This is a genomic window from Noviherbaspirillum humi (assembly GCF_900188095.1).
GTDB classification, from domain to species: Bacteria; Pseudomonadota; Gammaproteobacteria; order Burkholderiales; family Burkholderiaceae_D; genus Noviherbaspirillum; species Noviherbaspirillum humi.
This window is the reverse complement of record NZ_FZOT01000011.1, coordinates 1-57,671: the sequence shown is the minus strand read 5'-3', so window position 1 is coordinate 57,671 and position 57,671 is coordinate 1. Positions and strand designations below refer to the sequence as shown.

The window sequence follows — 57,671 nt, the reverse complement described above, 5'->3', positions numbered from 1 at the left end:
CCAGGACATGGTGCGCCATCTGTCCGACCACAGCCGCTACCAGCGCTTCTTCAATCCGCTGCGCGAGCTGGAACCGTCCCTGCTGGCGCGCTTCGCCCGCAGCGATCCGCGCGGCCACATGACGCTGCTTGCCGCCACGAACGAGGACGGCGCGGAACGCATCGTCGCCATGGCCCAGTATGTGGCCGACGCGGATTCGGACACGGCGGACTTCGCCATCGTCGTCAGCGACGACTGGCAGGGCAGGGGTTTGGCGCGCCGCATGCTGCGGCGCCTGATCTGCGTCGCCCGCGCCGCCGGATTGCAGCGGCTGCGCGGCGAAGTCCTGAGCACCAACCGGCCGATGCGGCACCTGATGCGCGCCCTGGGCTTCGACTTGCTGCGGCATGAGGATGGCCCCGGGCTGGTGCGGGTGGAACGGCAGATCGCCGTCACCGAATGGCGCTGCAGTGGAAGCACTGGCTGGAGGCAGCCCGCGGGAAATACGATGTGAACCCTTTGAGCCCGATCAGTCGCTATTTGACATGCGCGCGGCCACGCGAACCGGTCGAATGCCAGGGCGAAGCAGGGAATTCGGGCAGCATGCCGCTCGAATTCCCTGCTATGCACTTGTACGGCTGCGTACACAACCAGAAAACGCCAGAGCAGTGCTGGTTGCTATGACCGGATACGGACAGGAGAGCGACCGCGCAAATGCTTTGGCTGCTGGGTTTGACCCTAACCTCGTCAAGCCGGTCGATATAACAGCACCGACATCCATTCTTTCAGCCATCAACAAAAATTGAAGGACCGTTTGGGTCGGTAGCACCCAATCGGCTTCATCGCATCTCAAGGCATAAAACGGTTGTTCGCCGCATTTAGCGGTTGCCGACACGTGCCAATGCGGTGCGCCCTCATTTCTTCAGGCTCATCATGGCTTTATCACGCTTGTTTAAGTCAGCACTTTCCTGCTGTTTCTTGGTGAGCGTTTTCGTCTTCTGACCGGAATCCTTGTAGGAATTTGTCTGACGCGCATCCGGGGTTTCGTGACACAAGACTGTTCTTCCACGACTACTCAACAATGCATCAGACCATTATTCTGTTATCGCGGTTGCCTGCATACCAACCCTCGCAACTGTAGTCCTGGTAATGGTCGCGCATCAATTTTTCAAGTGCAAAGCTTGTCTTCAAGACATGCGTGCCGTACGGAGTGAATCTAGCGTGTTGAATGAATGTCGCTTCTTGAGAGCCAACCATCGCGTAGAAATCGCGGTAGGGGCCATGCTCATCCTCTTGGGCGGCACTACCGTACTTGGATGGCTGCTTCAGGTACCCGCAATGGTGGAGATCAAACACGGACTGGTGCCCATGGTCTTCAACGCCGGCATCTGCTTCCTCTTGACTGGAACCGGCCTTGTTTGCTACGGCTCGGATAATCGAAAACTCCAAAATACCGGCATCGCAATCGGCGGCGTGCTTGTCGGCTTAACCGGTTTGACGCTCCTGGAACATTTGATTGACCGCAGCATCGGGATCGATCTGGCTACCGTGCACACCTGGTATGACTACGGCAACACCCGGCCTGGCCGAATGGCGCCGAATACGGCGCTCAGCTTCACATTGATCGGATGGGTTTTTCTGTTGTGGCGCAGAGTGGAAGCCAGAGCAAAGGCAATCGCTGTAATACTGCTTACGTTTTGTGTACTGGCCCTTGGCTTGACTGGATTAGTCGGCTACCTGCTTGCCCCTGATCTGCTGTTCGGGTGGGCTCGATCCGGACGCATGGCAATACACACGGCATCCGGAATCATCCTTTCGGCGATGGGGCTGTATGTCACGTTGTCGAACAGTCGATGGTATGCCAGCGGCCAGTTCTTCACGGAAGACAGCAAGATTCGCCTACTCAGCGCGGGCATCCTCCTGATCGTGACAGCGACCTCCGGCTTGACAGGATTTGTGCTGTTACAGGGAAGCTACGAACATTCCTTGAGCAGCAGGCTCGAAGCACTTCTTCGGGACAGGACGGTCTTGTTCCGATCGGTTACGTCGGAGGTCTCGCATCATGCAACACAAATCGTCGCGCTTACCGGGATGGATATGCAAGCAAAGCGCCTGCTGGCAGATCCCCTGGATAAAGTTGCTGCAATACCGTTCGATGCACTCGCACGTCGCCTGATTGATCAAGGTTATCGAGGTGTCATGCTTGAGAGTGTTCGCGGCACCCGACTCCGGATGGTTGGCGATTTGCCGAGTGCACCCTCATTCAGCACGCCGCTCGCAACCGGTAATGCATCAGAACTGCTATGGGACCGGGGAGTCGTTGTACGAACGCGGGTAGCGTTGGTCCAAGATGGCAAGCCTGTGGGAAGCGTCAGCATCGATCAAGTCGTTCCTGCCCTTGACGCGTCCTTTGCTAATCTTGAAAGAATTGGAAAAACGGCCGAGCTTGCTCTGTGCGTTGGCCGCGACAGCATGCTGCTTTGTCTGCCCAACGGTAAAAATGCCAGCGTGTTTCAGGTGAAGTTGCCTGGCATGCAGAAAAGCCGCTTGCCCATGGAGCTGGCCCTTGCGGGAGGGAGTGGCATTGTCGGCACGCTAGACTATCGCAATGAAAATGTCATTGCTGCATATGGCGAACTGGTTCCTGGGCTTGGCCTGGTAGTCAAGCAGGATGCCAAAGAAGCCTATGCCTCGATCCGCGAAGCATTGATCAGTGGAGCACCCATCATCCTGATCGTTTCAGTATTGGGCTCCATCATGCTTTACTCCCAGCTCAATCCTCTCATTACCAGAATGTGGAATTCCGAACGACGGGCAGACGACTCAGCCATCGAGATGCGCACGATCATGGAAGCGGCCGGCGATGGAATCATAACGATCGATCACTTAGGGTCGATTCAATCTGCAAATGTTGCTGCATGTAGCATGTTTGGCTACGGCAAAGAAGAGTTGATTGGGCAGAACGTTACGCGGCTCATGCCGGCTAAAAACAGGCACGCGCATTCGGAGGGCCTTGCGAGAGTGGTGGCTGGCAGTCCTTCCACGATGCTCGGAACGCCGAATATTCAGGTTGAAGGATTGAAAAAGACCGGGCACCTTTTTCCGATCGAACTCACGATCAATGCGGTCCCCCTGTCCGGAAAATCGCTTTTTGTTGGTCTGATGCGTGACATCACGGTACGCAAAGCGATTGAGGAAAAGCTGTCGCGGCTTGCTCAGTTCGATACATTGACCGGACTGCCGAATCGAGCCCTGTTCATGGACCGGCTGGCCAGTGCCGCACTGAGAGCCAGACGGGCCAGCGCAACCATGGCAGTGATGTTTGTCGATCTCGATGGCTTCAAGCTGATCAACGACAGTTTTGGCCATCAGGGTGGCGATTCGGTACTGGTGCAGGTTGCTGAACGTCTTTCATCAACCGTTCGCAAAACCGATACCGTGGCGCGACTAGCGGGAGATGAGTTCACCGTCATCCTTGAAAGTCTGACCAATACGGAAGAAGACGTAAAGATGATCGCGCAAAAGATCAATAAACTGTTTCAGACACCGTTTCGAATCGCGGGCCAAGATGCGCGCGTGACGGTGAGCATCGGGGTGGTAATTTATGATGGCCGCGATGGTGACATCGATGTCAACGATTTGCTGCGCGGTGCGGACGAGCAAATGTACCTGACGAAAACTAATGGCAAGAATGCTTTCAATCTCACCCGCGCTGAGCCTAGATTGCCGGTTCAAGATATCACCTGACGACGAATTGGCGTACCTCTCAGAATGTCGATGCATCCTCAATGGATTTCTTGGCTTAGTCCATTTGCTGATCAAGCTGAGACTTTTCAACTTTCGAGGTCGGCAGGTTCGCTTAAGACCAAACGCGGAAATTCGTGATCTGACACATCGACTCAATCAAGTCGCCGGTTTTCACGTCAGTCGAGCGTGATGCCGTTCTTGCGGATGATCGCCTGCCAGCGCGCGAGGTCGGCTTGCAGTATGGCCTTGAAGACCTCCGGCGTGCTGCCCACCGGCTCCATCCATTGCGCCTGCAGCTTCTGCCGCACTTCCGGCGACTGCAGCGCCTGCGCGATCTCTGACTGCAGTCGGGCGGCGATGGCCGGCGGCGTCTTCGCCGGCAGGATGAAGCCGGTCCAGGCATCCGCATGCACGTTCTCTAGACCGGCTTCGGCCAGGGTCGGCAACTCCGGCAGCAGGGGCGAGCGCCGCGCGGTCGCCACCGCCAGCGCCTTCAGCTTGCCGGCGCGGACCTGCGCCATCACCGCCGCCACCGGCAGCACGGCGAGCTGAGTGTCACCCATCATCAGCGAGGATACAGCCTGGGGCGAGCCGGCATAGGGCACATGCACCACCTCGGTTCCGCTGCGCGCGGCCAGCGCTTCCATCGCCAGATGGGAAATGCTGCCGGTGCCGAGCGAGGCATAGTTGTAGCGGCCGGGATGGGCGCGCAGCCGCGCCAGCAGGTCGGCCATTTCGGCTGCATCCATGCCCGGTCCCGTTACCAGCACGCTCGGCTGGCTGGCGGCGATGCTGACCGGCAGCAGGTCGCGCGCCGGGTCATACGGCAGGCGACGATACAGCAGCGTGTTCGCCGCCAGCGGGCCGGAAATGGTGAGGCCGAAGGTGTAGCCGTCGGCCGTCGCCTTGGCCACCGCATCGGTGCCGATGTTGCCGCCGGCGCCCGGCTTGTTATCCAGCACCACCGGCTGGCCGAGCTGCCGGGCGAGGCGTTCGCCGATGATGCGGGCGGTGAGGTCGGGCGTGGAGCCGGGCGCGAAGGGCACGATCAGGCGCAGCGGACGCTGCGGCCAGTCGGCGGCGGAGGCGAATGGTCCGAGCCAGGCCAGCAGCGCCGTCAGCGATCCGCGCAGGATGCAACGACGGTCCACCGTCAGCCCTCCGCGTCCACCGGCGCCGCCGCGGCCGGGCGGCTTTCCAGATGGCTTTCCGGAAGCATCCACGACAGCAGGTGTGACATAAGCGCCACCGCGCCCGCCACCAGGAAGACGACGGTGAAGGCATGCTCGGCTTCCGGATTCGGCGCCGCGCCCCCGGCCGTCATGCCCTCGATGCCGAGCCCGGGCGCGCCGGCCGCCGGCTGCATCAAAGCGAACAGGATGGCGCTCAGCACCGCGACGCCGACCGCGCCGCCCATGCTGCGAAACAGCGCGACGATGGCGGTGGCCACGCCGATGTTGGCCTGCGGCACCGCGTTCTGCACCGCCACCAGCGAAGTCGGCATGGTGGAGCCGGCGGCGACGCCGGCGATGATCATGGCCGCGGTGCAGGCCAGGCTGGCATGTGGGCCGATCCAGGCCAGCAGGAACACGCCCAGCGTCAGCGCGCCGGTGCCGACGATCTGGATCGGACGGTAGCGGCCGCTGTGCATCATGATCCGGCCGCCGATGAAGGCGCCGAAGGGCATGCCCAGCGAATACGCGATCAGGCGCAGCGCCGCGGCATCGGCGCCTATGCCCTCCAGGGTCTGCATGCCGAAGGGCAGCAGCACCGAGATCGACACCACCTGGAAGAAGCAGATGAAGAGGATGGCGCAGCCGATCGCCACCGTCGGAATGCGGAACAGATGCAGCGGCATCACCGGCTCTTCGGTGCGGGCCTCGTGCCAGACGAAGGCCGCCAGCACCAGGACCGCCAGCGCCAGCAGCGCGATGGTTTGCGGCGCCAGCAGGGCCACGCCCTGGCCGACGCGGGTGACGGCGATCAGCAGGGCGCTCAGCCCGGCGGTGAGCAGCAGGGCGCCGGCATAGTCGATGCGCCGGCGTATGCCGGGCACCGCCAGGCCGCGCAAGGCCTTGTAGGAAGCGAGGTAGGCGACCGCGCCGAGCGGCAGGTTGATCCAGAACACCCAGCGCCAGGACAGGTAATGGGTGAGATAGCCGCCCAGCACCGGGCCGCCCACGCTGGCCACCGCATACACGACGGAAATATAGCCCTGGTACCGGCCGCGCTCGCGCAGCGGCACCACATCGCCGATGATGGCCTGCGAGGTGGCCAGCAGGCCGCCGCCGCCGATGCCCTGCAGCACCCGGGCGACGATCAGCAGCGGCATGCTGGTGGCCAGGGCGCACAGCACCGAGGCGGCGAGGAAGATGGCGATGGCGGCGATCAGCAGGCTGCGCCGGCCGTACAGGTCGCCGAGCTTGCCGTAGATCGGCGTGGACACGGTGGCCGCCACCAGGTAGCCGGAGACCACCCAGGCCAGCAGCGAAGCGCCGCCGAGGTCCTGCGCCATGCGCGGCAGGGAGACCGAAACGATGGTCTGGTCGAGCGCGGCCAGCAGAATGATGAGCATCAGGCCGATGATGATGCTGCGTATCTCGGCGATGGAGAAGGAGGTTTTTTCCGTAGCGGCGTGAGTCATGGATGGGAGAGGTGTGGCAGGCGGCAATCTTGCCGGCGGGACAGCCGGAAGCGGCGGGCGCAAAATGTCGATTCTCGCAAAGAAGTCGAATCCCTGCAGGAAGGCTGAGCAGCGCCAAGCCGGAGCGCCGGCGATGGAATCATTGCGCGCCGCACGCGGTCCATGCTTGCATTGCATCGTGCCCACCGCCCATCCACGGCATTCATGGAGCAAGCCATGCCCGACCACGACAAGCCGCCCGCGCCTTCGGTGGCCGATCTCGACGAGGACACCCTGGACAAGATCCGCCAGGTGTTCCGGATGACCCGCGCCGGCGACGCCGGCAGCCTCGCCTTCCTGCTCGAGCGCGGCCTGCCGCCGAACCTGCGCAACGAGAAGGGCGACAGCCTCCTGATGCTCGCCGCGTACCATGGCCATGCGGAGACGGTGCAGGCGCTGCTGGCGCATGGCGCCGATCCGGAACTGCGCAACGACAATGGCCAGACGCCGCTGGCCGGCGCCGCCTTCAAGGGCTTCGCGCCGGTGGCGCGGCTGCTGCTGGAACACGGCGCCGACGTGGAGAGCGCCACGCCTGACGGCAAGACGGCGCTGATGATGGCCGCCATGTTCAACCGCAGCGAGATCGTCGAACTGCTGCTGCAGCACGGCGCGGACATTCAGGCGCGCGAAGCGAAGGGGATGACGGCGCTGGCGATGGCGGAGGCGATGGGAGCGGCGGATACGCCTGGGCTGTTGCGGCGGATGGGCGCTCGGTAAAGGCGGACCCTTCCGGTGGCATCATCGGACGGTTGGAGCCGGCTGCCGGGATTTGTTCACTCGGCCCCCCCGGCGGCCGGCGCGGAGGCCGCCTGCCGCAGTGCCTCGTCGATCGCCATGATCAGCTCGCTGCGCATTTCCTGCCACTGATCGAGGGCGGCGGTCCAGACGCGCAATTCGAAATCGAAGGCATCCAGGCCGCGGCGCACGAACAGCGCCTCGGGCGGCGGCTGCTCGGCCACCAGGTCGTGGCTACGGGCGATGTCCAGCAGCTGGCCGCGCAGGCGCTGCACGTCGATGCCGGCCGGGGTGGTGACCGGCACCGTGATCTGGCGCAGCCGGCCCGACAGCGTCCAGTTGGTGACCTTGTCGGCGATCAGCTTGCCGTTGGGGATGATGACCTCGGCGCCGGTGGTGCTGGCGATGACCGAGGCGCGAATGCCGATGTGGCGCACCTGTCCCACCACGTCGTCGATCTGCACCGTGTCGCCGACCTTGATCGGCCGCTCGAACAGCACGATCAGGCCGGAGACGAAATTGTTGACGATGTTCTGCAGGCCGAAGCCGATGCCGACGGTGAACGCGCCGGCGAGGATGGTGAACTTTGTCATGTCCACGCCGAGGGCGTTGAGCGCCAGCACGAAGCCCACCACCAGCACCAGATAATGCATCACCCGCGACACCGCGTAGGGCAGCCCGCGCTGCAGGTGCAGCTTGGGATAGACCTCCTCCTCCAGCACGAAGCGGGTCAGCCGCGACAGCTTGAAGGCGGCCCACAGGATCAGGATGAACAGCACGATGTCGCTCACCTCCGGCGTGAAGGAGCCGATCGGCAGCGTCACCTTCCACGCCTGCTGTGCCATGCCGACCAGCGGCCGGAACAGGCCCAGCGCCTGCAGCACCAGCCACAGCCAGGCGGCGACGGCGGCCAGGCGCAGGCCGCGGTTGAGGTAGCCGGTGACGAGCGGCTTGTTGCGGCGGACCAGGCCGAGGCGGGATACGAGCGGCAGGCAAAGCGTGCCCTGAGCCACGCCTTCGCCGACCCGCACCAGCGCGTACAGCACCGCCGCCATGTAGGCGCTGAACAAGGCCGTGCTGCCGAGCAGGTCGGCCAGCCGCACCTGACCATTGATATTGACCGCCACCGCCGCCGCCGTCAGCGCGCCGGCGAACCAGCCGACGGTGCGCATCAGCCGCCGGCCGCGATAGACCTCGTCCTCGTCCGATGCCGGCCTCACGCTGCGCAGGATCCAGATGGTGAAGCCGATGAACAGGATGCCTTCCGCCAGGAACAGCACCCGGGCCAGCACCGGCAGCGGCCCGGCGAAGGCGCGCAGCCGGTCGGCGAGATAGAAGCCGAGCAGCACGTACAGCGTCGGCCGCAGCGGCACTTCCATCAGGCGCCGCGTCAGCAGCAGCACCGGCAGCGTGCCGAGCATGCTGATGGCGGTCCACAGGCTCAGCGGCGGACGCGGATAGAACCAGTGGCTGGCCAGCAGCGCCAGCAGCAGCGCCGCCGCCGCCGGCATGTCGATGATGCGGGCCGCGCCGCGCAGGCAGTCGTCGCCCTCGGCCAGCACTCGCAGCTTGCGCCGCGCCAGCATCAGCGCCGCCGCCAGCGCAATGAACAGCAGCGCATGCATGGCGACGCTCACCTGGTTGGCCGAGACATAGACCGCGAGCGCCGACAGCTGGCTGGCGAGGTTGGCATCGGCCTCGGCGGAAAAGCTGTCGATGGAAGACGTCCAGAACGCCGGGCTCCACAGCGGCGGGCTGTCGCGGTACAGCAGTCGGGCAGCGGCGCGCTCGACGGCATCGTTCAGCACCAGCCGGGTCTGGGCGGCGCGGGCGGAAGCATTGGCGGCGCGGCCCTGCAGCGCCAGCAGGGTGGTGCGGTGCTCGTTCAGGCGCTTCTGCGCTTTCGTCACCGCGGTGTTGACTTCCTCGATGCGCTTGAGCACCGGCTCCGGCGCATTCTCGGTCGTGGCGGCCGTCCGGGTGGCGCGCCACTGTGCCTCCAGCTTGTCGAGTTCGGTGGTGTCGCGCTCAAGCTGCAGCACGCTGCGGGTCAGCTCGCGCGTCAGCCCGGCGGCGCGCTGCTCGATCTCGCGCCAGGCCTGCTCCAGGTTGCGCAGTGTTTCCGTCGGCGCGTTCTGCAGCGCGGTGCGGCGCATTTCGGCGGAGGCTACCGCGATGCCGCGGGTGAGGGCTGCCAGCTCGTCATCGGCGCTGGCGGCGAGGTCGTCGATGGCCGGGCGCTGGGTCAGCTGGCGCACCCGCAGCAGGGTGGTCTCCGCCTGTACCGCGATATCGGCCACCGGCACCGGCGGTGGCGCGGCGGGCGTGGTGGAAGCGGGTGCGGCGGGGGAAGCGGCGGCAGCGGGTGCCGGCGCGGCCGGCTTGGGTGCGGCGGGCGGCGTCTGGGCGGGCACGGCGGCGTGCAGGCCCAGGAGCAGCAACAGGGCGGGCAGCAGGCGGAAGAAGAAGACGAATGGTCTGGATGAGAATCCTTGCATGAAACTCCGATGGCAGGCCGTAACGGCGGGAAAGGATGGCGCTCAAGCAGTTGACGTCCGCATGCAGGTTTCGTTCTGCGCCCTCCGGCATGCCCGACTATGCGGCAGGCCCGCACATCGGAGGATGATTTTGATCAAGGCTGGAAACTTGTTCCGGATCAAGCACATAGGCCGCTTGTCTCCACCTTGTCCACAGGCCTGGCCACATTTGCTGTGGATAAGCCCGATTAAGGCCGATGGCGAGAAACAAAACCCGGCGCGGCCAGTCCCAAGGGCATCAGCTCATTTTTTCAAAGGAAGCATGATGACCAAGCAGCGTACGCCGGACTACGATCCGACCGATTTTTCCAAGGGCAATCAGGAGATCGCCAAGCCGCAGACGGACGTGGTGCCGCATCCGGACGAGGAGCAGAAGAAACGCGCCAAGGAGGTGCTGGAAAACTTCAACGGCGAGGGCGAGCGGCGCCAGTCTTCCGATCTCTGATTGAATCTCCGCCCCGGCGGATTCAGCCTGGCTGCGTGACGGCCGCATGCGTGGGGGCATGCGCATGACGCCGCTGCACCCGGCGCAGATACCACAGCAGGCCGAGTCCCACCAGGCCGAGGCTGGTGCTGTTGCCCATCCAGAAGCCGGCCGCGCCCTGGAGCATGGGCGGACTGATGCCGAACGGGTTCAGGCCGAGCACATAGCCGCCGCCCAGTCCCACGCCCCATAGGGCCACCGCATAGATCACCGTCGGCACCACCGCCACCCGGTAGGCGCGCAGCACGAAGGCGGTGGTCACCTGCACCGCATCGAACAGCTGGTAGAAGGCGATGAACACGAACAGCGGCGTGGCAGCGGCAATGATCACCGGGTCCGGCGTATAGGCGCGGATGATGACGCCCCTCAGTAGCCAGACCAGCAGGCCCAGCGTCGCCGACAGTCCGCCCGCCAGCGCGATGCCGTAGTAGCCGACGTGCCTGGCCGTCTGCGGCTGGCGCGCGCCGATGGCCTGCGCCACCAGGGTGCTGGTGGCGTTGGCGATGGACAGCGGCAGCATGTAGAGCACGGTGGCGAAATTGGCGGTGATCTGGTGGCCGGCGACGGCGGTGGCGCCGAGGCGGGCGATGAACAGCGCCATGAAGGTGAAGGCGGTGACTTCGATCAGGTAGCTCAGGCCCATCGGGATGCCGAGCCGCAGCAAGGCCATCAATGCGGCGGCGCGCGGCGGCACGAAGCCGGCGCCGAACAGCCTGAAGTCCCGGTAGGACGGGCTGGTGTGCAGGATGGCGAAGCTGATGAGAAAGCTGACCCAGGCGATCACCGTGGTCGCCATGGCGCAGCCAGGGCCGCCGTAGGCCGGCAGGCCGAGGCCGCCGAAGATGAACAGCGCGTTCAGCGGCACCTTCAGGACCAGGCCGATCACCTGGATCGCCATCACCATCTTCGGCCGGCCGAGCGCAGTGTTGAGCGAGGCATAGATGCGGAAGCCCAGCGTGGCCGGCAGGGCGAAGGACAGCGTGCGCAGATAGAGCGTGGCCTTGTCCGCCAGCTCCGGCGGCGCATGCGCCAGCGACAGCAGCGGCTGGGGGAAAAGCAGGCCGAGGCAGCCGATCACCGTCAGCAGCGCCGCCAGCCAGGCGCCCTGCTTGACCTCGGGGCCGATGTCGCCGAAGCGGCGGGCGCCGTAGAGCTGGCCGATGATGGGCGACAGCGCCTGCAGCACGCCGTTCAAGCCGACGAAGATGCTGACGTAGACCGAGGCGCCGATGGACAGCGCCGCCAGGTCGGTGGCGGAGAAGCGCGAGGTCATCGCGGTATCCATCACGCCGTTGGCGATCACCGCCAGCTGGCCCACCAGGATGGGCCAGGCCAGGGTCGCAATGCGGGAGAGAGGGGATCGTTGGGTATCTGCTGGCTGCATCCGCCGCTTCTTATGTCACGCTATTTCACGCGTTGGTAGAGGCGATAGCGCTCGTCGCGGTCGGAAGGGCGCCGGCCGGACCAGAGCAGGGTCCAGTCCTGGCCGCCTTGCGTGATCCGGCGCAGATCGTCTTTTCTGCGGTTGTTGTCCTGCAGGAGCAGGAAGTCGCATTGTGACTGTTCAATGCCGGCGAAGTTCACGTCGCCGAAATAGGCGAAGGAAGCGCGCTGCGCCGGCCCGACATTGCTTTGTACGCAGTAGCCCGACTTCGGCAGGTTCTGCGCCAGCTGGCGCGAAACGCCGGCGTAGCTCTTGCCGTAATTGATCCAGGGCATCCAGAGCGTGGTCAGCAGCAGCCAGCACAGGATCACGCCGCCGGAGGAGAGCACCACCGCCCGCCACAGCACCGTCGGCCGGCGCGACACGCGCCAGCGCACCAGGAGGATCCAGCCGATGCTGGCGGCGGCGGCGACGAGACAGGCAATCGGGCCGAATTCCGGCTTGAAGCCCGGCGCCAGCTTGAAGGCATTGCGCGCCAGCTGGGCCGGCCAGCCGGTCTGCTTGGCGATCCAGCCGATCCAGATGAAGGCGGCGCAGGTAGTGAGCGTCATCACCGAGAACCAGTCGACGGCATTGATGGCGCCGCGCTTCATGGTCGGCAGGCCGAAGGCGGCCAGCATCGCCAGCGGCGGCAGCAGCGGCAGCATCAGGCTTTCCTCGGAATGGCGTCCCAGCAGCGCCAGCAGCAGCAGCGCGACGGCGAAGGTGAGCGGCACCACGATGTGCGGGGCGCTCGATTGCCGGCGCCAGGCATACACCGACCAGGCGGCGAAAGGCCAGGCCGGCCATGCGAACCAAAGGACGTTCTGCAGCAGGTACTTCAATCCTTCCCAGGAGGGCAGGGCCAGCAGGTGTAAGTTCCAGGCCATCCAGGCGCCATAGGGAGAGTGGCCGTAAGGCTGCAGCAGCTGCGCCAGGAGCGGCCAGGAAGCGCCGACGACGATGGCCGCCGGCAGGGTCAGCAGTCCCAATCGGAGCGCATTGTCGTGGCGCCGCGCCAGCGCCAGCCCGAACAGCGCCAGCCACAGCGCCAGCGGGGTCACCCAGCCGCGGGTCAGCGTCATCAATCCCAGCACCAGCCCGAGCAGCAGCGCCGGACGCGCCGACGGCGTCTCCACCAGGCGGGCGGTGGCGAACAGCGCCAGCCCCACCAGCGACACGTACAAGGCTTCGGCGCTGGTGCTGTGGCTGTGCAGCAGCAGTCCCAGGCTGCCGAGGTAGATCAGCAGCGCGCCGTCGGCCAGGGTGCGGCCGTAGTCGCGCGGCTCCGGCTGGCCGCCGAAGGCCAGGCGCAGCGGCTGCGCCTCCGGCCGGCGGCCGAGCAGGTAGGTGGCATACCAGACCGACAGCGCGCCGACCAGGAAGAATCCGATCGGCGCCAGCCGCGCCGCCATCGGCTCGCCCAGCAGCCAGCCGAAGGCGCGGATGCAGAGCGCCCCCAGCCAGAAGGCCAGCGGGCCCTTCTCCGCCATCGGCAGGCCGGCGATGTTCGGCCACAGCCAGTCGGCGAGGCCGCCCTGGGCCATGGTCAGCATGATGCCGAAGCCGGCGGCGTCGTCGGCCTTCCACGGATCGCGCCCGATCAGGCCGGACAGGATGTAGACCAGGCAGAGGGTGTACAGCATCCGGCGCGGCAGCGCATTGGTGGCGGAGGCGGGGAGGCGGACAGGCTTCATGAGGGACGGCGGGATTTGTTCTTGGCGCGTTGACTGCGGCTGGCGCGGCCGGGGCTTTGCCGTTCTTGCAACGCTGTTATTCGAGAGCGCTCATTGTGCCGGAAAACCGGGTGCGATGTTCGCGTTGGCAAGAGCACATGATGCGAATTGCAACAACCGGGGCGCGCATGCGTTTTGGCGGTCGGGGAAAGAGCGCCCGGCCAATGAAGCGGCCAATAAAAAAGGCAGCCGAAGCTGCCTTCTTGCGGGGCGCCGTGAATCAGCCGGCGGCCTGGGTGCGGGAACCGCGGTTGCCGAACTTCTGGCGGAATTTCTCGACGCGGCCGGCGGTGTCGACGATCTTGTGCTGGCCGGTGAAGAACGGGTGCGATTCGGAGGAAACCTCGATCTTCACCAGGGGCAGGGTCTCGCCCTCGAACTCGATGGTGTCGCGGGTCTGGATGGTGGAGCGGGTCACGAACTGGAAGCCGTTGGACATGTCCTGGAACACGACCTTGCGGTAATTCGGGTGAATGTCTTTTTTCATGATATTGCCTTGATAAAGTTTGGGTAGCCAATCGGCACTTCGTCGGTCTGTCCTGCTTCTTGACCCGGTTGCCGGTCACTTGTCCGGTTTGAAAGCCCGAGATTATACAATGGAATCAAGCGCCTGCGCCAGCCAGGAAAGCCGGCAAGAAAAAAGGCGCGCCAGCGGCGCGCCTTTGCAATGCGGGAAGCGGGAAGCGATCAGCTGCCGCCGCGGCGCATCATTTCGAAGAACTCGGCGTTGGTCTTCGTCGCCTTCATCTTGTCGAGGATGAATTCCATTGCCTCGATTTCGTCCATGCCATAGAGCAGCTTGCGCAGGATCCAGATCTTCTGCAGCTGGTCCGGCTTGATCAGCAGTTCCTCACGCCGGGTGCCGGACTTGTTCAGGTTGATCGCCGGATAGACGCGCTTTTCCGCCAGGCGGCGCTCGAGGTGCACTTCCATGTTGCCGGTGCCCTTGAATTCCTCATAGATCACGTCGTCCATGCGGCTGCCGGTTTCGATCAGCGCCGAAGCGATGATGGTCAGGGAGCCGCCTTCCTCGACATTGCGGGCGGCGCCGAAGAAGCGCTTCGGGCGCTGCAGGGCGTTGGCGTCCACGCCGCCGGTCAGCACCTTGCCGGAGGCCGGGATCACGGTGTTGTAGGCGCGGGCGAGGCGGGTGATGGAGTCGAGCAGGATCACCACGTCGCGCTTCATCTCGACCAGGCGCTTGGCCTTCTCCAGCACCATCTCCGCCACCTGCACGTGCCGGGTGGCCGGCTCATCGAAGGTGGAGGCGACCACTTCGCCGCGCACCGAGCGCTGCATCTCGGTTACTTCCTCCGGACGCTCGTCGATGAGCAGCACGATCAGGGTGGTGTCCGGGTGGTTGGTGGTGATGGAGTGGGCGATGTGCTGCAGCATCACGGTCTTGCCGGACTTCGGCGACGCCACCAGCAGGCCGCGCTGGCCCTTGCCGATCGGGGCGATCATGTCGATGATGCGGCCGGTGATGTTTTCCTCGCCGCGCATCTCGCGCTCGAGGTGCAGCAGCTTGTTCGGGTGCAGCGGGGTGAGGTTCTCGAACAGGATGCGATGCTTGGAAGCCTCGGGCGGCTCGCCGTTGACCTTGTCCACCTTCACCAATGCAAAATAGCGCTCGCCATCCTTCGGGGTGCGGACTTCGCCTTCGATCGAATCGCCGGTGTGCAGGTTGAAGCGGCGGATCTGCGAAGGCGAGATATAGATGTCGTCGGTCGATGCCATGTAGCTGGCGTCGGGCGAACGCAGGAAGCCGAAGCCGTCCGGCAGCACTTCCAGGGCGCCGTCGCCGAAGATCTGCTCGCCGGCCTTGGCGCGCTTCTTCAGGATGGCGAACATCAGTTCCTGCTTGCGCAGACGCGCGGCGTTTTCGATTTCGAGTCCGATCGCCATGTCGAGCAAAGCCGACACGTGGAGTGCCTTGAGTTCAGATAAATGCATAAGTGTGGGTGTCCCGGGATGGGAAATATAAGGTGGGGGAGGGAACTGCGAGGGGTAATTAAGCGGTTTGGATTTTAACTGAGAATGACGGAGCCGAGGCTCATGCGGCGGCACGAACGCGCCGCCGCTTGGGAAAGATCAGATGTTGCTGTCGATGAAGGCGGTCAGTTGGCCCTTGGCCATGGCGCCGACCTTCTGCGCGGCCGGGGCGCCGTTCTTGAACAGGATCAGCGTCGGGATGCCGCGGATGCCGAACTGCGCCGGCACGGCCTGGTTGCTGTCCACGTCGATCTTCGCGATCTGGATCTTGTCGCCGTAATCCTTGGCGACTTCCTCGAGGATGGGAGCGATCATCTTGCAGGGGCCGCACCATTCGGCCCAGAAATCGACCAGCACCGGCTTGTCGGATTTCAGGACGTCGGAGTCAAAGGAAGCGTCGGTGACGTGTTTGATGTTTTCGCTCATAGTTTTCCTCGAAGGAGAGGCAAAAGGGATCAGTTGGGTTGCTGACTCATCGTCTGTGCCGGCATCCGGCAGGCATCGCCACCGGAACCGTCATCAGCAGGTGGAGACTGCAGTGCGCTTTTCAAGCGGGATGAAGGGAACGGCCAGGGATGGTACAGCGAAGAATTGGCAAATCATAACCGATTTTCCCGGAAAGTGTAGGCAGGGGAAAACGCCTGAGTTAATTTAGAGCAAGACTGCCTGCCGAGTCGCATAAAATGCTGGGCAGGCAATATCCGCTTAGCAATCGACACACGGCCAGCGCCAACACTTCCATGCTGCATGCCTCCCTGCTGATTCCACCCGGCGCCGCTTTCTGGCGCGACGTCGCCGCCGCATTGGCGCGGCACGCCATCCTGGACGACTGCCGCGACGGCGGCCTGCGCGACCTGTCCGGCCTGCGCGTGCTGGTGCCGAGCTTCCTGCATGCGCAGCAGCTGAAGTCGGCGCTGGCGCGGGAGCTCGGCCATGCCTTCATCCCGCCGCGCGTGACCACCTTGAGCGCCTGGCTCGGCGTGCTGATGCCGGACGCGTCGACGCCGGTGCCGCCGTCGCCGAGCGAGCGCCTGATGGCGCTGTACGACGCGCTGCGCCAGCATGCCTGGATCAAGCGCCTGTTCACCGCCCGCCGCAATACCGACCTGCTGCCGCTGGCCCAGACCCTGCTGGCGCTGTTCGACGAGTTGACCACGGCCCTGCTGCCGGTGCTCGAAGCCGGCGACCAGGATGCGGACGATATCTGGGAGGCGGCGCTGCAGCAGCTGGCGCCGGCGGCGCGCGGCATGCTGTCGGACGAGGCTCAGCTGGTCTGGATGCTGTGGAAAACCCAGCTCGACGGCAACGACGCCGCCGGCCTGCGCTACCGGCGCATGCTGCAGCTGGCCGATGAAGCCGCCTGCCCGCTGGTGTGGATAGACGCCGGCGCGCCGGACGCCATGATCCAGTCCTTCCTCGACACCTATGCGCTGTCGCAGCCGGTGCTGCCGGTGCGCCTCGCCTGGCAGGCGGCGGCGGTGCATCCGGCCTATGCCGGCGCCTGGCGCGAAGCGTTTGACGATGCCGCCGCGCCGGCGGCTTGCGCGCTGCCGCCCGGCCTGTCGCTCTGTCCCGCCGCCAGCCTGGAGGACGAGGCGGCGCGCGGCGCGCAGACGGTGATCGACTGGCTTCGGCAGGGCAAGGACAGCATCGCCATCATTGCCCAGGACCGCATGACGGCGCGCCGGGTGCGGGCATTGCTGGAGCGGGCCAAGGTATTCGTCTGCGACGAGACCGGCTGGCAGCTGTCCACCACCCGGGCGGCGGCGGCGCTGGCGGCGCTGCTGGACGCGGTCGCCACCCGCGCCGAGACGGTGGCCCTGCTCGATCTGCTGAAGTCGCCCTTCGTGCTGGACGACGTGGCTGACAAGCCCGACCTGGTGATGGCGCTGGAGCTCAGTCTGCGCCGCGCCAACGTGCTCGGCGGCTGGGAAGCGGCGCTGCATGCGGCCTCGCGCCATCCGGAAGCGCAGGCCCTGCTGCAGCAGGTGGAGGAGCAGGCGCGCAAGCTGCACGGCCGGAAGCCGCTCGGGCAGTGGATCGCCGTCACCGACGAGGTGATGCAGGCGCTCGGCATGCACTCGGCGCTCGCCGCCGATCATGCCGGCGAACAGGTCATCGGCCTGCTCGACGCGCTGCGCCAGCACTGCGCCCGCGCCGAGCACATGTTTTCCTTCTCCGAGTGGCGCGCCTTCCTCGGCATGCAGATGGAAGCCACGCCCTACATCCCGAACGATTCCGACCGCCGGGTGGTGATGCTGCAGCTGGCCGGCGCCCGCCTGCGCTGCTTCGACGCGGTGCTGATGATCGGCGCCGACGCCGACCACCTGCCGTCGCAGCAGGGCGAGACCCTGTTCTTCGCCAACGCCGTGCGGCGGGAGCTCGGCCTGGCAACGCGCGAGCAGCGCCATACCTCGCAGCTGCGCGACTTCATCGAGCTGCTGTCGGCCAATCGCGAGGTGGTGCTGTCCTGGCAAGCGCAGCGGCATGGCGATCCGAATCCGCCCGCCGCCTGGATCGAGCGCCTGCAGCTGGCGCTGGAACGCGGCGGCGCCGGCGCGCTGCCGAAACATGAAGTCAGGCCGCAGGCGCAGACGCTGCAGCCATTGCCGGTGACGCCGCCGGCGGCGGTGGCGCCCGACCTGCTGCCGCAGCGGCTGTCGGCCAGCGCCTACAACAGCCTGGTGGCCTGTCCCTATCAATTCTTCGCCAACCGCATGCTCGGCCTGACCTCGCTCGACGAGCTGTCCGACATGCCGGAGAAGAGCGACTACGGCGACTGGCTGCACCGGATCCTGGCCACCTATCATGAGACGCTGCGCACGAAGAAGGTAACGGCCGAGAGCCGCGAAGCGCTGCTGCGCGACATCACGGAGCAAGTGTTCAGCCAGAGCCTGGACCGCAGCGCCGCCGCGCTCGGCTTCTACGACCGCTGGCAGAAGACGCTGCCGGCCTATCTCGCCTGGGCCGAAGAACGCGAAGCCGACGGCTGGCAGTTCGTCTTCGGCGAGCGGGTGTATGAAAAGACCCTGCACTGGGATGGCGGCAAGATCACGCTGCATGGCCGCATCGACCGCGTCGACGAAAACGCCGACGGCGAGCGCGCCATCCTCGACTACAAGACCAGCAGCATGCAGGCGCTGCGCGACAGGCTGAAGGAAGGCGAGGATCATCAGCTCGCCTTCTACGGCATGCTGTCGGACCTGCCGGTGAGCCAGGCGCACTACGTGGCGCTGGAGCCGGGACGCGCCGGCACCGCCGAGCCGCGCGACCTGGCGCAGTGGCAGCGCCTGCTGGAGGAGCGCCTGGTGGCCACCATGCAGGCCATCGCGAAGGGCGCGCCGCTGCAGGCCAGCGGCATCAATCAGATCTGCCAGTATTGCGACGTGCGCGGTCTGTGCCGCAAGGGAGCATGGTGATGGGCAAGCCGCACGAGACCGACATGGCGCCGCGCGCCTATGAATCCGACGGCGCGGCCATTGATGCCGCCGGCTTCATCCAGGCCGCCTGCGACCCGCGCCGCTCGGTGGTGGTGGAAGCCTGCGCCGGCAGCGGCAAGACCTGGCTGCTGGTGGCGCGCATGCTGCGCCTGCTGCTGGCGGGCGCCGAGCCGGCCGAGCTGCTCGCCATCACCTTCACCCGCAAGGCGGCCCAGGAAATGCGCGAGCGCCTGGTGCAGCTGCTGCATGAGCTGGCGCTGGCCGACGACGCCACGCTGCGCGGCCTGCTGCTGGAGCGCGGCGTGGCCGAGACGGAGCTGCCGCAGCTGATGCCGGCGGCGCGCGGCCTGTACGAGCGGGTGCTGGCCAGCCCGCAGAGCCTGTCCATCGATACCTTCCACAGCTGGTTCGCGCGCCTGCTGCAGGTGGCGCCGCTGAGTTCCGAGGTGCCGCACGGCTATCAGCTCACCGAATCCACTTCGGAGCTGATGGACGATGCCTACGCCCGCCTGATGCAGGAGCTGAACCAGGAGGAGCGCGCGCCGGTGAAGGCGGCGCTGAAGCGGCTGTATGAGCTGGCCGGCGACTGGAACGCGCGCCGCCTGCTGAATGCCTTCATGGACCGCCGCGCCGAATGGTGGGCGCTGCACCACCAGGTGGACGTCGCCGCGCTCGACCTGCTGCAGGAATTGTGCGGCGAGGATGCGCAAAGCGATGCCCGACTTGGCCTGTGGCAGGACGACAGCCTGTGCGACCGCATCCGCCGCATCGCCTCGCTGCTCGGCAAGGGCGCCAAGCGCAACCAGGAAAGGGCGGTGCGCATCGAGACGGTGATGAGCGGCGCCGCCAGCGAGGAAGCCTTCGCCCGGCTGCTGAATGAATTCTGCGACGACAAGGATGGCGTGCGCGGCAACGACCACCGGCGCGGCCAGATGCTGAAGGCGATCGAAACGGCGCTCGGCGCAGACGGCGTGCTGCAATTCGAGCAGGAGTTCGAAGACATCGCGCGCGAACTCCTGCGCTGCCGCAGCCGCGCCTGCGAACGCCGGGTGATCGAGCTGAACCGGGCGCTGTTCGACGTCGGCGCCGCCTACCTCGACTGCTACCAGGCGGTGAAGGCGGAGCAGCGGGTGTTCGACTTCGGCGACCTCGAATGGCATGCCTACCGGCTGCTCACCGATGACGCCCATGCCGCCTACATCCATGGCCGGCTGGATGCACGCTACCGCCATATCCTGCTGGATGAATTCCAGGATACCAATCCGCTGCAGTGGAGCGTGATTCGCGCCTGGCTGGATGCCTACGGCGACGACGCCGGCAAACCGAGCGTGTTCATCGTCGGCGATCCGAAGCAGTCGATCTACCGCTTCCGCCGCGCCGAGCCGCGCATCTTCCGCGGCGCCTGCGAACTGCTGGCCGCCGGCGGCGCGGCGGTGCTGCGCACCAACCAGACCCGGCGCAATGCCGGCGCGGTGGTGGAACTGCTCAACGCCAGCTTCCGCGCCAATCCCATCTTCTCGCCGCAGACCACGCTCGTGGGAAGCGCGGGCATGGTCTGGCGCCTGCTGCTGGTGCAGGCCCCGGCCGCCGAAGAAAAGAAGGAGGAGAAGGACGCGGTGCCACCTTCCCTGCGCGACCCGCTCAACTCGCCGCGCGAGGAGCAGGAAGACGGCCGCCGCTACGAAGAAGGCCTGGCGGTGGCGCGCGCCATCCTGCATGCGCGCGAGACGCTGGCGCAGCAGGGCAAGGAGATCGCCTGGTCGGACGTGATGCTGCTGGTGAAGAAGCGCGCTTACCTCGGCGCCTATGAAAGCGCGCTGCGCGAGGCGGGCGTGCCCTTCCTCTCCGACAAGCGCGGCGGGCTGCTGGAATCGCTGGAAGTGGCCGACCTGATCGCGCTGCTCACTTTCCTCATCACCCCGGGAGACAACCGGGCGCTGGCGCATGCGCTGAAATCGCCCATCTTCGGCGCCACCGACGACGACCTGATCCTGCTGGCGCGCCGCACCGAAGGCAACTGGTGGACGCGGCTGCAGGCGGCGGCGCAGGAGGATGCGTGCAGCCAGGCGCTGCGCCGCGCCTGCCGCCTGCTCGGGCAGTGGTGGGAGCAGGCGCCGCACCTGCCGGTGCACGACCTGCTCGACATGATCCTGCATCAGGGCCAGTTGCTGGCGCGCTATGCGCAGACCGTGCCGGCGGTGCTGCGCAGCCAGGTGATCGGCAATATCGAAGCCTTCACCGAACTGGCGCTCGGCCTGGACTCGGGCCGCTACCCCAGCCTGCCGAAGTTCATCGAAGCGCTGCGGGTGCTGCGCCGCGGCGCCGACAGCGACGCGCCGGACGAGGCCAGCATCGATGCCGCCGCCGACGCAGTGCGCATCATGACCATCCACAGCGCCAAGGGCCTGGAAGCCGCCATCGTGGTCCTGCTCGACGCCAACCACAGCGACCCGGCGCGCGACGATCTCGGCATCCTGTGCGACTGGCCGCACGATTCGACGCGCCCCGGCCATTTCTCCGCGTTCGGCCGGCGCCAGGAGCGCGGCATCGCCCGCGACCCGCTGTTCGAGGCGGAGGAGGGCTTCAAGACCCAGGAGGACTGGAACCTGCTGTACGTGGCGATGACCCGCGCCAAGGACGTGCTGATCGTCAGCGGCGTGGCCGGCGGACGCGGCGCCGAACCGGACGGGAGCATCGAGAACAGCTGGTACGCCAGGCTGCGCGGCGCGCCGGAGCTGGTGCCGGATGCGCTTCCGCCGCCGGCTTTGGCCGCATCCGCCCAGCCGGACGCCGCCTTCGCCTTGCCGCTGTTCAATCCGCCGCTGCTGGCCCCGACGGAGGAGCGGCGCCAGGTGAGCAGCGAGGAGATGGAAGAGGGCATCGCGCTGCATGTGCTGATGGAGCGCGTCACCGACGACAGCCGCTGGCCGCCGTCACTCCCGGACACGCCGCTGCTGGCGCGCTGGCTGTCCTGTCCGGAACCGCTGGCACGCGTCGTGCGCGGGCATGCGTTGACCATGCTGCGTCAGCCTGAACTGGAACGCTTCTTCAATCCCGATCATTTCCGTTTCGCCCGCAACGAGATGGAGATCGTCTCCGGCGAGAGACTGCTGCGGCTGGATCGGGTCGTGGTATTCGAGGAGGAAGTGTGGGTGCTGGACTACAAGCGGGATGTGCTGGAGAGCGAGCTTGCCGCTTATCGTGTTCAGCTTGCCGGCTACCGGGAGGCGCTGGCGGCGGTGTTTCCGGGCATGCGGGTGCGGGGGGCGCTGGTTACGTACGACGGGCGGTTGTGGGAGATGGATGCGTAGCACGGCGAAGCGAGGTGCGTAGTTAGGTGCGAAATTAGGTGCGAAGCGAGGGGCGAAGCGAGGGTTTCGCAGAGCATTGCTCTGCGCTCGCGGAGCCGGTCAGGCTTGCAAGCCTGACCGTGGGGTAGTCCAAAGCCTGACTACCCAGCCCCTCCCTTTCAAGAAGAGGGGCAGAGCATGAGTTTCGCACCGCATGCGTTGCGCCTGCGGAGCCGAATGCGCTTGCAAGCGCATTGAGGGTGGGGATGGGGTTCTGGAGTGCTTAAGGAACGTTCTTTATAAGCAGAAGAAACCCACCCTCACCCTAGCCCTCTCCCTGAGGGAGAGGGGATTCTATATTGCTCAACCTCATCCACGGATGCGCTTGCAAGCGCACCGGGCTCCGCAGGCGCGAAGCAGTGCTTCGCGAAGTCCCTGCTGCGCCAATGCACGCATCCATCAATCAATGCCGGGCCCCGCCTCCAATCAACCGCTCCGCCTGCGCCATCCCCGCCACCTGCTCCCGCAGAAACCGCGCCTCGAACTCCTCCGCCGGCAGCGGCTCGCTGAAGTAATACCCCTGGATCTGATCGCACCCCTGCTGCCGCAGGAATTCATACTGCGCCGGCGTCTCCACCCCCTCGGCAATCACCTTCTGCTTCAGGATCTTCGCCATGCTGATGATGGCCGAGACGATGGCCGCGCCATCCGGGTCGGTGGCGATGTCCTGCACGAAGCTCTTGTCGATCTTCAGCGTGTCGATCGGCAGGCGGCGCAGGTAGCTGAAGCTGGAGTAGCCGGTGCCGAAGTCGTCGATCGACAGGGAGATGCCCATGTCCTTGATCGAGCGCATCAGGCCGATGGTCGTGTCGACCTCCTGCATGGTCACGCTCTCCGTCAGCTCGAGTTCAAGGTTGGACGGATCGAGCCCCGTCTCCTGCAGCACCCGCGACACCAGCTCCAGGAAGTGCTTGTCCCGGAACTGGACTGCCGATACGTTCACCGCCACCGGCATGGCCGGATAGCCGGCCTCCTGCCAGGCGCGATTCTGGCGGCAGGCCTGCCGCAGGACCCATTCGCCGATCGGGATGATGAGGCCGCTTTCCTCCGCCACCGGAATGAACTGGGCCGGCGAGATGATCTCGCTGCTCTGCAATTGCCAGCGCAGCAGGGCTTCGGCGCCGATCACGCGGCCGGTGGCGATCTCTATCTTCGGCTGGTAGTACAGCGCCGATTCATCGCGGGCGATGGCGCGGCGCAGGTTGCCTTCCATGGCGAAGCGCTTGATGGCGCGCTCGCTGATGTTCCGCGTGAAGAACTGGTAGTTGTTGCGTCCCTCGGCCTTGGCCTGGTACATCGCGGCATCGGCATGCTTGATGATGGTTTCACTGTCCTCGCCGTCCTCCGGGCAGATGCTGATGCCGATGCTGCCCGAAATGTGGATCTCGTGATCGTCGATGAAATACGGCTTGCCGATGGCTTCGAGGATATGCGCGGCCACGCGCGCCGCGCCGATGGTATCCGCCACCTCCTGCAGCAGGATCACGAATTCGTCGCCGCCCTGGCGCGACACCGTGTCGCATTCGCGCACGCAGTCCTTCAGGCGCGCCGCGATCTGCTTCAGGAGCAGGTCGCCGATCACGTGGCCGAGCGTGTCGTTCACATGCTTGAAGCGGTCGAGGTCGAGGAACATCAGCGCGGCCCGCTTGCCGTGGCGCAGCGCCAGCGCGATCGCCTGCGCCAGGCGGTCGTTCAGCAGGAAGCGGTTGGGCAGGCCGGTGAGGTAATCATGCTGCGCCAGATAGGCCATGCGCTGCGACATGTCGCGCATGGCGCTGACATCGTGGAACACCAGCACCGCGCCGATGATGCGGCCCTCCCGGTCCCGCATCGGCGCGCAGGAATCATTGATCGCCAGTTCGCTGCCGTCGCGGTTGACCAGCAGGCAGTCGGTGACGACCCGCACCGCGTTCTGCTGCATGGCTTCTTCCACCGGGCGCTCCAGCGGCTGGCGGGATATCGCATCGATGATGCAGAACACGTCGCCGATCGGCTTGCCGCTCGCTTCGGCATTGCTCCAGCCGGTCATGCGCTCCGCCGCCGGATTCAGGTATCGCACGTCGCCATGGGCGTCGGTGGTGATCACGCCGTCGCCGATGGAGTTGAGCGTCACCTCGCTGCGCTCATGTTCATGGAACAGGCTGTCCTCCGCCTGCCGCCGCACCGCAATCTCGTTGTGCAGCCTGGCGTTGGCATCCGATAGCGCCTGCACATGCTGCTCCTGGTCGCGCAGGCTGTCCTGCAGCGCGGCTTCGGCATGGTCGCGCTGCAAGTCGATGCGGGTCAGCAGGAAGGCGGTCCAGCCGACCAGGATGGTGAACAGGACGATGGTGGAAAGCGTGAACAGCACCGAGCCGAGGGTGGCGTCGAACCAGCCGACCTGCTGGCCCCAGTATTGCAGCCGGTCCAGCACCAGCGGCACCAGGATGGCGCCCGGCAGCAGCCGCCGCGCGGTGACGCCGCCGGCGTTGCGATTGGTGATCAGTGCCATCAGGCCGGAATGCGGACGGGCGGCGAGAATGCCGGTGCACAGCATCAGCATCGCCAGCGCGGAGGGCAGGGCCATGGTGCCATAGTAGGGAATGTGGTAGAGCGACGCCTTGCCGTACAGGTAGCCGATGGCGGGAACCATGGCATTGAACATCGCCACCAGCGTCAACCCTTCCACCCAGCGCGAGCGGGCATTGCGCGCCAGCAGCCATTGCGCGCCGCCCATCAGCACGAACAGGGTCGCCGCGATCGCCGCCATGCGTCCCGGATGGTGGACGCCGGACGGATCCGCTTCGCGGGCGAAAAACTGGTCGATGCCGAAGTCGACGCTGGCGGCATATTCGAACAGCGTGAGCGCGCCGAGCGCCGCGGACGACAGGGCGGCGGCGCTGGCAGCCAGGACCGCCCATCGTCTGCCGCGATAGGAGACGATGAGGTAGAGCGAGATCGAGAGAAGGATCATTCCCGCGCCGGAGTTGAACTTCATCGTCCAGGATCCGGGAATGAGGGAGGTGAGGACCCGGGTGCCGCTCATCCAGCCGATGATGATCGACAGTCCGACCATCGCTGCGATGATGCTGACTATCTGCGCATAGGAGTCATAGGGATTTTGCTCGCGGTCTGGCTGATGCATGGAAGGCAAATCGGTTTGGGTCAGGCCTGTCGCTGGCTGACGTCGTGGTGCGCTTCCGGATGCCGTCGCTGCCTGCGCAGCGAACGGGGCGGCCGACCAGATCGCCAGTTAAGACGCGTCCCTTGTGTCGAAAGTTCAATAAGCGGGTGCAGCGATAACCCGATGGGATCGCTGCTGCAGGGGACGATTTTGAACATTGCCGCAAGCGATGAGCTGATGCCGGTCAGCAATGCGTCGAAAAGCGCAAGCAAAAGTCAGTGATTGCTTATGTTTGTTTCCCTTTTCATTACATTGCCGGGCACGGTGCTCAAACAATGAGCCTATGTGGCCGTGGCTATTGACGTGAAATCGCCGCCGCCTCTATAGTGGCGGGATGGTTTCCGAATTTCACCAACTCTCAGAGAAGATCAGCCGCCTGGCTGAAATGGCCCAACTGCTGCGGCGTGAAAACGCCGAGCTGCGGATGGAACTCGCTACGCGCAGGTCGGAAAACGACGACCTTCTGCGGCGCATCGAGGAAGCCTATCGCCGCGTCGAGGCCTTGCTCGAAAAGCTGCCGGGCGCGCCCGGAGAACCGGCCGATGCGTCTGAAGAAAAGCAGGAGGCGGCATGAGCCAGATCGATGTCAGCATCATGGGGCAGCCCTACAAGCTGGCTTGCAAGGATGGCGAGGAAGCCGCCTTGCAGGAAGCCGTTGCTTATCTCGATTCACGCATGTGCGCCATTCGGGATGCCGGCAGGATTCGGGGCAACGACCGCATTGCGGTGATGGCGGCGCTCGGCATCGCAGCCGAAATGATGTCGCTGAAATCGCCGGAAGGACCGCTGGCCGACGTCACCGTTTCCGAAGTGAAGCAGCAGATCGCCGCCATGAATGCGGTGCTCGACGCCGCCTTGATGCCACAGGAAAACCTCTTCTGAAAAACGGTTTCGGAAGGCGCAAAATCGTTTGACATGCGGCTTCAATCCGGTACACTAAGTGCTCCTGCCGTGTTCGCGATTGCCATATATTCCTTGAACCATTTATGTGCATAGGTTGCGGGATTTTGTTCGACGGGCGTGATTGTCGCTAGTCCGATGAACCCGAAGTTGAACTAACTGTGACCACCTTGAACCGTAAGGTTCGGGATGCCGGCAAAGACGGCACAGGCGGGGCTAAATTCCAGGCGGCTGCATTCGATGCAGCCGCTTTTTTTTCGCCCGCAGTTTACTGTCTTTGCCTATTCGCTTTCTATTGCGCCCGTCCTTGTTGCGTGCGTTCGATTACCCATGGAGTCAGCAACGCCCATGCGATACTGGTTGATGAAATCCGAACCCGATGAAGTCAGCATCGACGATGCGCTCGCCGCGGCGAACGCCACTGTGCCCTGGACCGGCGTGCGCAACTACCAGGCGCGCAATTTCATGCGCGATGCGATGCAGGTCGGCGACGGCGTGCTGTTCTATCACTCCAGCTGCGCCGAGCCCGGCATTGCCGGGCTGGCGGAAGTGGCGAGCACGCCGTATCCCGATCCTACCCAGTTCGATGCGAAGAGCAAGTACTACGACCCCAAGTCGACGCCGGAGCAGCCGCGCTGGCTGCTGGTCGATGTGAAGGCGGTGCGCAAGACAAGGCTCGCCACGCTGCCGCAGTTGCGCGCCCACCCGGAACTGGCCGAGATGCAGATTCTCAAGCGCGGCAACCGTCTCTCGATCACGCCCGTCACCGAGCATGAATGGCGTTGTATCATTCGGGATTTGCTCTAGGAAATTCCGCATGGATATCACCCTGATCGTCGGGCTGCTGGTGCTCGGCGCTGCCGTCGGCTTTTCCGCCGGCCTGCTCGGCATCGGCGGCGGCATGCTGCTCGTTCCCTTCATGACGATGATCCTCAGCGCCAAGCACTTCCCGGAAGCGCATGTGGTGCACATGGCGATCGCCACCTCGCTCGCCACCATCATGTTCACGTCGATTTCGTCGGTGCGCGCCCATCACAAACGCGGCGCGGTGCTGTGGAACGTCGCCAAGCTGCTCACTCCGGGCATCCTGATCGGTTCCTGGATCGGCCCCTGGATCGGCAAGCAGCTCGACTCTTCGGTGCTGGCGATCTTCTTCGCCCTGTTCGTGGCCTTTTCCGCGACGCAGATGCTGCTCGACAAGAAGCCGGCGGCCGCGCGTGATCTGCCCGGCACACCCGGCATGCTGGCGGCGGGCGGCTGCATCGGCATGCTGTCCGGCCTGGTGGGCGCCGGCGGCGGCTTCATCTCGGTGCCGTTCATGACCTGGTGTAACGTGAAGATTCACAATGCCGTCGCCACCAGCGCCGCGCTCGGCTTTCCGATCGCGCTCGCCGGCACGCTGTCCAACATCTACTTCGGCATGGATGTGCCCGACCTGCCGCCGGGCTCGCTCGGCTTCATCTATTTGCCGGCGCTGGCGGTGATCGCGGTCACCAGCGTGCTGCTGGCGCCGCTCGGCGCCAAGACCGCGCACAGCCTGCCGGTAAAGACCTTGAAGAAGGTCTTCGCCTACATGCTGTACGCGCTGGCCGCCTACATGCTGTACAAGGGCTTGCGCTGATCTAGCCCCGGCCTGGAGCGCCCGGTATCAGGCCGGGCTGTACTGCTGGCGCAGCACGTTTTTCTGCACCTTGCCCATGGTGTTGCGCGGCAGCTCGGCGACGAAATGCACCTGCTTCGGCACCTTGAAATTGGCGATGCGCGATTTCAGCGGACCGATGATGTCCTGCGCCGTCAGCCGTGCCTCTTTTTTCAGCACCACCACCGCAGTCACCGCTTCGCCGAAGTCGGGATGCGGCACGCCAATGACCGCCGACTCCGCCACGCCTTCCATTTCATCGATGATGGACTCGATCTCCTTCGGATACACGTTGTAGCCGCCGGAGATGATCAGATCCTTGCTGCGGCCGACGATGGTGAGGTAGCCCTTGGCGTCGAAGCGGCCGACGTCGCCGGTCTTGAAGAAGCCGTCGGCGGTGAATTCTTCCTTGGTCTTCTCCGGCATGCGCCAGTAGCCGTGGAACACGTTCGGGCCTTTCACCTCGATGCCGCCGATCTCGTCCACGCCGCAGGCGCTGCCGTCGTCGCGCACCACCCGCACCGAAACGCCGGGCAGGGGATGGCCGACGGTGCCGCCGATGCGTTCGCCCTCATACGGATTGGAAACCAGCATGGTGGTCTCGCTCATGCCGTAGCGTTCCAGGATGGTGTGGCCGGTGCGGCGCGCGAATTCGGTGAAGGTTTCCAGCAGCAGCGGCGCCGAGCCGGACACGAACAGGCGTATGCCCGCGCACGCTTCGCGGCCGAATGCCGGATCGGCCAGCAGGCGCACATAATAGGTCGGCACGCCCATGAACACCGTGGCGCGCGGCAGCTGCCTCATCACCTCGGCGCCGTCGAATTTCGGCAGGAAGATCATCTTGCTGCCGTTGTAGAGCGCGCCGTTGGAGGCGACGAACAGGCCATGCACATGGAACAGCGGCAGCGCATGCAGCAGCACGTCGCCTTTCTGCCAGGCCCACGCTTCCTGCAGCACCTTGACGTTGGAAGCGAGGTTGTCATGGCTGAGCATGGCGCCCTTGCTGCGGCCGGTGGTGCCGGAGGTGTACAGGATGGCGGCGAGATCGTCCGGCTTGCGCTCGACGGTGGCAAAGGTGTCGGGCTGGCCTGCGGCGCGGCTGAGCAGCGAACCCTGGCGGTCTTCGCCGAGAGTGAACACGTGGCGGGTGCCGGCCTTGAAGGCCAGCTGCGACACCCAGCCGAAATTCTCCGGCGAACACACCACCACAGCCGGCTCGGCGTCGCCGATGAAGTACTCGATCTCGGCCGCGCGATAGGCGGTGTTGAGCGGCAGGTAGACATAGCCGGCGCGGATGGTGGCGAGATACAGCATCAGCGCTTCCGGCGACTTTTCCACCTGCACGGCGATGCGGGAATCGGGCGGCAGCGCCAGGCTGGCGAGCAGGTTCGCCATTTTCGCGGTCGCCCGCTCCAGGTCGTTCCAGGAGTAGAGCAGGCCGTCATGGGTTTCGATGCTGCAGGCGCTGCGGTCCTGCGGAAAGCGTGACTCGAAGAGGGCGTACAGATTGGCGTTCATGGCAATTCGATGGCTGGAAGAGAGAAGCGCAAGCCGGCTTGCGCGGCAAGCAGTGTAACCGATTCCTTCGTGAAATTTGACTGGAAGTGCCGTGTTTCGGCGGCGCTGCGGGCTGTTGGCGGCGCGCATGGCGATGTATTGGATAGCCGTTCATGCAAATGATGCTTTTTTGATCACCATGGGCCCCGGCCGGTCCGGATATGCCGCTCCTTTCCGGATTCCGACGAATCAGGCGCGCTCAGCCCTGCTGCAAGCATTGCATGCGCCTGCCGACGGCTTGAGGCTGGCTGCGGTCACAGTTCGCCGCATTTTGCGATGAGGGTGTCCGCGCCGCCCGGAGCGGACGCGGTGACGCGGAATGTGTCATCCTTTTTGCAAGGCGTGAACTTCAGCGTCTGCCCCTCCTGACTGCCCGAGACGACAATGCCGGTCTCCATGATGCTCGATCGGTGATAGCTGACCAGGATGGTGCCTACGCCATCCACGGCCGTGCGGAACTTCGCGACATTGTCGGACACAGGCGCATGATCGGCACTGAGCCAGAATCGCTTCCCATCCCAGAATGTGCAGGCATGCGCGGGGCCTTCCTTGCGCTTTTCAGGCGGGCGCGAGAGGCAGCGCAGCTCACCGTTCAACGTCGGGAATAGGACCGTCATGTGCCCTGATTGCAGGCCCAGACTCAATTTCCTGAACTTGGCTTCGAACCCGGCGCCGCCATCGGACGTGGCGCCAAGCGGCGTGACATTCAGATCGCCGTCTATCACCAATCGCTCGGCAGCGTTGCCGGCTTGCGCTTCATCCCGGACGCAATCCGAAAACTTCAATACGTGCATGGATGAGGGCTGCATGGGCGGGCTGGCATAGTCGAGCTTGCCCGTGCCGCCATGCATGCATTTGCCTTCGCTTCCCGCGCGCAGGCCGTACCGCTTTTCCATTTCCGCCGGCTGCAGCAGCTCGAGGACGAACTCGCCGAGTTTTTCCGGATTCACGTTGTTGTACAAAGCGCTGTCGAAAAGCGAAGCGATTTTCTTCAGCTGCTCCTTGTCGTGGGCGAGCGTGGCGCCTGGCATGTTCAATAGTTCCGCCGGGGGCGCCGACATGGCTTTTCCTGGCGCTGCAAACAGCGCCGCGGCGAACAGGATGGAAACGGCCGACTCATTTATCGCTGCGGCGTGAATCCGGTCCATAGGCATCTTCTCCTTATGCAAGTCTGCTCGAACGGGAGCGAGGCGCCTGGCTGGCATTTGCACGCCGGCCGCGGCAGGCGCCTTGAAAGATGGGAGGGCGATTCGATGAAGCCGGGATCAAGGTTGTCAGCTGCCGATTCGGGTGTCAAAGCATTGCCGCCGGTTGGGCGGATTTAACTGCTAACGACACGTTCGTTTGTTTTGTCGGCGCGACAGCCTGAAGACAGGAAGCGCATCGCAGGCGAAGCGGGCGGACTGCGGCAAGGCTTTGCGCAAGCGCAGCTTCAAAAGCGCAGCTTCAATCCAGGGAGCCTGTGAACGACCCCGCGACATAGTGGAAGAACACCCCCAGGGTGTGCGCAATCTTTGTCGGCATCATGTCCCGCCAATGAAGGTCCCGCACACCGGAGTAAAGCACGCCATCGCCGGCTTCCAGTTCGACGCGGTTGGTAAGCTCACCATGCTTGATGAAGAAGGGCCAGTCGGACAATCGGGCGTCGCAAGGATCGGACCCGAGCAGAAAGGAAATGTTGTAGACGCATTGCGGCCGATCGGTATGCGCCGGCAGCGTCGTGCCTGATTCATAAGACGATGCAAACGAGTAGCTGGTCTTGATGTCCTCGCCAAGAATGGCTTTCACCAGGCCCTCGGTTCCCTGATGGATCAGTCGCATCAAGGGCATGTTGTTGACCGAGGTGCGCTTGATTCCCTCCAGATCCTTCCAGCGATCATGCAGGTGCTCATTCCGGTAGTAGTAGGACTTCAGCATCGACTTGCAGTAGTCGGGGTGCAGAAGATTGCGGATGATCGCAATGCCATGCGAACGTGCTTCCTCCTGCATCTCGGCCAGCGTCCTGCGCGGCGGCGTGATCAGGCCCATCCGGCACAGCTGCTGAAACCTGCCCTTCGGCAGCGCGTCGTTCCGGATGGTGTTGGGCAGCGGGCGCAGGAAGTTGATGAAGTCGTAGTCGGCTTCCGCCGGCAGCCAGACTCCCAGCGTGTCCTCATAGGCCCAGACGACCGGGAAGTGCAGCTGGTCGAGCAGCGCGTCGTAGTCGACGCGCGGCACGTTGAAGAAGTCGAACCCTTGCTGACGGGTTTCCTGGATGTGGTAGGGGCGTATGTAGATCATCGCTTCCTCGGCCGAGGTTTTTTCGCTGCGCCGATACCGGCCAGGACCGCTCGAAGTGTTCGCCGGTCCGCGGTTCAAGGCCTTGCGGTTCTGATGTCGATGGTGTCAGCCGCCTTGCCTGTTGTCAAAATGTTGTTGCCGGTTGGGGAGATTTGACTGGCGCTGACGTGTTCAGCTGTTCAGTCGATGCGACATTTGCCTTTCAAGCGCAGGGCATGCGCCGGCCGTTGCCGCCGAGGCGTCGGGCCGGTGTCGAGATGGGGTTGGAAAATGAAGGGCAGCGCGGCTTCATTTGCCCGAAAAATTCGGCGGTCGCTTCTCCAGAAAGCTCGCCACGCCCTCGCGGTAGTCGTCCGACGCCAGCGTGGAAAGGCCATCACGCATTTCCTCTTCGGTCAGCGGTTCCGGCGCGGGACACAGACGGCTGATCATCTTCTTGTGCATGCGCGCCGCCAGCGGCGCACCGCGGGAAATCCTGGCCGCCGCGTGGCGCGCTTCCGCCACCGGATGGTCGACGACGCGCTGGAGCAGGCCTTTTTCCTTCGCCTCCGCCGCCTCGAAGATCCGTCCTTCGAGCAGGATTTCCAGCGCCGCCGCCTTGCCGACCAATTGCAGCAGCGGCTGCAGTTCGCCCGGCGCCAGCGCGAAGCCTAGGCGGCCGATCGGGATGCCGAAGCGCGCCTGCGGCGAAGCGATGCGGATGTCGCAGGCGCAGGCCAGCTCCAGTCCGCCGCCCACGCACACGCCTTCGATGGCCGCCAGCGTCGGGTGGCGGCAGCCGGCGATGGCGTCCAGGGCTTGCGCCATGATCTCGGTGTGATAGCGGATGCCCTGTTCCAGGCTGTTGCGCACGCTGGGGAATTCTTCGATGTCGGCGCCGGCGGCGAAGTTGCCGTCGCTGCCGCGCAGGATGACGCAGCGCAGGCTGTCATCGTTCGAAAGGCGGTTGAACACCTGGGCCAGCGAACGCCACATCGCGACATCGATCGCGTTCATCTTGCCCGGATTGCTCAGGCTGACGATGGCCAGCGTGCCTTCGGTCTCGACGAGGATCTCAGCCATGGACCACTCCCCGCCGGCGATAGGTGATGACCAGCGCGATGATTCCGAAGGCAATCATCGGCAGGGACAGCATCTGGCCGGCGGAAATCGACACGCCGGCGAAGGACACGGTGTAATCCGGCGTGCGGAAATATTCGGTGAAGAAGCGCGCCATGCCGTAGCCGAGCACGAACAGCGCGCCGACGGCGAGAGGCGGGCACTGCCTGCGGGCGTACAGCCAGACGATGATGAACAGCAGCAGGCCGTCCACCAGCGCCTGGTAGATCGGCGAGGGATGGCGAGGGATGTTGTCGACGTTCGGCCAGATCATGGCCCAGGGCAGGGACGGGTCGGCCGGCCGGCCCGGCAGCTCGGCATTGATGAAGTTGCCGATGCGGCCGGCGGCATAGCCGAGCGGCACCATCGGCGCGATGAAGTCGAGCACGTTGATGAAGCTGCGGCCGGCCTTGCGCGACCACAGCCACATCGCCAGCAGCACGCCGATGAAGCCGCCGTGGAAGGACATGCCGCCCTTCCACACCGCGAAGATTTCGAGCGGGTGGGTGGCGTAGTACACCGGGTGGTAGAACAGCACCTCGCCGAGGCGGCCGCCCACCACCACGCCGAGCACGCCGTAGAACAGCATGTCGTCCAGGTCCGTCGCCTTCCAGCCGGCGGCCGCCATGTGCGGCTGGTTCGCCCGCACCCGGCCCAGCACCAGGAACTGGATGAAGGCCACCAGGTACATCAGGCCGTACCAGTGCACGGACAGCGGGCCGATGGAAAACGCGATCGGGTCGGGCATCGGGTGGATCAGCATTCAGTTCTTCTTTCTCAACAGTTCGAGGAAGGCGCGCAGCACGGGCGAATCATTGTCGCGGCGCCAGGCCAAGCCGGTTTCGATGACGGGCGTGCGCTCCGCCAGCGGTCGGTACTCCACGCCGGGGCGCTTTAGGTTGGATACGGATTGTGGCACAAGCGCAATGCCCATGCCGGCCGACACAAGCCCGACGATAGTTTGCATCTGTATCGCTTCCTGGCCGATGCGCGGTGTCAAGCCGGCATCATGGAAGCAGGCCAGGATGGCGTCGTGGAAGGCGGGCGCGATGCGGCGTGGGAAGATCACCAGCGGCAGGTCGGCCGCCGCCTTCAGGCTGACGGCGCCGCGGCCGCGCGCGCCCTTCAGGCCCTGCGGCGCCGCCAGGATCAGCGGCTCCGACAGCACCGTCACGTAATCCAGCTGTTCCCGCATCCGGTCCGGCAGCGGCGGGATCAGCAGGCCGGCGTCGATGCGGCCCTGCATCAGGTCGTCCAGCTGCACGTCGGTGGTCGCTTCGCGCAGCTCGATGCGCACCTGCCGGTAGCGCTCGCGGAAATCGCGCAGCAGCGGCGGCAGCACGCTGTAATCGGCGCTGGAGACGAAGGACAGCGACAGCAGGCCGGATTCTCCCGAGGCGGCGCGGCGGACGATGTCGCCGAGCGCGCCGGCCTGCTGCAGGATGCGGCGCGCTTCGGGCAGCAGGGCGGCCCCGGCGGCGGTCAGCGCCACGCTGCGCCGGGTGCGGGCGAACAGCAGGGTGCCGAGCGCCGCTTCCAGCGACTGGATCGCCTGCGACAGCGGCGGCTGCGTCATGTGCAGGCGGGCGGCGGCGCGGCCGAAGTGGTTTTCCTCGGCAACGGCGATGAAGTAGCGCAGCTGGCGCAGCTCGATGTTGGCGTCCATTGATACGCAGAACGTATTAATAAAAGAGAAATCATATATTTGACATTGGGATATTGGCAAGGCAACCTAGCCATCCCATTCAAGGCAGATTTCCGGAGGCAGCATGGCATACAACCGTCGTTCCAAGAACATCACCCAGGGCGTGGCGCGCAGCCCCAACCGTTCGATGTACTACGCGATGGGCTATCAGAAGGAAGACTTCGACAAGCCCATGATCGGCATCGCCAACGGCCATTCCACCATTACCCCCTGCAACTCCGGCCTGCAGAAGCTGGCCGACATCGCCGTCGCGGCGGTGAAGGAAGCCGGCGCCAATCCGCAGATTTTCGGCACGCCGACGATTTCCGACGGCATGTCCATGGGCACCGAAGGCATGAAGTTCTCGCTGATTTCGCGCGAGGTCATCGCCGACTGCATCGAGACCGCGGTCAACGGCCAGTGGATGGACGGCTGCGTCGTCATCGGCGGCTGCGACAAGAACATGCCGGGCGGCATGATCGCCATGGCGCGCACCAACGTGCCGAGCATCTATGTCTACGGCGGCACCATCAAGCCGGGCAACTGGAAAGGCAAGGACCTGACCATCGTCTCCGCCTTCGAGGCGGTGGGCGAATTCACCGCCGGCCGCATGTCGCAGGAAGATTTCGACGGCATCGAGCGCAATGCCTGCCCGTCTTCCGGCTCCTGCGGCGGCATGTACACGGCCAACACCATGTCTTCGTCCTTCGAGGCACTCGGCATGGCGCTGCTGTATTCCTCCACCATGGCCAATCCGGACGATGAAAAGGTCGGCTCCGCCGCCGAATCGGCGCGGGTGCTGGTGGAAGCGGTGAAGAAGGACCTGAAGCCGCGCGACATCATCACGCGCGAATCGATCGAAAATGCGGTGGCCGTCATCATGGCCACCGGCGGCTCCACCAACGCCGTGCTGCATTACCTCGCCATCGCTCATGCCGCCGAAGTCGAATGGACCATCGACGACTTCGAGCGCATGCGCCGCAAGGTGCCGGTCATCTGCGACCTCAAGCCTTCCGGCAAGTATGTCGCCACGGATCTGCACAAGGCCGGCGGCATCCCGCAGGTGATGAAGATTTTGCTCAAGGCCGGCCTGCTGCACGGCGACTGCATGACCATCACCGGCCGCACCCTCGCCGAGGAACTGGCGGACGTGCCGGACGAGCCGCGCGCCGACCAGGACGTGATCCGTCCGATTTCGAGAGCGCTGTACAAGGAAGGCCACCTCGCCATCCTGAAGGGCAATCTGTCGCCGGAAGGCTGCGTGGCCAAGATCACCGGCCTGAAGAACCCGGTCATCACCGGACCGGCGCGGGTGTTCGACGACGAATACTCGGCCATGGATGCCATCCTGGCCGACAAGATCAATCCGGGCGACGTGCTGGTGCTGCGTTATCTCGGCCCCAAGGGCGGCCCTGGCATGCCGGAGATGCTGGCGCCGACCTCGGCCATCATCGGCAAGGGTTTGGGCGAGTCGGTCGGCCTCATTACCGACGGCCGCTTCTCCGGCGGCACCTGGGGCATGGTGGTCGGGCACGTCTCGCCGGAAGCCTATGCCGGCGGCACCATCGCGCTGGTTGAGGAAGGGGACAGCATCACCATCGACGCGCTGAAGCAGCTGATCCAGCTCAACGTGCCGGAGGAAGCGATCGCGCGCCGTCGCGCCGCATGGAAGCAGCCGGTACCGCGCTACACCCGCGGCGTGCTGGCGAAGTTCGCGGCATTGGCGGCGCCGGCGAGCAAGGGCGCCGTCACCGGCTGATGAGCGACTGGGTCCGCCCGCGACGCTGATGCCCATGAAAAAAGGCCGGTTGCCCGGCCTTTTTCGTTTTCCCTGTCTGCTTTCCGCGTCAGCGCTTGAAGGTGCGCGACACCCTGTCCTTGCGCGCCCTTTCCAGCGATTCGACCGCCTTGCGCTGATCCATCCCGAGCCATTTCTCGATCAGCTCGAACCAGACGAAGGCCACGCCGAACAGGCCGATCACCCACCACCAGGACATGTGGGCGAACAGGCCGACCTCGAAGAAGCGCAGCAGCGCGAGAACGACGATGGCGATGATGAGCGGCATGGGAAATTCCTTGAACTGATGCCGGAAGCATGCGATCGGCCGGCGCAGGTGTCAACTCTTTTGGCGCGAGATTGGTTAACCCGATAGCGCCGAGGCCGGCAGGGTTGTCCGATTGCCAAGGCAATGCGGCGCGGAAGAACGGGATGCATCCCGAACGCGCGACCCTCGCGCTGACCGTGCCTGTTTGGTATCGAAACGCGCTAGAATCGTGTGCCACAAATATATGGAGAGATGAATGAAACGTTCGTTGTTGCTGTGCCTCGCGATGGGTCTGCTTGCTTCCAATGCTGCGATGGCGAATGCCGATCTGGCCAAATCCAAGAACTGCATGGCGTGCCACTCCGTGCAAAACAAGGTGGTGGGTCCGGCCTTCAAGGATGTCGCCGCCAAATACGCCGGCCAGCAGGATGCCGAAGCCAAGCTGGTGCAGAAAGTCATCAAGGGCGGCAGCGGCGTGTGGGGTCCGGTGCCGATGCCGGCCAATGCGCAGGTCAGCGAAGCCGAAGCCCACACCCTGGTGAAGTGGATCCTGTCCCAAAAGTGATTTCGCCCGCGCCGTCTTTCTTGACGGCGGGCAGTCGATGAAGCGCCCGCAAGGGCGCTTTTTTCATGCGCGTCGGCGCCGATGAACGCTGCCGGTTCATGAATTCAGGCGGGCCTGCGCCTGCATCGGGCATGGCGCCGGTATTCTCTCGCTGCCGGAAGCGCCTGCTCCCTTATGCGCCTTTTCCGCGCGCACAAATGAAAAGCCCCGGCACGGGGCCGGGGCGGGAAGACCCTCGCGAGGGGACGCTTACTTGACGACGGCGATCTGCTCGCGCTTGCCGCCCTTGTAGGTGTACAGCGTCAGCGTGCCGTTCTTGATATCGCCCTTGCTGTCGAAGGTGATCGGGCCGGTTACGCCGGTGTAGCTGATCTTGGCGAGCTCGGGCAGGTATTTCGCCGGGTCGGCGGAATTGGCCTTCTTCATCGCTTCCGCCATTACCATCACCGCGTCATAGACATACGGTGCATAGAGCTGCACGTCGCCATTGAATTTCTTCTTGTAGGCGGCGCGGAAGTCGTCCATGCCTTTCTTCTGCGCTTCCACCACGCCGCCGGCCTCGGCGCAGACCACGTTGCCCTCGCCGCCGATGGCATCGCCGGCCAGCTTGGCCAGGCCTTCGGTGCAGATGCCGTCGCCGCCCATGAACTTGGCGTTGATGCCAAGCTGCTTCATCTGGCGCAGCATCGGGCCGGCCACCGCATCCATCCCGCCGAAGAAGACGACATCCGGATTCTTGGACTTGATGTTGGTAAGGATGGCGTTGAAGTCGGTGGCCTTGTCATTGGTGTACTGCTGGGCCACGATCTGCACGCCCTTGGCCTTGGCGCCCTTGGTGAACTCATCCGCCACGCCCTGGCCGTAGGCGGTGCGGTCGTCGATCACCGCGACCTTCTTCGCCTTCAGCTGGTCGGCCGCATAGCGGCCGAGCGTGCCGCCGAGCTGGCCGTCGTTGGCCACCACGCGGAAGGCGGTCTTGAAGCCTTGCTGGGTGTATTTCGGATTGGTGGCCGACGGCGAGATCTGCGGGATGCCGGCGTCATGGTAGATCTTGGAGGCGGGGATGGTGGTGCCGGAGTTCAGGTGGCCGATCACGCCGTTGACCTTGGCATCGACCAGCTTCTGCGCGGCGGCGGTGCCCTGCTTCGGATCGGAAGCGTCGTCCTCCGCCAGCAGCTCGAACTTCACCTTCTTGCCGCCGATGGTCACGCCCTTGCTGTTGAGCTCATCGATGGCCATGCGCGCGCCGTTCTCATTGTCCTTGCCGAGGTGGGCGATGGGGCCGGAAATCGGCGCGACATGGCCGATCTTCACCACGGTCTCCTGGGCCCAGGCAGTGCCCGCCATGGCGAAGGCGACGGCGCCCGCCAGCGGAATGATTTTTGTCGTGATCTGCATAACGTCCTCCTTGGGATTGAAAAAAGACAAAGTTGCTGCAACACTCCTAACCGGTCCCGCAGGCCGGACAACGCGCGGATTGCGGTTTCAAAACAAGCAACACGGTACAACATCCGCAACCTTTCGCAAAGCAATTTTGCGCGGATCGCTTGATGAATCTTCTGACGCCACATGCCTAAAACTCACGTACTCGACAAGGTCGACCGCAAGCTGCTGAACCTGCTGCAAAAGGATAACCAAACGCCCACCCGCGTGCTGGCGGAGAAGCTGCACATCTCCCAGCCGACCTGCCTGCGCCGCATCCGGGAGCTGCGCGAGGCCGGCATCATCAGCGCCGATGTGGCCATGGTCGATCCCTTCGCGCTGGGCTACGGCATGCTGGCGTTTCTGGAGGTGTCGCTGTCCAACCAGTCGGATGAACACATGCAGGAGTTCGAGGCGCGCATGGCCAAGGAGCCGGAGGTGATGCAGTGCTATTTCGTGTCGGGAGACTTCGACTATTTCCTGGCGGTGCATGTGATCGACATGGATGCCTACTACCAGTTCGTGCGCCGCGTGATCTCGGGGTCCGGCAATGTGCGCCACTTCCAGTCTCGCTTTCCGATGAAGCGGGCGAAGTTTTCCACCCGCATTGCGTTCGATGAAAAGGCGGCGGAGGTGACGGTGCGCCTGCCGCGTTGAGCTTCAGATTCCTATAACGAAAATGCGCACCGGGGGATGACAGCATCCCTGCGGTGCGCATTTGTTTTTGTGAGCGGCCGATGTTGTTTGGCCAGTTCGATCAGGCGCGTGCCGGCTGCGACGGCAGCAGCGGCGCCGGGCGGCGGCGCGGCATGCCGGTGAAGGCGAAGTCCACTTCCGGCTGGCGACCGGAGACGATGTCGGCGATGGCGCGGCCGGAGCCGCAGCCCATGGTCCAGCCCAGGGTGCCATGGCCGGTGTTGAGGAACAGGTTGGCGATGCGGCTCTTGCCGATGTAAGGAACGTTCGACGGCGTCAGCGGCCGCAGGCCGGTCCAGTACACCGGATTGTCGTAGTCGCAGGCGTCGGGGAACAGTTCGCGCGTGCGGCGGGTGATGGCGTCGCAGCGGGTGGTGTTGAGCTCCCGGGTATAGCCGTTCAGCTCGCAGGTGCCGGCCACCCGCAGGCGGTCGCCGAGGCGCGAGACCACCAGCTTGTAGCCGTCGTCGGTGAGCGAAACGGTGGGCGCGGCGTCGGGATTGGTGACGGTGTAGGTGGCGGAGTAGCCCTTGCCGGGATAGATCATCAGGTCGATGCCGAGCGGCTTGAGCAGCGGCACCGAGAAGCTGCCCATGGCCATGACGAAGGCGTCGGCATGCAGCACCCGGTGCCGGCCGTCGGCATCGATCACTTCCACGCCGGTGACCCGTACGGCGCTGCCGCTGCCTTCGGTGATCAGGCGGGTGACGGTGGTGTTGAAGCGGAAATCGACGCCGGCTTCCTCGGCCTTGCGCGCCAGGCCGCTGGTGAACTTGTAGACGTCGCCGGATTCGTCAGTGGCGGTGAAGTCGCCGCCGACGATCTTGTCGCGCACCCGCGCCAGCGCCGGTTCGATGCGCACCACCGCGTCGGCATCGATGCTCTCGCGCGGGCAGCCGAGATCGCGCATCAGCTTCGCCGCCGGCAGCGAGGCGTCGAATTCTTCCTTGTCCGTATAGAAGTGGAGGATGCCGCGCGTCAGGTGGTCGTACTCGATGCCGGCATCGGCGCGCACCGCCTGCAGGGTCTGGCGGCTGTATTCGGCAATGGCGACGATCTGGCGGATGTTTTCGGCAGTGCGGGAAGGCGTGCATTCGCGCAGGAAATTCAGGCCCCAGCGCCATTGCAGCCATTCCGGGCGGAAGCGGTAGAGCAGCGGCGCATCTTCCTTGCCCAGCCACTTCAACACCTTCATCGGCGCGCTCGGATTGGCCCAGGGCTCGGCATGGGAGACGGAAATCTGGCAGCCGTTGGCGAAGCTGGTCTCCTGGGCGGCCCCAGGCTGGCGCTCGATGACGGTTACCTCATGGCCGGATTTGTTCAGGAACCAGGCCGAAGCGGTTCCGATGATGCCTGCTCCCAGTACGATAACCTTCATGCGCCACCTCCATAATCAGATAGCGACATTGTAAAAAGTTATCGGTTTCCTTGGTGTTCAATTGCAAGCCAAAAATTTTTATTTTTATACACCTCGGCGCCTGCGCTGTTTATGAATCGAAGTTTTTAGCCTTTATTTTTGTTTTTTCAAAGCCTGTATTTTCGTGATTTCCTGCGATACGGCGCGGGTCACGACTTCCCGCATCGTCTGGTGCAGGCCATCGCGTATGTCGTTCGCCAGGTTGGACACCGCCAGCTGCAGCACGTCGGCCAGGCTGTCGCGCACACGCTGTTCCAGCACGAAATCGATGCGGCCGAGCACCTGCTGCAGGACGCGTTCGCGCAGGTCGTCCTCAAGGCGCGTCCACCTCTCCTCGCTCCATTCGTCGCTGGCGCGCTGTTCCAGCACGGCGATTGGCTCCGGCGCAGCGGGCGCCGCCTCGGGTGCAGGGGCGGGCGCTTGCGCCGGCGCCGTTTCCGGCTCGGGATCGGACTTGGCGATGACCTCGGTCAGCAGCGGGATGCCGCCGTCGGAAGTGGAGGCGTTCATGATTGCTCGGCGATGAAGTGGGTGAGCGGATAGCCGCGGTCCTTGTAGTAGCGATAGCGCTCGCGGCCGAGGGCGCGGTCGTTTTCTTCACTGGAGACGATCTCGAACATGCGCTCGAAGCTGGCGAAGGCGGCCGGCGTACGGTCGGAGAGGTTGACCAGGATCTGGCGATGCGGCAGTTCGGCCTCGTCATCGGCGGTGAGGATGATCGGCGTCATCGCGGCATGCGGTTCATGCGACTGCGCATGGGGCAGGAAATCCAGGTCGGAGAAGGTCCAGAGCAGTTCGTCGAACCGGTTCAGCATCGGCGCATCCTGCGCCAGCACTACCACCTGGAAATTGGCGCCGCGGGCCTTGCGCACCAGCCGGCAGGCATAGAGCAGCTTGTCCGGCACGTTGCTGTGGAAATCGATTCGGGTCATGGGCGGGGCGGCGGAAATCAAAACACCCGTATGCTAATCGCAGGCCGCCCGCGGGTCAAAACCTGAAGCCCGGCGGCGCGTCGCGCGCCGGTCCCGCCGATGGTGCGGCAGGTGCGGCAGGCTTGAACGCCGGCTCGGCAGGCGCTTCGACGCGCGGCGCTTCCGCCTTGGCCGCCTTCGGCGGCGCCAGCGGCTCGGCGGCATGGCGCCAGGAAGCCGGCAGCTGCGATTTCTCCGGATAGCCGGCCGCCGTCAGCGCCGTCTGCCAGGCCGATGCTTCAAAGCCGCGCTGCTGGTTGCGGCCCACCGTCAGCAGCGGCAGGTCGCCGCCGGGATTGACCTGGTGGAAGCGGGTGATGTCGTCGTCGCTATTGACCGTCTTTTCGGTGAAGGGGATGCCGCGCTGCTTGAGCAGCGTGCGGCCGCTGTCGCAGGGCGCGCAGTCGGCGCCGGCGTAGAGCGTGACCGGCGCCGCTTCCGCTGCCCGGGCCAGCGCATAAGGCAGCTGCGGCGCGGCCGCGGCGGCGCCGCCCGAGGTTTTCGGCTCGGCGCGGCGGGCGCTTGCCGGCGGCGGCGTGTCGGAGTACGTGACCTTGCCGTCGGGACCGACCCATTTGTAGATCTCCGCGCCGATGGCGCCGTTGGCGCCGGCGCAGAGGCCGACAAGGAGCAGGGCGGCGCGCATCACGGGGCGCCGGCGCCGTCCGGCACCATGCCGTTGTGGCGCAGCAGGGCGTCGATGCTCGGCTCGCGGCCGCGGAAGGCCTTGAACGATTCCAGCGCCGAGCGGGAACCGCCCATGCCGAGGATCTCGCGGTGGAAGCGCATGCCGGTTTCGCTGCACAGCACGTTACCGGTGGAGCGGGCGGCTTCCTCGAAGGCGCTGTAGGCGTCGGCCGACAACACTTCGGCCCACTTGTAGCTGTAGTAGCCCGCCGCGTAGCCGCCGGAGAAGATGTGGCTGAAGGAATTCTGGAAGCGGTTGAAGGGCGGCGGGATCATCACCGCGGCCTTGTGCCGCACTTCGTTCAGCACATCCTGGGCGGTCCTGCTGCCGTTCGGGTCGAAGTCGTAATGCAGGTGCATGTCGAACAGCGCGAATTCCACCTGGCGCAGGGTCTGCAGGCCGGACTGGAAATTCTTCGCCGCGATCATCTTGTCGAACAGCGCGCGCGGGAGCGGCTCGCCGGTCTCGACATGGGCAGTCATGTGCTGCACCACGTCCCATTCCCAGCAGAAGTTTTCCATGAACTGCGAAGGCAGCTCGACCGCATCCCACTCCACGCCGGCGATGCCGGCCACGCCGAGGTCGTCGATCTGGGTCAGCATGTGGTGCAGGCCGTGGCCGAACTCGTGGAACAGGGTGGTGACCTCGTCATGCGAGAACAGCGCCGGGCGCTTCTTGCCATCGACGGTCACCGGCTCGGAGAAGTTGCAGGTCAGGTAGGCCACCGGCGTCTGCACGGCATCCTGGCCGGCGCGGCGGCCGCGGGCATCGTCCATCCAGGCGCCGCCGCGCTTGCCGCTGCGGGCGTAGAGGTCGAGGTAGAACTGGCCGACCAGCTGGCCGTTCTTCTCGATGCGGAAGAATTTCACGTCCGGATGCCAGGTCGCCGCCGCATCCGGCTTGATGTGCACCGCGAACAGGCTCTGTATCACGCGGAACAGGCCGTCGACGACTTTCGGCTCCTGGAAATACTGCTTCACTTCCTGCTCTGAGAAGGCGTAGCGCTCCTGGCGCAGCTTTTCCGACGCATAGGCAACGTCCCAGGCTTCCAGCTGGTCCAGGCCGAGGTGCTTGGCGGCAAAGGCGCGCAACTCGGCGAGGTCGTTCTCGGCGAAGGGACGGGCGCGGCGCGCCAGGTCTTCCAGGAAGGCAATCACCTGCTGCGGTGTTTCCGCCATCTTCGGCACGAGCGAGACTTCGGCGTAGTTGCCGAAGCCAAGCAGCTGCGCCTCTTCCTTGCGCAGCTTAAGGATCTCGGCGATGTTGGCGGTGTTGTCCCACTCCGGCCTGGCGCCCAGCTCCGACGCCTTGGTGACGTTGGCGCGGTACAGGGCTTCGCGCAGGGAGCGCTTGTCGGAGTACTGCAGCACCGGGAAGAAGGACGGGAAGTGCAGGGTGAACTTGAAGCCGGGCTTGCCGTCGCGCTCGGCGGCGGCGCGGGCCGCATGCTTGGCGTCTTCCGGCAGGCCGGACAGGTCGGCCTCGTCCTCGACGTAGAGGGCGAAGTCGTTGGTGGCGTCGAGCACGTTCTCCGAGAAGCGCGTCGACAGCGCGGCCAGCCTTTCCTGGATCTGGGCGAAACGCAGCTTCTTGTCATCCGGCAGCTCGGCGCCGCCGAGGCGGAAGTCGCGCAGCGCGTTCTCGACGATCTTGCGCCGCGGCGTGGACAGTTCGCCGAACTCCGGGCTGGCGGCGAGCGCCTTGTACTTCTGGAACAGCGCCAGGTTCTGGCCGAGCGAGGTCCAGAACTCGGTCACCTTGGGCAGGTTCTCGTTGTAGGCGGCGCGCAGTTCCGGCGTATCCGCCACCGAGTTCAGATGGCCGACGATGCCCCAGGCCCGGCCCAGCTTCTCGGTCGCATCCTCCAGCGGCGCGACGAAATCATTCCACGTCACCTGCGGCAGCGGGCCTTCGAGGCGGGCCACCACCGTGCGCGCATTGGCGAGCAGGCTGTCCACCGCCGGCGTCACATGCGCCGGGCGGATGTCGGCGAAGCGCGGCAGATCGGAAAAGTCGAGAAGCGGGTTCTGTTCAGCTGTCATGGATGTCAGGTTCTTTCCGCTGCTTCGATCGTGTTGACCAGCAGCATGGTAATGGTCATGGGCCCGACGCCGCCCGGCACCGGGGTGATGTAGCCCGCGACTTCCTTGGCGTTGGCGAAGTCGACGTCGCCGCACAGCTTGCCTTCATCGTCGCGGTTCATGCCGACGTCGATGACGGCGGCGCCCGGCTTGATCATGTCGGCGGTGACGATGTTGCGCTTGCCGGTGGCCACCACCAGGATGTCGGCCTGGCGGGTGTGGTGCCCGAGGTCGCGGGTCTTGGAGTTGCAGATGGTGACGGTGGCGCCGGCCTGCAAGAGCAGCATGGCCTGCGGCTTGCCGACGATGTTGGAAGCGCCGACCACCACCGCATGCGCACCGCGCACCGGGTAATCGATGGATTCCAGCATCTTCATGACGCCATAGGGGGTGCAGGGGCGGAACAGCGGCTGGCCGGTCATCAGCAGGCCGGCATTGCTGACATGGAAGCCGTCCACGTCCTTTTCCGCGGCAATGGCCTCGATCACCTTGTGGGCATCGATATGCGGCGGCAGCGGCAGCTGCACCAGGATGCCGTGGATCTTCGGGTCTTTGTTCAGGGCGTCGATGCGCGCCAGCAGATCGGCCTCGCTCATGCCGGCATCGTACTTCTCCATGACGGAGTGGATGCCGTTGTCTTCGCATGCCTTGACCTTGTTGCGCACATAGACCTGGGACGCCGGGTTGTCCCCGACCAGCACCACCGCCAGGCCGGGCTGGCGGCCGCGTTCGGTGAGGGTAGCGGCGCGCCGGGCGACGTCGGCGCGGAGTTGTTGGGACAGCAGGGTGCCATTGATGATTTGTGCGGACATGACGAAGACTTCAGAGTGACGGGAAAAACCGCATTATAAGCGGCTCCCCCGGCGGGGCAGCGCCGCCGGGGCCAGCGCGGGGTCAGCGCGCCGGGTGTCCGAGCGTGTCCCCGGGGCGGCTGGCTGAACCGGCCGGGTGGGTCGCGGCACGGCCGGCATCCTGCTGCATCTCCCGCTGGTGGCGGTCGATGACATGATTCACCTCGGCGCCGAACAGCAGCACGGCCGCCGACACGAAGAAATACAGCAGCAGGATGATGATGGTGCCGATGCTGCCGTACATGACGCTGTAGTCGGCGAAGCTGCGCACGTAATAGTCGAAGCCGAGCGAGGCGGCGATCCACACCAGCACCGACAGCACCGCGCCCGGGCTGAGCAGCCGGAAGCGCTGTTTCAGGTTGGGACCGAGGTAATACACCAGCGCCACCACCATCATCAGCAGCAGCATGGCCGCCGGCCAGCGCAGCACCGCCCAGACGATCACCACTTCCTCCTTGAGGCCGATCCAGCCGGCCAGCCACTCCATCGCCTGCGGGCCGACCACCATGAGCGCCGCGGCGGCCGCCAGCATGGCGGCGATGCCGACGGTGTAAAAAATGGAAAGCGGATACAGCTTCCAGGCCGGCCGGCGCTCGCGCACGTCGTAGGCGACATTGAGGGCATTGATGGTGGCGCGCACCCCGGCCGATGCGGACCATAGCGCGAGCAGCACGCCGACCGACAGCAGCCCGCTCTGTTCCTTCTGCAGTTCGCCGATCACCTTGTTGACCAGCGGCAGCGCCTGGCCCGGCAGCAGCATCTGCACCTGCTGGCGCAACCAGTCGAAGAAGCCTGGCATGTGCAGGAAGCCGAGCAGGGCGATGAGGAAGATGATGAAGGGAAAGATGGAAAACAGCACCTGATACGCCAGCGCCGAAGCGTAGGTGGTCATGTCGTCTTCCATGAAATCGCTGAAGGATTCACGGATGAGCGCGAACAGGGATAAGCCATACAGGCAGGGAAACGTCATGGCTGGACCTTTGGCAAAGGCGCAATAAACTCGATAGAGCGCCTCGCTTGGGAAAAGTGCCGGCGGCAAAGATCGCGAAAGCGGTTCATGACGCGGCTTTTGGCCGGTGTCAATGAAGCCGAAGCGATGATTTGGGGCGAGCGATATGAGCGCAAGGCAAGCCCCGCGAACGCAGGCATGACGAATTGAACGAAGGCATAATTCCACAATATGAAAACGCATACCGCATTTTGAAAAATGAAAAAGTGCTGTTAGAATCTTTGCATCGCGCACTCTCTTGGCGAAACCTTGTCCAAAATTTCCCCCGACGCCGTCCTTCAGATCCGATCGGGAATGCCTTTAACTCAGGAGACACTTATGTCAGCTCAGCTCGACCAAGTCCTGGCCCAAGCCGCCAACGATCCCGATGTGATGGAAACCCAGGAGTGGCTCGATGCCCTCGAAGCCGTCATCGACACCGAAGGACCGGAGCGCGCCCACTACCTGATGGAGCGCATGGTGGACCTGGCCCGCCGCCGCGGCGCCCATATTCCCTTCTCCAGCAACACCGCCTACGTCAACACCATCCCCGCCCACCTCGCCGAACACTGTCCCGGCAACCTCGAATACGAAGAGCGCCTGCGTTCCTGGATGCGCTGGAACGCCATGGCAATGGTGGTGAAGACAAACCGCGCCGACGGCGACCTCGGCGGCCATATCTCGAGCTTCGCCTCGCTGGCCAACATGCTGGGCATCGGCTTCAACCATTTCTGGCATGCGCCCACCGAAGAGCATGGCGGCGATCTGCTCTACATTCAGGGCCATTCCTCGCCCGGCATCTATGCCCGCGCCTTCCTCGAAGGCCGCCTGTCCGAAGATCAGATGATGAATTTCCGGCGCGAGGTCGACGGCAAGGGCCTGTCTTCCTATCCGCACCCGAAGCTGATGCCGGAATTCTGGCAGTTCCCGACGGTATCCATGGGCCTCGGCCCGCTGATGGCGATCTACCAGGCGCGCTTCCTCAAGTACCTGCATGCGCGTGACATCGCCAAGACCGACAACCGCAAGGTCTGGGCCTTCTGCGGCGACGGCGAGATGGACGAGCCGGAATCCATGGGCGCGATCGGCATGGCCGGGCGCGAGAAGCTGGACAACCTGGTGTTCGTCATCAACTGCAACCTGCAGCGCCTCGACGGCCCGGTGCGCGGCAACGGCAAGATCATCCAGGAACTGGAAGCCGACTTCCGCGGCGCCGGCTGGAACGTGGTCAAGGTGATCTGGGGCGGCTACTGGGATGAGCTGCTGTCGCGCGACAAGGACGGCATCCTGCAGCGCGTGATGATGGAAACCGTCGACGGCGAGTACCAGAACTACAAGGCCAAGGATGGCGCCTACGTGCGCAAGCATTTCTTCGGCAAGCATCCGAAGCTGCTGGAGATGGTCTCGAAGATGTCGGACGACGACATCTGGCGCCTGAACCGGGGCGGCCACGATCCCCACAAGATCTATGCCGCCTTTAAGAACGCCCAGGAGCACAAGGGCCAGCCGACCGTGCTGCTGGTCAAGACCATCAAGGGCTTCGGCATGGGCAAGTCGGGCGAGGCGCGCAACACGGCGCACCAGACCAAGAAGCTCGACGACCAGGCCATCCGCGAGATGCGCGACCGCTTCGCCATCCCGATTCCGGACGACAAGCTGCCGGACGTGCCGTTCTTCAAGCCGTCCGACGATGCGCCGGAGATCAAGTACCTGCACGAGCGGCGCAAGGCGCTCGGCGGCTACCTGCCGCAGCGCCGCGTGAAGGCCGATGAAACCCTGACGGTGCCGCCGCTGTCCGCCTTCCAGGCGGTGCTGGACCCGACCGCCGAAGGCCGCGAGATCTCGACCACCCAGGCCTACGTGCGCATCATCACCACGCTGCTGCGCGACCAGAGCCTGGGCAAGCGCGTCGTTCCCATCCTGGTCGACGAGGCGCGTACCTTCGGCATGGAAGGCCTGTTCCGCCAGATCGGCATCTTCAACCAGATGGGCCAGCTGTACGAACCGGTCGACAAGGACCAGGTGATGTACTACCGCGAGGACAAGGCCGGCCAGATCCTGCAGGAAGGCATCAACGAGGCGGGCGCGATGAGCTCCTGGATCGCCGCCGCGACCTCGTACTCGACCAACAACCGGGTGATGATCCCGTTCTACATCTTCTACTCGATGTTCGGCCTGCAGCGCGTCGGCGACCTGGCCTGGGCGGCGGGCGATATGCGGGCGCGCGGCTTCCTGCTCGGCGGCACCGCCGGCCGCACCACGCTCAACGGCGAGGGCCTGCAGCACGAGGACGGCCACAGCCACGTGATGGCATCCACCATCCCCAACTGCATCCCCTACGACCCGACCTTCGCCCACGAAGTGGCGGTGATCATCCATGACGGTTTGCGCCGCATGGTGCAGGAGCAGGAGGACGTGTTCTACTACATCACCCTGATGAACGAGAACTACAGCCATCCGGGCCTGAAGGCGGGCCAGGAGCAGGACATCCTGAAGGGCCTGTACCTGCTGCAGCCGTCCGAAGGCAAGGGCAAGCTGCGCGCCCAGCTGATGGGCTCCGGCACCATCCTGCGCGAAGTCATCGCCGCCGCCGAGATCCTGAAGCAGGACTGGGGCGTGGACGCGGACGTCTGGTCGGCGCCGTCCTTCACCCTGCTGGCCCGCGACGGCCAGGATGCGGATCGCTGGAACCTGTTGCATCCGGTCGAGCAGCCGCGCCTGGCGCACGTCACCCGATGCCTGCAGGGCACCCAGGGTCCGATCGTCGCTTCCAGCGACTACATGCGCGCCTTTGCCGAGCAGATCCGCGCCTTCATGCCGAAGGGCCGCAATTACAAGGTGCTGGGCACCGACGGCTTCGGCCGCTCCGATTCCCGCGCCAAGCTGCGTGAATTCTTCGAAGTCAACCGCTACTATGTGACTATCGCCACGCTCAAGGCACTGGCGGAAGACGGCGCGGTCGAAGCTTCGGTGGTGGCCCAGGCCATCGCCAGGTACGGCATCGATCCGAACAAGCCGAATCCGGTCACGCTGTAAGTTCCGGCGAGAAAAGAAAGCGCCCTCCGTTCGCGGAGGGCCGTCAACAAGTCCCAGGCCGCTCGAAGACGGCGCCGCTTCCGGACGAGGAAGCCGCCGGCTTAGGACGGACAGGGCCAACAATCAAAGAAAAAGTCCCTTCGATCGAGCGAAGGGGAGAACGGAGCTGAAGCTATGAGCATGGTGGAAGTGAAAGTCCCCGATATCGGCGACTTCAAGGAGGTGGAAGTGATCGAGCTGCTGGTCAAGCCGGGCGATACCGTCGCCGTCGACCAGTCCCTGATCACGGTGGAGTCCGACAAGGCCAGCATGGAGATTCCGTCCAGCCACGCCGGCGTGGTGAAGGAACTCAGGATCAAGGTCGGCGACAAGGTGTCGGAAGGTTCCATGCTGCTGGTGCTGGAAACCCAGGAAGCCGGCGCCGCCGCCTCCACGCCCCAGGTGCAGGCTCCTGCGCCCGCGGCAGCAGCGCCTGCACCCGCGCCCGCTCCCGCGGTCGCCCCGGCAGTGGCGACCGCGCCCGCCATCATGGAAATCAAGGTGCCGGACATCGGCGACTTCAAGGAAGTCGAAGTCATCGAGGTCATGGTCAAACCGGGCGACACCATCGCCGCCGAGCAGTCGCTGGTGACGGTGGAATCGGACAAGGCCAGCATGGAAATCCCGTCCAGCCATGCCGGCGTCGTAAAGGAACTCAAGGTCAAGGTCGGTGACAAGGTGTCCGAAGGCAGCCTGCTGCTGATGCTGGAAACCGCCGGCGGCGGCGCCCCTGCCGCCGCTGCGGCTCCCGCGCCAGCGCCTGCAGCCGGCGGCGACAGCGTTTCCGCCGCCATCGATGCGCTGGCCGCCAAGGCCGCGCCAGCCGCCTCCGCCTCGGTTCCGGCCCCGTCCGCCAAGCCCCTGCCCACCGCCGCGCTGGAGCCGGCGGCTCCCGCCAACGCCAAGGCCCATGCCTCGCCCTCGGTGCGCAAGTTCGCGCGCGAACTCGGCGTCGACCTCGGCCGCGTCAAGGGCAGCGGCCCGAAAGGCCGCATCCTGCACGAGGACATCCAGGGCTTCGTGAAGTCGGTGATGTCCGGCGCCGCTGCTGCGCCGGCGGCCAAGGCTGCCGCGGGCGGCAAGCAGGGCGGCGGTCTGGATCTGCTCCCGTGGCCGTCGCTGGACTTCTCCAAGTTCGGCAGCACCGAAACCCAAGTGCTGTCGCGCATCAAGAAGATCAGCGGCCCGAATCTGCATCGCAACTGGGTGATGATTCCGCATGTCACGCAGTTCGACGAGGCCGACGTCACCGAGCTGGAAGAATTCCGCAAGGACTCCAATGCCGCGCTGGCCAAGTCCGGTGTCAAGCTGACGATGCTCGCCTTCGTCATCAAGGCCAGCGTCGCCGCGCTCAAGAAGCTGCCGACCTTCAATGCCTCGCTCGACGAGAAGGGCGAGAACATCATCCTGAAGCAGTACTACCACATCGGCTTCGCCGCCGACACGCCGAACGGCCTGGTGGTGCCGGTGATCAAGGACGTGGACAAGAAGGGCATCAGCCAGATCGCCAAGGAAATGACCGAGCTCTCCGCCCAGGCGCGCGAAGGCAAGCTCAAGCCGGCCGACATGCAGGGCGCCAGCTTCACCATTTCTTCGCTCGGCGGCATCGGCGGCACCGCCTTCACGCCGATCATCAACGCGCCGGAAGTGGCCATCCTCGGCCTGTCCAAGACCAGCTTCAAGCCGGTCTGGGACGGCAAGCAGTTCGTGCCTCGCCTGATGCTGCCGCTGTCGCTGTCCTACGATCACCGCGTGATCGATGGCGCAATGGGCGCCCGCTTCACCGCCTACCTGGCCGAAGTGCTGTCCGACATGCGCAAGACCCTGCTGTAACAGGGCGCAGGCCTGCGAGCTGCGGCGGTGCCATCCGCCGCGGCCCGCTTCCCGCAATTTCCCGGAGTTGAGCAATGACCACCTGCGTCGTCGTCAAGAAGAACAACGAGATCGCCATCGCATCCGATTCCCTCGTCACGTTCGGCGACACCCGCCTGTCGCATGCCTATGAAGTCAATGAAAAGATCTTCAGGGTGGGCGACTCCTACGTCACGCTGGCCGGCACCGCCGCCCACTTTCCGGTGATGCGCAAGCTGCTCACGGCCATGGGCGAGGATTGCAAGCTCGGCAGCCGCGACGAGGTGTTCGAGACCTTTTCGAAGGTGCACGAGATCCTGAAGGAGAAGTACTTCCTCAATACCAAGGAAGAGGAGGACGACCCCTACGAATCGTCCCAGATCACTTCGCTGATCGCCAATCCGAACGGCATCTTCGGCGTCTACTCCTACCGGGAAGTGTTCAGCTTCGACCGCTTCTGGGGCATCGGCAGCGGCCGCAACTTCGCGCTCGGCGCGATGTACGCGGTGTACGACAAGCTGCACAGCGCGCGCGAGATCGCCGAGATCGGCGTGCATGCGGGGGCGGAGTTCGACAAGAGCACCTCCGGGCCGTTCCGGGTGTTCAGCTTCGAGGTGGATTTCTAGCCACGCCGGATCAAGCGGATTGAGCATGCAAAGCGGGCCCAACTTAACAACGATAATCTTCCCGGCCGGTCGCGGCGGGGACACATGGAGCTAAAGCTATGAGCACGGTGGAAGTCAAAGTCCCGGACATCGGCGACTTCAAGGAGGTGGAAGTAATCGAATTGCTGGTCAAGCCGGGCGACACCATCCGCGTCGACCAGTCGCTGATCACGGTGGAATCCGACAAGGCCAGCATGGAGATTCCGTCCAGCCACGCCGGCGTGGTGAAGGAACTCAAGGTCAAGCTCGGCGACAAGGTCTCCGAAGGCACGCTGCTGCTGGTGCTCGATGCCGCCGAAACCGGCGAGGCGTCCGCCGGCTACGGCAGCAGCCAGCCGGCCGCCGCGACCGCCGCGCCGGCCCCTGCGCCCGCTGCCGTCGCGCCGGTGCAGGCGCCGCAGGCCGCCAATTTTTCCGGCAGCGCCGACATCCAATGCGACATGCTGGTGCTCGGCGCCGGCCCGGGCGGGTATTCCGCCGCCTTCCGCGCCGCCGACCTCGGCATGAACACCGTGCTGGTGGAGCGCTATGCCACCCTCGGCGGCGTCTGCCTCAACGTCGGCTGCATTCCCTCCAAGGCGCTGCTGCACGTGGCGGCGGTGATCGACGAAACCTCGCACATGGAAGCGATGGGCATCAAGTTCGAGAAGCCTTCCATCGACATCGACAAGCTGCGCGCCCACAAGGACAAGGTCATCTCCAAGATGACTGGCGGCCTGGCCGGCATGGCCAAGGGCCGCAAGGTCAACGTGGTGCAGGGCGTCGGCCAGTTCGTCGGCCCCAACCACCTGGAAGTCGCCACCGCCGACGGCGGCAGGAAGACCATCGGCTTCAAGCAGGCCATCATCGCCGCCGGTTCCTCGGTGGTGAAGCTGCCCTTCGTGCCGGAAGACGAGCGCATCGTCGACTCCACCGGCGCGCTGGAGCTGCGCCAGGTGCCCAAGCGCATGCTGGTCATCGGCGGCGGCATCATCGGCCTGGAAATGGCGACGGTCTATTCCACCCTCGGCGCGCGCATCGACGTGGTCGAGATGCTGGACGGCCTGATGCAGGGCGCCGACCGCGACCTGGTCAAGGTCTGGCAGAAGTTCAACGAGAAGCGCTTCGACCGCATCATGACCAAGACCAAGACGGTCGGCGTGGAAGCGCTGCCGGAAGGCATCAAGGTCACCTTCGAGAGCGCCGAGGCGGGCGGAACCGCGCCGGAGCCGCAGCTCTACGACATGGTGCTGGTGGCGGTGGGCCGCAGTCCGAACGGCAAGAAGATCTCCGCCGACAAGGCCGGCGTGGCGGTGAACGAGCGCGGCTTCATCCCGGTGGATGCGCAGATGCGCACGAACGTGCCGCACATCTTCGCCATCGGCGACCTCGTCGGCCAGCCCATGCTGGCGCACAAGGCGGTGCACGAAGCGCATGTGGCGGCGGAAGCGGCCGCCGGCCAGAAATCCTTCTTCGATGCCCGGGTGATTCCGTCGGTGGCCTACACTGATCCGGAAGTGGCCTGGGTCGGCATGACCGAGGACGAAGCCAAGGCCAAGGGCGTGAAGCTGGAGAAGGGCTTGTTCCCCTGGGCGGCGAGCGGCCGCGCGGTCGCCAACGGCCGCGACGAAGGCTTCACCAAGCTGCTGTTCGACGCCGAGACCCACCGCATCGTCGGCGGCGGCATCGTCGGCACGCATGCCGGCGACATGATCGGCGAAATCGCCCTGGCGATCGAGATGGGCGCCGACGCGGTCGACATCGGCAAGACCATCCATCCGCATCCGACCCTGGGCGAGTCCATCGGCATGGCGGCGGAAGTGTTCGAAGGCGTCTGCACCGACCTGCCGCCGGCGCGGAAGAAGTAAGCGCGTCAAGCGCGAAATGAAGAAGGGCAGCCAAGATGGCTGCCCTTTTGTTTTGAGCTGTCAGGCAATGGACAGACATTAAGACTGAATGCCCTCGCCGATAAAGAATGCGCCCTCTCCTTCAAGGAGAGGGCGGGGCGCAGCAGGGAATGCGGACAGCATGCTGTCCGCCTGCCTAGCCGACAGCGCGTGATCGCGCTGTCGTGGATGAGGATGGGTTTCGGTAGTGACTAATGAAGAGCATTGAATCCGATTGAGGCAACCGTCTTCTTTGGGAAATAAAATCCATCCGCAGGAAGCCGCCAGTGCCATCAAAATCCTTCGCTATTCAAGGGCAGATCAGACCCCAACCGCCACCAGCGCCCCGCTCAGAACTTCAACCTCACCCCTTTATCTTCCCCAAGATCTCCGACAACATCGAAATCATCTGGTCGATTTCTTCCTTGGTCACGTTCAGCGCCGGCATGAAGCGCAGCAGATCCGAACGCGGCGAGTTCAGCAGCAGGCCGACCGGCTCCATGTCGCGGGCAATGTCCACGATCTGCGCACCAATATTGCTGCCGAGCTTCAGCGCGCGCAGCAAGCCTTCGCCGCGCTCGCCGTCCAGGCTGTGCTTCTCGCATAGCTTCAGCAGTTCGCCGCGCAGGTACTGGCCCTTGTCCTTCACCGACTGCAGGAAGCCTGGCGCCAGCAATTCCTTCAGCACTGCTGCGCCCACCGCCGTCATCAGCGGATTGCCGTTGTAAGTGCCGCCCTGGTCGCCCGGCTCGAACACCGCGAATTCCTCGCGGCAGAGCAAGGCGGAAAGCGGCACGCCGCCGCCGATGCCCTTGCCCAGGGTCATGATGTCCGGCTCGATGCCGGACAGCTGGTAGGCGAACAGCTCGCCGGTGCGGCCCATGCCGGCCTGCACTTCATCGACGATCAGCAGCAGGCCGCGCTCCTGCGTCAGCTTGCGCAGCGCCTGCATGAATTCGCGGGTGGCCGGCAGCACGCCGCCTTCGCCCTGGACCGGTTCCAGCATCACGCCGACAGTCTTGTCGGTGATCAGTCGCTCGACGCTGGCAATGTCGTTCAGTTCGGCCTTCGGGAAGCCCGGCACCTGGGGCGCGAAGATGGTGTCCCAGCCGGTCTTGCCGCTGGCGGACATGGTGGCCAGGGTGCGGCCATGGAAGCCGTGGTTGAAGGTGATGATTTCGTAGCGCGCCTCGCCGGCGGCGTTCTTGTTCAGCTTGCCCCACTTGCGCGCCAGCTTGATGGCGCCTTCATTGGCTTCGGCGCCGCTGTTGGCGAAGAAGACACGGTCGAAGCAGGAGTTCTCGGTCAGCAGCGCGGCCAGCTCGATCGACGGCTCGTTGTAGAAAGCAGGGGAGGGATTGATCACCTTCGCCGCCTGCTTCACCAGGGCGTCCTGAAGGCACTGGGGCGAATGGCCGAGGCAGTTCACCGCCCAGCCCTGCAAATAGTCCAGGTAGCGCTTGCCCTGATGGTCGGTCAGCCACATGCCTTGGCCCTCGGTGAAGACCAGATCGGGACGGTTGGTGATTTTCAACAAGGCATCGACTGGGTATTGGCTGAATTCCATCTGGCACTCCTGGCAACGGCGATTGATCAATGAATCTGAAAGGCGGCGATCCGGATTCTGCTGGTCTGGTCGGTCATGCATGCGGCCAAGGTTTGGCTGCATCAATGCCGAAACAGTTCACCGCATCATCACGGCGCATCGGTGAAACTTCCGCAAAACACTGGCAAAAAAAAAGCCACAGGGATGTCCTGTGGCTTGGTGATCAGCGATCGCTTACGCGCACGGCATCCCGGTTAGGGCAGGGAAGCTGCGGCGTCGCAGGGCGAGGGCTGATGTTTTCATGCGCCAATCTTATGCGCTTTTGCGCAATGCGTCAAAAGTTTTCCCTTGGGGGCAATCAGGCGGGATTGGCGAGATCGGCTTCCGACGTGAAGGCGTCGGCATAGAACTCTTCGTCCGGCAGCTTGCAGGCCGAGACGAAGTCGCGCTTGGCCGCATCCACCATCACCGGCGCGCCGCAGGCATAGACCTGATAGCCGGCCATGTCGGGAATATCGGCCATCACCGCCTGATGCACGAAGCCGTCGCGTCCGGACCAGCCGTCTTCCGGCTGCGCGTTCGAGATCACCGGCACATAGCGGAAATTCGGCAGGGTGCGCGCCCATTCCTCGCACAGCGCATGCATGTAGAGGTCCTTCGGCCGGCGCCCGCCCCAGTACAGCACCATCGGACGCTGGCTGCCCTGGTGGGCGGCATGCTCGATGATGGCCTTGATCGGCGCGAAGCCGGTGCCGGAGGCGAGCAGGATGATCGGCTTGTCGGAGTCCTCGCGCAGGAAGAAGGTCCCGAGCGGACCTTCGATACGCAGGATCTCCCTTTCCTTCATGGCGTTGAACACATGGTCGGTGAACAGGCCGCCCGGCATGTGGCGGATGTGCAGGGTCAGATGCTCATCCAGATGCGGCGCATTGGCCATGCTGTAGCTGCGGCGCTTGCCATCCTTGAGCAGGAACTCGAGATACTGGCCGGCCTTGTACTGCAGGCGCTCGTTGGCCGGCAGCTGCAGCGACATGACGATGACATCGTCGGCCACGCGGTCCAGCTTCGCCACCCGCGTCGGCATCTTCTTGATCGGGAATTCGCCAGCGCCGGCAACCTCGCGCACCTCGATCACCACGTCGCTCTTCGGCCTGGCGCAGCAGAAAAGGGCGAAGCCGCGCTCCTCGTCGGCGGCCGACAGGGCCTTCACCTGATGCGGGCCATGCTCCATCGTGCCTTCCAGCAGCTTGCCGCGGCAGCTGCCGCAGGCGCCGTTCTTGCAGCCGTAGGGCAGGCCCACGCCGGCGCGCAGCGCCGCCGCCAGCACGCTTTCATCTTCATCGCAGCTGAACTGGTGTCCGCTCGGCTGAACAGTAACATTGAACGTCATACAATCCTGATCATGAAAAAAACAGCAAAAAACAGAGTGGGCAAGCCGCGCCTGCTGATCGTCGGCTGCGGCGATGTCGGCATGCGCCTGCTGCCGCTGCTGCGCGACCGCTTCCGCGTGTTCGCGCTCACCAGCCAGCCGGCACGACGCGATGAACTGCGCGCCGCCGGCGCGGTGCCGGTGGTGGCTGACCTAGACCGGCCGGCAACCCTGGCCCGGCTCGCGCGCCTGGCCACACGGGTGGTGCATCTCGCGCCGCCGCCCTCCGACGGCGCCATCGATCGCCGCAGCCGGAATTTGGCCGCCATTTTACCCGAGGGTACGCATCTGGTTTATGTCAGCACCACCGGCGTGTATGGCGATTGCGGCGGCGCCTGGGTGGATGAGAGCCGGCCGGTCAACCCGACCAGCGCCCGCGCGGGGCGCCGGGTAGATGCGGAAATGGTGCTGCGGCGCTGGGCGAAGCGTACCCAGTCGCGGTTGTCCATCCTGCGCGTGCCGGGCATCTATGCCGCCGAGCGGCTGCCGATCGAGCGGCTGCGCAAGGGCACACCGGCGCTGCGGGAGGAGGAGGACGTGTACACCAATCACATTCATGCCGATGACTTGGCGCGCATCATCGTGCAGGCGCTGTTTCGGGGTGCGGCCAACCGCGTCTACAACACCGTGGACGACTCGGACATGAAGATGGGGGAGTACTTCGATGCGGTGGCTGACACCGCCGGACTGCCGCGGCCGCCGCGCCTGCCGCGTGAGGAGCTGCGGCAGGCGGTTTCGCCCATGCTGCTGTCCTTCATGTCGGAATCGCGCCGGCTGCGCAATGAACGCATGAAGAGGGAACTGGCCGTGCGTCTTCGCTATCCGACCGTGGAAGATTTCCTGCGCGCCAAGGCGGAGCCCCTGGCGCGGCAGGGACACAAGGAAGACTGAGGCTGCCCGGACGGGCAGCCGGGGAATTGCCTAGAGGTCGAGCACCAGCAGCTTGCCCTTGGCGCGGGAACAGCAGGGCGTGAACTGGTCGTTGGCCGCCTTTTCTTCATCGGTGAAGTACAGGTCGCGATGGTCCGGCTCGCCCTCCAGTACCCGGGTGATGCAGGTGCCGCAGATGCCCTGCTCGCACGACACCGG

At 64.8% G+C, this 57,671-nt stretch carries 45 protein-coding genes and 1 other RNA gene (1 of these 46 running past the window's edge); 19 read left to right on the top strand and 27 right to left on the bottom strand.

The features are described from left to right. Together CHB88_RS15545 and CHB88_RS15540 are read left to right on the top strand one after the other, a co-directional pair. Nucleotides 1–493, top strand: partial view of a GNAT family N-acetyltransferase gene (locus CHB88_RS15545; protein WP_176442506.1) — the 3' portion only. Its footprint begins 146 nt before the window's first position; only the last 493 of its 639 coding nucleotides appear in the window; the start codon falls outside the window, past its left edge; the stop codon is at nt 491–493. A gap of 767 nt (nt 494–1,260) precedes the next feature. Further along, the gene (locus CHB88_RS15540) at nt 1,261–3,726 is read left to right on the top strand and encodes a diguanylate cyclase domain-containing protein (RefSeq protein WP_176442505.1); all 2,466 of its coding nucleotides are present in this window, start codon (nt 1,261–1,263) and stop codon (nt 3,724–3,726) included. A 176-nt stretch (nt 3,727–3,902) separates the two neighbouring features. On the opposite strand, the gene CHB88_RS15535 is transcribed toward CHB88_RS15540, so the two are convergent. Then, nucleotides 3,903–4,877, bottom strand: coding sequence for a Bug family tripartite tricarboxylate transporter substrate binding protein (locus tag CHB88_RS15535; RefSeq protein ID WP_245844999.1), 975 nt, complete (start codon nt 4,875–4,877; stop codon nt 3,903–3,905). Between the two features lie 2 nt (nt 4,878–4,879). Further along, nucleotides 4,880–6,370 (bottom strand): MDR family MFS transporter, encoded by a 1,491-nt coding sequence (locus tag CHB88_RS15530; protein ID WP_089400256.1) that lies wholly within the window; start codon nt 6,368–6,370, stop codon nt 4,880–4,882. A 216-nt stretch (nt 6,371–6,586) separates the two neighbouring features. Between CHB88_RS15530 and CHB88_RS15525 the strand changes: the two genes are divergently transcribed. Further along, complete coding sequence (locus CHB88_RS15525) at nt 6,587–7,126, top strand: ankyrin repeat domain-containing protein (RefSeq protein WP_089400337.1); 540 nt, start codon at nt 6,587–6,589, stop codon at nt 7,124–7,126. Nucleotides 7,127–7,182: 56 nt separating this feature from the next. On the opposite strand, the gene CHB88_RS15520 is transcribed toward CHB88_RS15525, so the two are convergent. After that, complete coding sequence (locus CHB88_RS15520; RefSeq protein WP_089400255.1) at nt 7,183–9,642, bottom strand: mechanosensitive ion channel family protein; 2,460 nt, start codon at nt 9,640–9,642, stop codon at nt 7,183–7,185. Between the two features lie 304 nt (nt 9,643–9,946). Between CHB88_RS15520 and CHB88_RS15515 the strand changes: the two genes are divergently transcribed. Next, nucleotides 9,947–10,126 (top strand): hypothetical protein, encoded by a 180-nt coding sequence (locus CHB88_RS15515; protein ID WP_217900182.1) that lies wholly within the window; start codon nt 9,947–9,949, stop codon nt 10,124–10,126. Between the two features lie 22 nt (nt 10,127–10,148). Here the strand turns inward: CHB88_RS15515 and CHB88_RS15510 are convergent, their stop codons facing one another. The 5 genes from CHB88_RS15510 to trxA all read right to left on the bottom strand — a co-directional run bounded on the left by CHB88_RS15510 (nt 10,149) and on the right by trxA (nt 15,742). Then, on the bottom strand, nt 10,149–11,549 hold the full coding sequence (locus tag CHB88_RS15510) for an MATE family efflux transporter (RefSeq protein WP_089400253.1): 1,401 nt from the start codon (nt 11,547–11,549) through the stop codon (nt 10,149–10,151). A gap of 20 nt (nt 11,550–11,569) precedes the next feature. Continuing rightward, nucleotides 11,570–13,285 (bottom strand): ArnT family glycosyltransferase, encoded by a 1,716-nt coding sequence (locus tag CHB88_RS15505; protein WP_089400252.1) that lies wholly within the window; start codon nt 13,283–13,285, stop codon nt 11,570–11,572. Nucleotides 13,286–13,544: 259 nt separating this feature from the next. After that, a complete protein-coding gene (locus CHB88_RS15500; protein WP_089400251.1) occupies nt 13,545–13,811 on the bottom strand; it encodes a type B 50S ribosomal protein L31 in 267 nt (88 codons plus the stop codon). Between the two features lie 200 nt (nt 13,812–14,011). Then, a complete protein-coding gene (gene rho, locus CHB88_RS15495) occupies nt 14,012–15,277 on the bottom strand; it encodes a transcription termination factor Rho (RefSeq protein ID WP_089400250.1) in 1,266 nt (421 codons plus the stop codon). Between the two features lie 138 nt (nt 15,278–15,415). Then, entirely contained in the window at nt 15,416–15,742 is a 327-nt protein-coding gene (gene trxA / locus CHB88_RS15490) for a thioredoxin TrxA (RefSeq protein ID WP_089400249.1), read from the bottom strand. A gap of 314 nt (nt 15,743–16,056) precedes the next feature. Between trxA and CHB88_RS15485 the strand changes: the two genes are divergently transcribed. Both CHB88_RS15485 and CHB88_RS15480 read left to right on the top strand, forming a co-directional pair. After that, nucleotides 16,057–18,735: a PD-(D/E)XK nuclease family protein gene (locus tag CHB88_RS15485; protein WP_089400248.1), complete on the top strand. Its 2,679-nt coding sequence runs from the start codon at nt 16,057–16,059 to the stop codon at nt 18,733–18,735. Further along, nucleotides 18,735–22,067, top strand: coding sequence for a UvrD-helicase domain-containing protein (locus CHB88_RS15480; protein ID WP_245844998.1), 3,333 nt, complete (start codon nt 18,735–18,737; stop codon nt 22,065–22,067). The genes CHB88_RS15485 and CHB88_RS15480 overlap by 1 nt, the downstream gene beginning before the upstream one ends. A 442-nt stretch (nt 22,068–22,509) precedes the next feature. On the opposite strand, the gene CHB88_RS15475 is transcribed toward CHB88_RS15480, so the two are convergent. Then, the gene (locus tag CHB88_RS15475; protein ID WP_089400247.1) at nt 22,510–25,230 is read right to left on the bottom strand and encodes a putative bifunctional diguanylate cyclase/phosphodiesterase; all 2,721 of its coding nucleotides are present in this window, start codon (nt 25,228–25,230) and stop codon (nt 22,510–22,512) included. Between the two features lie 373 nt (nt 25,231–25,603). Here CHB88_RS15475 and CHB88_RS15470 point away from each other — a divergent pair, with 373 nt between their 5' ends. The 5 genes from CHB88_RS15470 to CHB88_RS15450 all read left to right on the top strand — a co-directional run bounded on the left by CHB88_RS15470 (nt 25,604) and on the right by CHB88_RS15450 (nt 27,790). Continuing rightward, a complete protein-coding gene (locus CHB88_RS15470) occupies nt 25,604–25,843 on the top strand; it encodes a DUF904 domain-containing protein (protein ID WP_089400246.1) in 240 nt (79 codons plus the stop codon). Next, nucleotides 25,840–26,151, top strand: a complete 312-nt coding sequence (locus CHB88_RS15465) for a cell division protein ZapA (protein WP_089400245.1) — start codon at nt 25,840–25,842, stop codon at nt 26,149–26,151. Before CHB88_RS15470 ends, CHB88_RS15465 begins: the two co-directional genes overlap by 4 nt. Nucleotides 26,152–26,209: 58 nt before the next feature. Beyond that, nucleotides 26,210–26,390, top strand: a non-coding RNA gene (gene ssrS / locus CHB88_RS15460) — 6S RNA. 127 nt (nt 26,391–26,517) lie between these two features. Further along, nucleotides 26,518–26,976, top strand: coding sequence for an EVE domain-containing protein (locus CHB88_RS15455; RefSeq protein ID WP_089400244.1), 459 nt, complete (start codon nt 26,518–26,520; stop codon nt 26,974–26,976). Nucleotides 26,977–26,986: 10 nt separating this feature from the next. Further along, a complete protein-coding gene (locus CHB88_RS15450; protein ID WP_089400243.1) occupies nt 26,987–27,790 on the top strand; it encodes a sulfite exporter TauE/SafE family protein in 804 nt (267 codons plus the stop codon). A 27-nt stretch (nt 27,791–27,817) separates the two neighbouring features. On the opposite strand, the gene CHB88_RS15445 is transcribed toward CHB88_RS15450, so the two are convergent. The 6 genes from CHB88_RS15445 to CHB88_RS15420 all read right to left on the bottom strand — a co-directional run bounded on the left by CHB88_RS15445 (nt 27,818) and on the right by CHB88_RS15420 (nt 34,409). Next, nucleotides 27,818–29,326 (bottom strand): malonate--CoA ligase, encoded by a 1,509-nt coding sequence (locus CHB88_RS15445; RefSeq protein ID WP_089400242.1) that lies wholly within the window; start codon nt 29,324–29,326, stop codon nt 27,818–27,820. A 293-nt stretch (nt 29,327–29,619) separates the two neighbouring features. Further along, a complete protein-coding gene (locus CHB88_RS15440) occupies nt 29,620–30,513 on the bottom strand; it encodes a hypothetical protein (RefSeq protein ID WP_089400241.1) in 894 nt (297 codons plus the stop codon). A 298-nt stretch (nt 30,514–30,811) separates the two neighbouring features. Beyond that, complete coding sequence (locus tag CHB88_RS15435; protein WP_143131313.1) at nt 30,812–31,645, bottom strand: hypothetical protein; 834 nt, start codon at nt 31,643–31,645, stop codon at nt 30,812–30,814. Between the two features lie 288 nt (nt 31,646–31,933). Further along, complete coding sequence (locus CHB88_RS15430) at nt 31,934–32,707, bottom strand: enoyl-CoA hydratase/isomerase family protein (RefSeq protein WP_089400239.1); 774 nt, start codon at nt 32,705–32,707, stop codon at nt 31,934–31,936. After that, entirely contained in the window at nt 32,700–33,506 is an 807-nt protein-coding gene (lgt, locus tag CHB88_RS15425) for a prolipoprotein diacylglyceryl transferase (protein ID WP_089400238.1), read from the bottom strand. The genes CHB88_RS15430 and lgt overlap by 8 nt, the downstream gene beginning before the upstream one ends. Then, nucleotides 33,507–34,409: a LysR family transcriptional regulator gene (locus CHB88_RS15420; RefSeq protein WP_089400237.1), complete on the bottom strand. Its 903-nt coding sequence runs from the start codon at nt 34,407–34,409 to the stop codon at nt 33,507–33,509. It lies immediately after the preceding gene. Between the two features lie 103 nt (nt 34,410–34,512). On the opposite strand from CHB88_RS15420, the gene ilvD reads away from it, so the two are divergent. After that, entirely contained in the window at nt 34,513–36,186 is a 1,674-nt protein-coding gene (ilvD, locus tag CHB88_RS15415) for a dihydroxy-acid dehydratase (protein ID WP_089400236.1), read from the top strand. Between the two features lie 88 nt (nt 36,187–36,274). Here ilvD and CHB88_RS15410 read toward each other — a convergent pair whose 3' ends face one another. Further along, nucleotides 36,275–36,493, bottom strand: a complete 219-nt coding sequence (locus tag CHB88_RS15410) for a TIGR04438 family Trp-rich protein (RefSeq protein ID WP_089400235.1) — start codon at nt 36,491–36,493, stop codon at nt 36,275–36,277. Between the two features lie 235 nt (nt 36,494–36,728). Here CHB88_RS15410 and CHB88_RS15405 point away from each other — a divergent pair, with 235 nt between their 5' ends. Beyond that, nucleotides 36,729–37,037, top strand: a complete 309-nt coding sequence (locus tag CHB88_RS15405; RefSeq protein ID WP_089400234.1) for a c-type cytochrome — start codon at nt 36,729–36,731, stop codon at nt 37,035–37,037. A 249-nt stretch (nt 37,038–37,286) separates the two neighbouring features. Here CHB88_RS15405 and CHB88_RS15400 read toward each other — a convergent pair whose 3' ends face one another. Further along, nucleotides 37,287–38,435 carry a branched-chain amino acid ABC transporter substrate-binding protein gene (locus CHB88_RS15400; RefSeq protein ID WP_089400233.1) on the bottom strand — a complete coding sequence of 383 codons (1,149 nt, stop codon included), beginning with the start codon at nt 38,433–38,435 and terminating at the stop codon, nt 37,287–37,289. A 171-nt stretch (nt 38,436–38,606) separates the two neighbouring features. Between CHB88_RS15400 and CHB88_RS15395 the strand changes: the two genes are divergently transcribed. Continuing rightward, nucleotides 38,607–39,116: an Lrp/AsnC family transcriptional regulator gene (locus CHB88_RS15395; protein ID WP_089400232.1), complete on the top strand. Its 510-nt coding sequence runs from the start codon at nt 38,607–38,609 to the stop codon at nt 39,114–39,116. A gap of 100 nt (nt 39,117–39,216) precedes the next feature. Here the strand turns inward: CHB88_RS15395 and CHB88_RS15390 are convergent, their stop codons facing one another. The 7 genes from CHB88_RS15390 to CHB88_RS15360 all read right to left on the bottom strand — a co-directional run bounded on the left by CHB88_RS15390 (nt 39,217) and on the right by CHB88_RS15360 (nt 46,133). Next, nucleotides 39,217–40,533: a D-amino acid dehydrogenase gene (locus CHB88_RS15390; RefSeq protein WP_089400231.1), complete on the bottom strand. Its 1,317-nt coding sequence runs from the start codon at nt 40,531–40,533 to the stop codon at nt 39,217–39,219. Between the two features lie 132 nt (nt 40,534–40,665). Continuing rightward, complete coding sequence (locus tag CHB88_RS15385) at nt 40,666–41,082, bottom strand: hypothetical protein (protein ID WP_089400230.1); 417 nt, start codon at nt 41,080–41,082, stop codon at nt 40,666–40,668. After that, on the bottom strand, nt 41,079–41,504 hold the full coding sequence (locus CHB88_RS15380) for a DNA polymerase III subunit chi (RefSeq protein WP_089400229.1): 426 nt from the start codon (nt 41,502–41,504) through the stop codon (nt 41,079–41,081). Before CHB88_RS15380 ends, CHB88_RS15385 begins: the two co-directional genes overlap by 4 nt. A 55-nt stretch (nt 41,505–41,559) precedes the next feature. Continuing rightward, a complete protein-coding gene (locus tag CHB88_RS15375) occupies nt 41,560–42,189 on the bottom strand; it encodes a glutaredoxin family protein (protein WP_089400228.1) in 630 nt (209 codons plus the stop codon). Then, on the bottom strand, nt 42,189–44,273 hold the full coding sequence (locus tag CHB88_RS15370) for a M3 family metallopeptidase (protein ID WP_089400227.1): 2,085 nt from the start codon (nt 44,271–44,273) through the stop codon (nt 42,189–42,191). Before CHB88_RS15370 ends, CHB88_RS15375 begins: the two co-directional genes overlap by 1 nt. A 5-nt stretch (nt 44,274–44,278) precedes the next feature. Continuing rightward, nucleotides 44,279–45,124 carry a bifunctional methylenetetrahydrofolate dehydrogenase/methenyltetrahydrofolate cyclohydrolase FolD gene (folD, locus tag CHB88_RS15365; protein ID WP_089400226.1) on the bottom strand — a complete coding sequence of 282 codons (846 nt, stop codon included), beginning with the start codon at nt 45,122–45,124 and terminating at the stop codon, nt 44,279–44,281. A gap of 82 nt (nt 45,125–45,206) precedes the next feature. Beyond that, entirely contained in the window at nt 45,207–46,133 is a 927-nt protein-coding gene (locus CHB88_RS15360) for a YihY/virulence factor BrkB family protein (protein WP_089400225.1), read from the bottom strand. 357 nt (nt 46,134–46,490) lie between these two features. On the opposite strand from CHB88_RS15360, the gene aceE reads away from it, so the two are divergent. From aceE to lpdA, 4 genes are all read left to right on the top strand, one after another. Beyond that, nucleotides 46,491–49,187, top strand: a complete 2,697-nt coding sequence (aceE, locus tag CHB88_RS15355) for a pyruvate dehydrogenase (acetyl-transferring), homodimeric type (RefSeq protein ID WP_089400224.1) — start codon at nt 46,491–46,493, stop codon at nt 49,185–49,187. Nucleotides 49,188–49,361: 174 nt separating this feature from the next. After that, nucleotides 49,362–51,059, top strand: a complete 1,698-nt coding sequence (gene aceF, locus CHB88_RS15350) for a dihydrolipoyllysine-residue acetyltransferase (RefSeq protein WP_089400223.1) — start codon at nt 49,362–49,364, stop codon at nt 51,057–51,059. 74 nt (nt 51,060–51,133) lie between these two features. Continuing rightward, nucleotides 51,134–51,703 (top strand): Ntn hydrolase family protein, encoded by a 570-nt coding sequence (locus CHB88_RS15345; protein ID WP_089400222.1) that lies wholly within the window; start codon nt 51,134–51,136, stop codon nt 51,701–51,703. A 98-nt stretch (nt 51,704–51,801) separates the two neighbouring features. Then, complete coding sequence (gene lpdA, locus CHB88_RS15340) at nt 51,802–53,589, top strand: dihydrolipoyl dehydrogenase (RefSeq protein WP_089400221.1); 1,788 nt, start codon at nt 51,802–51,804, stop codon at nt 53,587–53,589. A gap of 382 nt (nt 53,590–53,971) precedes the next feature. Here the strand turns inward: lpdA and CHB88_RS15335 are convergent, their stop codons facing one another. Then, the gene (locus CHB88_RS15335; protein ID WP_089400220.1) at nt 53,972–55,174 is read right to left on the bottom strand and encodes an acetylornithine transaminase; all 1,203 of its coding nucleotides are present in this window, start codon (nt 55,172–55,174) and stop codon (nt 53,972–53,974) included. 337 nt (nt 55,175–55,511) lie between these two features. Next, nucleotides 55,512–56,543: a CDP-6-deoxy-delta-3,4-glucoseen reductase gene (locus CHB88_RS15330; RefSeq protein ID WP_089400219.1), complete on the bottom strand. Its 1,032-nt coding sequence runs from the start codon at nt 56,541–56,543 to the stop codon at nt 55,512–55,514. A 12-nt stretch (nt 56,544–56,555) separates the two neighbouring features. Between CHB88_RS15330 and CHB88_RS15325 the strand changes: the two genes are divergently transcribed. After that, nucleotides 56,556–57,473 (top strand): SDR family oxidoreductase, encoded by a 918-nt coding sequence (locus CHB88_RS15325; RefSeq protein WP_089400218.1) that lies wholly within the window; start codon nt 56,556–56,558, stop codon nt 57,471–57,473. 30 nt (nt 57,474–57,503) lie between these two features. On the opposite strand, the gene CHB88_RS15320 is transcribed toward CHB88_RS15325, so the two are convergent. Continuing rightward, nucleotides 57,504–57,671: 2Fe-2S iron-sulfur cluster-binding protein (locus tag CHB88_RS15320; RefSeq protein ID WP_143131188.1), on the bottom strand; the 168-nt coding region annotated here is incomplete at its 5' end.

Coding starts and splice junctions, on each gene's coding strand:
- CHB88_RS15410 (WP_089400235.1), bottom strand. CDS start 36,493: ATGCCGCTCATCATCGCCATCGTCGTTCTCGCGCTGCTGCGCTTCTTC.
- aceF (WP_089400223.1), top strand. CDS start 49,362: ATGAGCATGGTGGAAGTGAAAGTCCCCGATATCGGCGACTTCAAGGAG.
- ilvD (WP_089400236.1), top strand. CDS start 34,513: ATGGCATACAACCGTCGTTCCAAGAACATCACCCAGGGCGTGGCGCGC.
- CHB88_RS15500 (WP_089400251.1), bottom strand. CDS start 13,811: ATGAAAAAAGACATTCACCCGAATTACCGCAAGGTCGTGTTCCAGGAC.
- CHB88_RS15360 (WP_089400225.1), bottom strand. CDS start 46,133: ATGACGTTTCCCTGCCTGTATGGCTTATCCCTGTTCGCGCTCATCCGT.
- folD (WP_089400226.1), bottom strand. CDS start 45,124: ATGTCCGCACAAATCATCAATGGCACCCTGCTGTCCCAACAACTCCGC.
- CHB88_RS15510 (WP_089400253.1), bottom strand. CDS start 11,549: ATGCAGCCAGCAGATACCCAACGATCCCCTCTCTCCCGCATTGCGACC.
- CHB88_RS15505 (WP_089400252.1), bottom strand. CDS start 13,285: ATGAAGCCTGTCCGCCTCCCCGCCTCCGCCACCAATGCGCTGCCGCGC.
- CHB88_RS15380 (WP_089400229.1), bottom strand. CDS start 41,504: ATGACCCGAATCGATTTCCACAGCAACGTGCCGGACAAGCTGCTCTAT.
- CHB88_RS15465 (WP_089400245.1), top strand. CDS start 25,840: ATGAGCCAGATCGATGTCAGCATCATGGGGCAGCCCTACAAGCTGGCT.
- CHB88_RS15390 (WP_089400231.1), bottom strand. CDS start 40,533: ATGAAGGTTATCGTACTGGGAGCAGGCATCATCGGAACCGCTTCGGCC.
- CHB88_RS15485 (WP_089400248.1), top strand. CDS start 16,057: ATGCTGCATGCCTCCCTGCTGATTCCACCCGGCGCCGCTTTCTGGCGC.
- CHB88_RS15405 (WP_089400234.1), top strand. CDS start 36,729: ATGAAACGTTCGTTGTTGCTGTGCCTCGCGATGGGTCTGCTTGCTTCC.
- CHB88_RS15370 (WP_089400227.1), bottom strand. CDS start 44,273: ATGACAGCTGAACAGAACCCGCTTCTCGACTTTTCCGATCTGCCGCGC.
- CHB88_RS15435 (WP_143131313.1), bottom strand. CDS start 31,645: ATGATCTACATACGCCCCTACCACATCCAGGAAACCCGTCAGCAAGGG.
- CHB88_RS15530 (WP_089400256.1), bottom strand. CDS start 6,370: ATGACTCACGCCGCTACGGAAAAAACCTCCTTCTCCATCGCCGAGATA.
- CHB88_RS15375 (WP_089400228.1), bottom strand. CDS start 42,189: ATGCGCGCCGCCCTGCTCCTTGTCGGCCTCTGCGCCGGCGCCAACGGC.
- CHB88_RS15480 (WP_245844998.1), top strand. CDS start 18,735: ATGGGCAAGCCGCACGAGACCGACATGGCGCCGCGCGCCTATGAATCC.
- CHB88_RS15470 (WP_089400246.1), top strand. CDS start 25,604: ATGGTTTCCGAATTTCACCAACTCTCAGAGAAGATCAGCCGCCTGGCT.
- CHB88_RS15525 (WP_089400337.1), top strand. CDS start 6,587: ATGCCCGACCACGACAAGCCGCCCGCGCCTTCGGTGGCCGATCTCGAC.
- aceE (WP_089400224.1), top strand. CDS start 46,491: ATGTCAGCTCAGCTCGACCAAGTCCTGGCCCAAGCCGCCAACGATCCC.
- trxA (WP_089400249.1), bottom strand. CDS start 15,742: ATGAGCGAAAACATCAAACACGTCACCGACGCTTCCTTTGACTCCGAC.
- CHB88_RS15445 (WP_089400242.1), bottom strand. CDS start 29,326: ATGAACGCCAATCTGTACGCCCTCTTCGAGTCACGCTTTCCGCAGGAC.
- CHB88_RS15515 (WP_217900182.1), top strand. CDS start 9,947: ATGACCAAGCAGCGTACGCCGGACTACGATCCGACCGATTTTTCCAAG.
- lpdA (WP_089400221.1), top strand. CDS start 51,802: ATGAGCACGGTGGAAGTCAAAGTCCCGGACATCGGCGACTTCAAGGAG.
- CHB88_RS15520 (WP_089400255.1), bottom strand. CDS start 9,642: ATGCAAGGATTCTCATCCAGACCATTCGTCTTCTTCTTCCGCCTGCTG.
- CHB88_RS15395 (WP_089400232.1), top strand. CDS start 38,607: ATGCCTAAAACTCACGTACTCGACAAGGTCGACCGCAAGCTGCTGAAC.
- CHB88_RS15430 (WP_089400239.1), bottom strand. CDS start 32,707: ATGGCTGAGATCCTCGTCGAGACCGAAGGCACGCTGGCCATCGTCAGC.
- CHB88_RS15540 (WP_176442505.1), top strand. CDS start 1,261: ATGCTCATCCTCTTGGGCGGCACTACCGTACTTGGATGGCTGCTTCAG.
- CHB88_RS15475 (WP_089400247.1), bottom strand. CDS start 25,230: ATGCATCAGCCAGACCGCGAGCAAAATCCCTATGACTCCTATGCGCAG.
- CHB88_RS15420 (WP_089400237.1), bottom strand. CDS start 34,409: ATGGACGCCAACATCGAGCTGCGCCAGCTGCGCTACTTCATCGCCGTT.
- CHB88_RS15330 (WP_089400219.1), bottom strand. CDS start 56,543: ATGACGTTCAATGTTACTGTTCAGCCGAGCGGACACCAGTTCAGCTGC.
- CHB88_RS15325 (WP_089400218.1), top strand. CDS start 56,556: ATGAAAAAAACAGCAAAAAACAGAGTGGGCAAGCCGCGCCTGCTGATC.
- CHB88_RS15400 (WP_089400233.1), bottom strand. CDS start 38,435: ATGCAGATCACGACAAAAATCATTCCGCTGGCGGGCGCCGTCGCCTTC.
- CHB88_RS15335 (WP_089400220.1), bottom strand. CDS start 55,174: ATGGAATTCAGCCAATACCCAGTCGATGCCTTGTTGAAAATCACCAAC.
- CHB88_RS15345 (WP_089400222.1), top strand. CDS start 51,134: ATGACCACCTGCGTCGTCGTCAAGAAGAACAACGAGATCGCCATCGCA.
- CHB88_RS15440 (WP_089400241.1), bottom strand. CDS start 30,513: ATGGACCGGATTCACGCCGCAGCGATAAATGAGTCGGCCGTTTCCATC.
- lgt (WP_089400238.1), bottom strand. CDS start 33,506: ATGCTGATCCACCCGATGCCCGACCCGATCGCGTTTTCCATCGGCCCG.
- CHB88_RS15455 (WP_089400244.1), top strand. CDS start 26,518: ATGCGATACTGGTTGATGAAATCCGAACCCGATGAAGTCAGCATCGAC.
- rho (WP_089400250.1), bottom strand. CDS start 15,277: ATGCATTTATCTGAACTCAAGGCACTCCACGTGTCGGCTTTGCTCGAC.
- CHB88_RS15450 (WP_089400243.1), top strand. CDS start 26,987: ATGGATATCACCCTGATCGTCGGGCTGCTGGTGCTCGGCGCTGCCGTC.
- CHB88_RS15385 (WP_089400230.1), bottom strand. CDS start 41,082: ATGAACGCCTCCACTTCCGACGGCGGCATCCCGCTGCTGACCGAGGTC.